Origin of the sequence: Psychrobacillus insolitus, assembly GCF_003254155.1 — a bacterium.
GTDB lineage: Bacteria > Bacillota > Bacilli > Bacillales_A > Planococcaceae > Psychrobacillus > Psychrobacillus insolitus.
Window position 1 is genome coordinate 1 of the sequence record NZ_QKZI01000005.1, and the last position, 57,671, is coordinate 57,671.

Annotated in this window: 64 protein-coding genes, 7 tRNA genes and 1 rRNA gene (1 of these 72 running past the window's edge); 11 read left to right on the forward strand and 61 right to left on the reverse strand. The window is 36.4% G+C overall.

Annotated elements, in window-relative coordinates; genetic code table 11:
• From C7437_RS11370 to acpS, 23 genes are all read right to left on the reverse strand, one after another.
• Positions 1-91, reverse strand: a 16S ribosomal RNA gene (locus C7437_RS11370); the annotation flags it as partial.
• A 176-nt stretch (positions 92-267) separates the two neighbouring features.
• A tRNA-Gly gene (locus tag C7437_RS11375) sits at positions 268-341 on the reverse strand.
• Positions 342-393: 52 nt separating this feature from the next.
• Positions 394-479: transfer RNA gene (locus tag C7437_RS11380), tRNA-Leu, on the reverse strand.
• 66 nt (positions 480-545) lie between these two features.
• Positions 546-618: transfer RNA gene (locus C7437_RS11385), tRNA-Lys, on the reverse strand.
• A gap of 7 nt (positions 619-625) precedes the next feature.
• Positions 626-700, reverse strand: a tRNA-Gln gene (locus C7437_RS11390).
• A gap of 4 nt (positions 701-704) precedes the next feature.
• Positions 705-780, reverse strand: a tRNA-Asp gene (locus C7437_RS11395).
• 24 nt (positions 781-804) lie between these two features.
• Positions 805-876: transfer RNA gene (locus C7437_RS11400), tRNA-Glu, on the reverse strand.
• Between the two features lie 4 nt (positions 877-880).
• Positions 881-955 (reverse strand) — tRNA-Asn (locus tag C7437_RS11405).
• A gap of 100 nt (positions 956-1,055) precedes the next feature.
• Positions 1,056-1,514: a SprT family protein gene (locus C7437_RS11410; RefSeq protein ID WP_111439838.1), complete on the reverse strand. Its 459-nt coding sequence runs from the start codon at positions 1,512-1,514 to the stop codon at positions 1,056-1,058.
• Between the two features lie 69 nt (positions 1,515-1,583).
• Positions 1,584-3,752, reverse strand: coding sequence for a Tex family protein (locus C7437_RS11415; RefSeq protein WP_111439839.1), 2,169 nt, complete (start codon positions 3,750-3,752; stop codon positions 1,584-1,586).
• Positions 3,753-3,852: 100 nt separating this feature from the next.
• Entirely contained in the window at positions 3,853-4,449 is a 597-nt protein-coding gene (locus C7437_RS11420; protein WP_111439840.1) for a SpoIIE family protein phosphatase, read from the reverse strand.
• Positions 4,446-5,231, reverse strand: coding sequence for an RNA polymerase sigma factor SigB (gene sigB, locus C7437_RS11425; RefSeq protein WP_111439841.1), 786 nt, complete (start codon positions 5,229-5,231; stop codon positions 4,446-4,448). The genes C7437_RS11420 and sigB overlap by 4 nt, the downstream gene beginning before the upstream one ends.
• Entirely contained in the window at positions 5,209-5,679 is a 471-nt protein-coding gene (rsbW, locus tag C7437_RS11430) for an anti-sigma B factor RsbW (protein ID WP_111439843.1), read from the reverse strand. Before rsbW ends, sigB begins: the two co-directional genes overlap by 23 nt.
• The gene (locus tag C7437_RS11435) at positions 5,666-5,905 is read right to left on the reverse strand and encodes an STAS domain-containing protein (protein WP_111439845.1); all 240 of its coding nucleotides are present in this window, start codon (positions 5,903-5,905) and stop codon (positions 5,666-5,668) included. The genes rsbW and C7437_RS11435 overlap by 14 nt, the downstream gene beginning before the upstream one ends.
• Positions 5,906-5,974: 69 nt before the next feature.
• Positions 5,975-6,970 carry a PP2C family protein-serine/threonine phosphatase gene (locus tag C7437_RS11440; protein ID WP_111439847.1) on the reverse strand — a complete coding sequence of 332 codons (996 nt, stop codon included), beginning with the start codon at positions 6,968-6,970 and terminating at the stop codon, positions 5,975-5,977.
• Positions 6,971-6,985: 15 nt separating this feature from the next.
• The gene (locus C7437_RS11445; protein ID WP_170122368.1) at positions 6,986-7,384 is read right to left on the reverse strand and encodes an anti-sigma regulatory factor; all 399 of its coding nucleotides are present in this window, start codon (positions 7,382-7,384) and stop codon (positions 6,986-6,988) included.
• Between the two features lie 6 nt (positions 7,385-7,390).
• Entirely contained in the window at positions 7,391-7,753 is a 363-nt protein-coding gene (locus C7437_RS11450) for an STAS domain-containing protein (protein WP_111439851.1), read from the reverse strand.
• Positions 7,750-8,580, reverse strand: coding sequence for an STAS domain-containing protein (locus tag C7437_RS11455; RefSeq protein WP_111439853.1), 831 nt, complete (start codon positions 8,578-8,580; stop codon positions 7,750-7,752). The genes C7437_RS11450 and C7437_RS11455 overlap by 4 nt, the downstream gene beginning before the upstream one ends.
• Positions 8,581-9,044: 464 nt before the next feature.
• Entirely contained in the window at positions 9,045-9,395 is a 351-nt protein-coding gene (locus C7437_RS11460) for a type II toxin-antitoxin system PemK/MazF family toxin (protein ID WP_111439855.1), read from the reverse strand.
• Between the two features lie 4 nt (positions 9,396-9,399).
• Entirely contained in the window at positions 9,400-9,699 is a 300-nt protein-coding gene (locus C7437_RS11465; RefSeq protein WP_111439857.1) for a transcriptional regulator, read from the reverse strand.
• Positions 9,700-9,813: 114 nt separating this feature from the next.
• Positions 9,814-10,920, reverse strand: a complete 1,107-nt coding sequence (alr, locus tag C7437_RS11470; protein WP_111439859.1) for an alanine racemase — start codon at positions 10,918-10,920, stop codon at positions 9,814-9,816.
• Positions 10,921-10,988: 68 nt separating this feature from the next.
• Complete coding sequence (locus tag C7437_RS11475) at positions 10,989-12,041, reverse strand: LolA family protein (protein ID WP_111439861.1); 1,053 nt, start codon at positions 12,039-12,041, stop codon at positions 10,989-10,991.
• Positions 12,042-12,100: 59 nt separating this feature from the next.
• Positions 12,101-12,454 carry a holo-ACP synthase gene (acpS, locus tag C7437_RS11480; protein ID WP_111439863.1) on the reverse strand — a complete coding sequence of 118 codons (354 nt, stop codon included), beginning with the start codon at positions 12,452-12,454 and terminating at the stop codon, positions 12,101-12,103.
• Between the two features lie 68 nt (positions 12,455-12,522).
• On the opposite strand from acpS, the gene C7437_RS11485 reads away from it, so the two are divergent.
• Complete coding sequence (locus C7437_RS11485; RefSeq protein WP_111439865.1) at positions 12,523-13,149, forward strand: rhomboid family intramembrane serine protease; 627 nt, start codon at positions 12,523-12,525, stop codon at positions 13,147-13,149.
• Between the two features lie 163 nt (positions 13,150-13,312).
• On the opposite strand, the gene C7437_RS11490 is transcribed toward C7437_RS11485, so the two are convergent.
• The 9 genes from C7437_RS11490 to C7437_RS11530 form a co-directional block, all read right to left on the reverse strand.
• Positions 13,313-14,842 (reverse strand): PH domain-containing protein, encoded by a 1,530-nt coding sequence (locus C7437_RS11490; protein ID WP_111439867.1) that lies wholly within the window; start codon positions 14,840-14,842, stop codon positions 13,313-13,315.
• Entirely contained in the window at positions 14,835-15,314 is a 480-nt protein-coding gene (locus tag C7437_RS11495; RefSeq protein ID WP_111439869.1) for a PH domain-containing protein, read from the reverse strand. Before C7437_RS11495 ends, C7437_RS11490 begins: the two co-directional genes overlap by 8 nt.
• A gap of 174 nt (positions 15,315-15,488) precedes the next feature.
• Entirely contained in the window at positions 15,489-17,063 is a 1,575-nt protein-coding gene (gene cshA / locus C7437_RS11500) for a degradosome RNA helicase CshA (RefSeq protein WP_111439871.1), read from the reverse strand.
• A gap of 334 nt (positions 17,064-17,397) precedes the next feature.
• Entirely contained in the window at positions 17,398-18,114 is a 717-nt protein-coding gene (locus C7437_RS11505; protein WP_111439873.1) for an alpha/beta hydrolase, read from the reverse strand.
• Positions 18,115-18,138: 24 nt separating this feature from the next.
• Positions 18,139-19,509: a UDP-N-acetylmuramoyl-tripeptide--D-alanyl-D-alanine ligase gene (locus tag C7437_RS11510; RefSeq protein WP_111439875.1), complete on the reverse strand. Its 1,371-nt coding sequence runs from the start codon at positions 19,507-19,509 to the stop codon at positions 18,139-18,141.
• Between the two features lie 5 nt (positions 19,510-19,514).
• Positions 19,515-20,597, reverse strand: coding sequence for a D-alanine--D-alanine ligase (locus C7437_RS11515; protein ID WP_111439877.1), 1,083 nt, complete (start codon positions 20,595-20,597; stop codon positions 19,515-19,517).
• Between the two features lie 64 nt (positions 20,598-20,661).
• Positions 20,662-20,976: a DMT family transporter gene (locus C7437_RS11520; protein ID WP_111439879.1), complete on the reverse strand. Its 315-nt coding sequence runs from the start codon at positions 20,974-20,976 to the stop codon at positions 20,662-20,664.
• A complete protein-coding gene (locus tag C7437_RS11525) occupies positions 20,976-21,308 on the reverse strand; it encodes a DMT family transporter (RefSeq protein ID WP_111439881.1) in 333 nt (110 codons plus the stop codon). The genes C7437_RS11520 and C7437_RS11525 overlap by 1 nt, the downstream gene beginning before the upstream one ends.
• A gap of 69 nt (positions 21,309-21,377) precedes the next feature.
• Positions 21,378-22,127 (reverse strand): hypothetical protein, encoded by a 750-nt coding sequence (locus C7437_RS11530; RefSeq protein ID WP_111439883.1) that lies wholly within the window; start codon positions 22,125-22,127, stop codon positions 21,378-21,380.
• Between the two features lie 188 nt (positions 22,128-22,315).
• On the opposite strand from C7437_RS11530, the gene C7437_RS11535 reads away from it, so the two are divergent.
• Positions 22,316-23,497 carry an FtsW/RodA/SpoVE family cell cycle protein gene (locus C7437_RS11535; RefSeq protein ID WP_111439885.1) on the forward strand — a complete coding sequence of 394 codons (1,182 nt, stop codon included), beginning with the start codon at positions 22,316-22,318 and terminating at the stop codon, positions 23,495-23,497.
• Between the two features lie 98 nt (positions 23,498-23,595).
• Here the strand turns inward: C7437_RS11535 and C7437_RS17345 are convergent, their stop codons facing one another.
• Complete coding sequence (locus tag C7437_RS17345; protein WP_281269953.1) at positions 23,596-23,727, reverse strand: Lmo0850 family protein; 132 nt, start codon at positions 23,725-23,727, stop codon at positions 23,596-23,598.
• A 173-nt stretch (positions 23,728-23,900) separates the two neighbouring features.
• Here C7437_RS17345 and C7437_RS11540 point away from each other — a divergent pair, with 173 nt between their 5' ends.
• The 4 genes from C7437_RS11540 to C7437_RS11555 all read left to right on the forward strand — a co-directional run bounded on the left by C7437_RS11540 (position 23,901) and on the right by C7437_RS11555 (position 27,378).
• A complete protein-coding gene (locus tag C7437_RS11540) occupies positions 23,901-24,314 on the forward strand; it encodes a CBS domain-containing protein (protein ID WP_111439887.1) in 414 nt (137 codons plus the stop codon).
• Between the two features lie 317 nt (positions 24,315-24,631).
• Positions 24,632-25,795 (forward strand): MFS transporter, encoded by a 1,164-nt coding sequence (locus C7437_RS11545; RefSeq protein ID WP_111439888.1) that lies wholly within the window; start codon positions 24,632-24,634, stop codon positions 25,793-25,795.
• A 132-nt stretch (positions 25,796-25,927) separates the two neighbouring features.
• Complete coding sequence (locus C7437_RS11550) at positions 25,928-26,827, forward strand: hypothetical protein (protein ID WP_111439889.1); 900 nt, start codon at positions 25,928-25,930, stop codon at positions 26,825-26,827.
• Positions 26,824-27,378 carry a hypothetical protein gene (locus tag C7437_RS11555; protein WP_111439890.1) on the forward strand — a complete coding sequence of 185 codons (555 nt, stop codon included), beginning with the start codon at positions 26,824-26,826 and terminating at the stop codon, positions 27,376-27,378. Before C7437_RS11550 ends, C7437_RS11555 begins: the two co-directional genes overlap by 4 nt.
• A 198-nt stretch (positions 27,379-27,576) precedes the next feature.
• On the opposite strand, the gene C7437_RS11560 is transcribed toward C7437_RS11555, so the two are convergent.
• The 5 genes from C7437_RS11560 to C7437_RS11580 form a co-directional block, all read right to left on the reverse strand.
• Positions 27,577-29,139 carry an aminotransferase class V-fold PLP-dependent enzyme gene (locus tag C7437_RS11560; protein ID WP_111439891.1) on the reverse strand — a complete coding sequence of 521 codons (1,563 nt, stop codon included), beginning with the start codon at positions 29,137-29,139 and terminating at the stop codon, positions 27,577-27,579.
• A 15-nt stretch (positions 29,140-29,154) separates the two neighbouring features.
• A complete protein-coding gene (locus C7437_RS11565; RefSeq protein WP_170122369.1) occupies positions 29,155-30,264 on the reverse strand; it encodes an ABC transporter permease in 1,110 nt (369 codons plus the stop codon).
• A complete protein-coding gene (locus tag C7437_RS11570; protein WP_111439893.1) occupies positions 30,261-31,535 on the reverse strand; it encodes an ABC transporter permease in 1,275 nt (424 codons plus the stop codon). The genes C7437_RS11565 and C7437_RS11570 overlap by 4 nt, the downstream gene beginning before the upstream one ends.
• A 12-nt stretch (positions 31,536-31,547) precedes the next feature.
• Complete coding sequence (locus C7437_RS11575) at positions 31,548-32,477, reverse strand: ABC transporter ATP-binding protein (RefSeq protein ID WP_111439894.1); 930 nt, start codon at positions 32,475-32,477, stop codon at positions 31,548-31,550.
• Positions 32,478-32,936: 459 nt separating this feature from the next.
• On the reverse strand, positions 32,937-33,146 hold the full coding sequence (locus tag C7437_RS11580) for a hypothetical protein (protein WP_111439895.1): 210 nt from the start codon (positions 33,144-33,146) through the stop codon (positions 32,937-32,939).
• 531 nt (positions 33,147-33,677) lie between these two features.
• On the opposite strand from C7437_RS11580, the gene cls reads away from it, so the two are divergent.
• Positions 33,678-35,132: a cardiolipin synthase gene (cls, locus tag C7437_RS11585; protein ID WP_111439896.1), complete on the forward strand. Its 1,455-nt coding sequence runs from the start codon at positions 33,678-33,680 to the stop codon at positions 35,130-35,132.
• A 389-nt stretch (positions 35,133-35,521) separates the two neighbouring features.
• On the opposite strand, the gene C7437_RS11590 is transcribed toward cls, so the two are convergent.
• The 7 genes from C7437_RS11590 to C7437_RS11620 form a co-directional block, all read right to left on the reverse strand.
• Entirely contained in the window at positions 35,522-36,427 is a 906-nt protein-coding gene (locus C7437_RS11590) for a M15 family metallopeptidase (RefSeq protein ID WP_111439897.1), read from the reverse strand.
• A 102-nt stretch (positions 36,428-36,529) separates the two neighbouring features.
• Positions 36,530-36,775 (reverse strand): hypothetical protein, encoded by a 246-nt coding sequence (locus C7437_RS11595; protein ID WP_111439898.1) that lies wholly within the window; start codon positions 36,773-36,775, stop codon positions 36,530-36,532.
• Between the two features lie 50 nt (positions 36,776-36,825).
• Positions 36,826-37,608, reverse strand: coding sequence for a membrane protein insertase YidC (yidC, locus tag C7437_RS11600; RefSeq protein ID WP_111439899.1), 783 nt, complete (start codon positions 37,606-37,608; stop codon positions 36,826-36,828).
• Between the two features lie 88 nt (positions 37,609-37,696).
• Entirely contained in the window at positions 37,697-38,494 is a 798-nt protein-coding gene (locus tag C7437_RS11605; protein WP_111439900.1) for a helix-turn-helix transcriptional regulator, read from the reverse strand.
• A gap of 83 nt (positions 38,495-38,577) precedes the next feature.
• Positions 38,578-38,859: a diacylglycerol/lipid kinase family protein gene (locus C7437_RS11610; protein ID WP_111439901.1), complete on the reverse strand. Its 282-nt coding sequence runs from the start codon at positions 38,857-38,859 to the stop codon at positions 38,578-38,580.
• 262 nt (positions 38,860-39,121) lie between these two features.
• Positions 39,122-39,433, reverse strand: a complete 312-nt coding sequence (locus tag C7437_RS11615; protein WP_111439902.1) for a hypothetical protein — start codon at positions 39,431-39,433, stop codon at positions 39,122-39,124.
• Positions 39,434-39,507: 74 nt separating this feature from the next.
• Entirely contained in the window at positions 39,508-39,960 is a 453-nt protein-coding gene (locus tag C7437_RS11620) for a GNAT family N-acetyltransferase (protein ID WP_111439903.1), read from the reverse strand.
• A gap of 93 nt (positions 39,961-40,053) precedes the next feature.
• Here C7437_RS11620 and C7437_RS11625 point away from each other — a divergent pair, with 93 nt between their 5' ends.
• Entirely contained in the window at positions 40,054-40,545 is a 492-nt protein-coding gene (locus C7437_RS11625) for a GNAT family N-acetyltransferase (protein WP_111439904.1), read from the forward strand.
• A gap of 22 nt (positions 40,546-40,567) precedes the next feature.
• Here the strand turns inward: C7437_RS11625 and C7437_RS11630 are convergent, their stop codons facing one another.
• The 7 genes from C7437_RS11630 to mntR all read right to left on the reverse strand — a co-directional run bounded on the left by C7437_RS11630 (position 40,568) and on the right by mntR (position 46,642).
• On the reverse strand, positions 40,568-41,041 hold the full coding sequence (locus C7437_RS11630; RefSeq protein ID WP_111439905.1) for a DUF4064 domain-containing protein: 474 nt from the start codon (positions 41,039-41,041) through the stop codon (positions 40,568-40,570).
• Positions 41,042-41,371: 330 nt separating this feature from the next.
• A complete protein-coding gene (locus C7437_RS11635) occupies positions 41,372-41,653 on the reverse strand; it encodes a GNAT family N-acetyltransferase (RefSeq protein WP_111439906.1) in 282 nt (93 codons plus the stop codon).
• A 33-nt stretch (positions 41,654-41,686) separates the two neighbouring features.
• A complete protein-coding gene (locus tag C7437_RS11640; protein WP_111439907.1) occupies positions 41,687-42,655 on the reverse strand; it encodes a ring-cleaving dioxygenase in 969 nt (322 codons plus the stop codon).
• A 153-nt stretch (positions 42,656-42,808) separates the two neighbouring features.
• Complete coding sequence (locus tag C7437_RS11645; protein ID WP_111439908.1) at positions 42,809-43,723, reverse strand: DUF1002 domain-containing protein; 915 nt, start codon at positions 43,721-43,723, stop codon at positions 42,809-42,811.
• A 106-nt stretch (positions 43,724-43,829) separates the two neighbouring features.
• Entirely contained in the window at positions 43,830-44,714 is an 885-nt protein-coding gene (locus C7437_RS11650) for a CvfB family protein (protein WP_111439909.1), read from the reverse strand.
• Positions 44,693-46,186 carry a GGDEF domain-containing protein gene (locus C7437_RS11655; protein WP_111439910.1) on the reverse strand — a complete coding sequence of 498 codons (1,494 nt, stop codon included), beginning with the start codon at positions 46,184-46,186 and terminating at the stop codon, positions 44,693-44,695. The genes C7437_RS11650 and C7437_RS11655 overlap by 22 nt, the downstream gene beginning before the upstream one ends.
• A 36-nt stretch (positions 46,187-46,222) precedes the next feature.
• Positions 46,223-46,642 (reverse strand): transcriptional regulator MntR, encoded by a 420-nt coding sequence (gene mntR, locus C7437_RS11660; RefSeq protein WP_111439911.1) that lies wholly within the window; start codon positions 46,640-46,642, stop codon positions 46,223-46,225.
• A gap of 240 nt (positions 46,643-46,882) precedes the next feature.
• Here mntR and C7437_RS11665 point away from each other — a divergent pair, with 240 nt between their 5' ends.
• Complete coding sequence (locus tag C7437_RS11665; RefSeq protein ID WP_111439912.1) at positions 46,883-47,038, forward strand: lmo0937 family membrane protein; 156 nt, start codon at positions 46,883-46,885, stop codon at positions 47,036-47,038.
• A 175-nt stretch (positions 47,039-47,213) separates the two neighbouring features.
• On the opposite strand, the gene C7437_RS11670 is transcribed toward C7437_RS11665, so the two are convergent.
• The 5 genes from C7437_RS11670 to C7437_RS11690 all read right to left on the reverse strand — a co-directional run bounded on the left by C7437_RS11670 (position 47,214) and on the right by C7437_RS11690 (position 52,363).
• Positions 47,214-48,323, reverse strand: a complete 1,110-nt coding sequence (locus C7437_RS11670) for a GNAT family N-acetyltransferase (protein WP_111439913.1) — start codon at positions 48,321-48,323, stop codon at positions 47,214-47,216.
• Between the two features lie 19 nt (positions 48,324-48,342).
• On the reverse strand, positions 48,343-50,439 hold the full coding sequence (locus C7437_RS11675) for a heavy metal translocating P-type ATPase (RefSeq protein ID WP_281269954.1): 2,097 nt from the start codon (positions 50,437-50,439) through the stop codon (positions 48,343-48,345).
• Entirely contained in the window at positions 50,423-50,797 is a 375-nt protein-coding gene (locus C7437_RS11680; protein ID WP_281269955.1) for an ArsR/SmtB family transcription factor, read from the reverse strand. Before C7437_RS11680 ends, C7437_RS11675 begins: the two co-directional genes overlap by 17 nt.
• Positions 50,798-51,067: 270 nt before the next feature.
• Positions 51,068-51,979 carry a UDP-N-acetylmuramate dehydrogenase gene (gene murB, locus C7437_RS11685; RefSeq protein ID WP_111439914.1) on the reverse strand — a complete coding sequence of 304 codons (912 nt, stop codon included), beginning with the start codon at positions 51,977-51,979 and terminating at the stop codon, positions 51,068-51,070.
• Positions 51,980-52,057: 78 nt separating this feature from the next.
• Positions 52,058-52,363 carry a winged helix-turn-helix transcriptional regulator gene (locus tag C7437_RS11690; protein WP_111439915.1) on the reverse strand — a complete coding sequence of 102 codons (306 nt, stop codon included), beginning with the start codon at positions 52,361-52,363 and terminating at the stop codon, positions 52,058-52,060.
• A gap of 257 nt (positions 52,364-52,620) precedes the next feature.
• On the opposite strand from C7437_RS11690, the gene C7437_RS11695 reads away from it, so the two are divergent.
• Positions 52,621-53,148 (forward strand): YceI family protein, encoded by a 528-nt coding sequence (locus tag C7437_RS11695; protein WP_111439916.1) that lies wholly within the window; start codon positions 52,621-52,623, stop codon positions 53,146-53,148.
• A 620-nt stretch (positions 53,149-53,768) separates the two neighbouring features.
• Here the strand turns inward: C7437_RS11695 and C7437_RS11700 are convergent.
• The gene (locus C7437_RS11700; RefSeq protein ID WP_111439917.1) at positions 53,769-54,827 is read right to left on the reverse strand and encodes an acyl-CoA dehydrogenase family protein; all 1,059 of its coding nucleotides are present in this window, start codon (positions 54,825-54,827) and stop codon (positions 53,769-53,771) included.
• 20 nt (positions 54,828-54,847) lie between these two features.
• Positions 54,848-55,378, reverse strand: coding sequence for a DUF4242 domain-containing protein (locus tag C7437_RS11705; RefSeq protein WP_111439918.1), 531 nt, complete (start codon positions 55,376-55,378; stop codon positions 54,848-54,850).
• Positions 55,379-55,513: 135 nt separating this feature from the next.
• Between C7437_RS11705 and C7437_RS11710 the strand changes: the two genes are divergently transcribed.
• Positions 55,514-55,963: a winged helix-turn-helix transcriptional regulator gene (locus C7437_RS11710; RefSeq protein WP_111439919.1), complete on the forward strand. Its 450-nt coding sequence runs from the start codon at positions 55,514-55,516 to the stop codon at positions 55,961-55,963.
• A gap of 5 nt (positions 55,964-55,968) precedes the next feature.
• On the opposite strand, the gene C7437_RS11715 is transcribed toward C7437_RS11710, so the two are convergent.
• Both C7437_RS11715 and C7437_RS11720 read right to left on the reverse strand, forming a co-directional pair.
• Positions 55,969-56,730, reverse strand: coding sequence for an ABC transporter permease (locus tag C7437_RS11715; RefSeq protein ID WP_111439920.1), 762 nt, complete (start codon positions 56,728-56,730; stop codon positions 55,969-55,971).
• 4 nt (positions 56,731-56,734) lie between these two features.
• Positions 56,735-57,671: the 3' portion of an ABC transporter substrate-binding protein gene (locus tag C7437_RS11720; RefSeq protein ID WP_111439921.1), read on the reverse strand. The gene runs 11 nt beyond the window's last position; the window shows 937 of its 948 coding nt (coding positions 12-948); the start codon falls outside the window, past its right edge; its stop codon occupies positions 56,735-56,737.

Genomic DNA, 57,671 nt, shown 5'->3' on the forward strand with positions numbered 1-57,671 from the left:
AAGAAGCAAGCTTCTTCATCATTCGCTCGACTTGCATGTATTAGGCATGCCGCCAGCGTTCGTCCTGAGCCAGGATCAAACTCTCCATAATAGTTGAGTATAAAACTCAACAAATTAGAACTAGTTTAAAAGCTCATTTTGTTTTGCTGGCATCATCATTAAATGATGTCAAAAATGTTTTGCTATCGAGCTAACCGAAGTTAGTCAATAAGCTGTATTTCTTAACGTTTTGCATGTTCAGTTTTCAATGTTCATGGTTTAAATTAATGGAGCGGGTGAAGAGAATCGAACTCTCATCATCAGCTTGGAAGGCTGAGGTTTTACCACTAAACTACACCCGCAAATTATATAAGGAAATCATTTTATTGTTTTCTCAGCGCATAAGATGTGCTTTGGTGCGGCCGAGAGGATTTGAACCTCCACGGGGTTACCCCCACTAGGCCCTCAACCTAGCGCGTCTGCCATTCCGCCACGACCGCATAGTTAACCTTTAAGGACAAGATTTACTATACACTCGTAAGTCGACAATGTCAACAATAAAATTATGAGCCATGTAGGATTCGAACCTACGACCCTCTGATTAAAAGTCAGATGCTCTACCAACTGAGCTAATGGCTCGTACTAATGGCTGGGGTACCTGGATTCGAACCAGGGCATGATAGAATCAAAATCTATTGCCTTACCGCTTGGCTATACCCCAAAAATGGCGGTCCCGACCGGGATCGAACCGGCGATCTTCTGCGTGACAGGCAGACATGTTAACCGCTACACCACGGGACCTTAAAACTTTATAAAATTGGTAAATGACCCCTACGGGATTCGAACCCGTGTTACCGCCGTGAAAGGGCGGTGTCTTAACCGCTTGACCAAGGGGCCTAGATGGCTCCGAAGGTAGGACTCGAACCTACGACCAATCGATTAACAGTCGATTGCTCTACCACTGAGCTACTTCGGAATAATTTATATCGTTTTGTCGTGTTGTTTTACTCGACTTATATTATTATATAGACCCTTTCATGAAACGTCAACTACTTTTTTAAAATCCCTTTAGAAACTTAAGGAGAAACTAAATTTAAGTCACCTAAACACTTGCCACATCTGTATTTCTTTGTGTTTAATCGAATTTTCCGTTTATATACCAGTAAGCATTTGGCGCATTGATATGTGTAAATTCTCTTCCTAACACGCTTATTAGGTTCACTAAGCATAGAACAAAATCTCGGAGAATCAGTACTTTTCAATAATTCTCGAAAATCAGTATCCCTATGTTTATAACCCTTTCCCTCCATATGCAAATGATAATGGCAAAGCTCATGTTTGATAACGCCGATCAATTCTTCCATCCCGTATTTTTCGTAAACAAGAGGATTTATTTCTATATGATGCGTTCGTAACATATATCTCCCGCCGGTAGTCCTAAGACGTCCATTAAAATAGGCTTGATGTTGAAAGTCTTTCCCAAATACATCTTTTGATACACCACTTACTAACTCATTTAGTTTGTCATCTGTCATTTGAATCTCTCCTATATAAAGTTAAAAAGAGTTTGTCCAATAAATATTCATTGGACAACTCTTCATTTCTTAGACTTGTTCTTGTGGAGGTAACATCGTTAAGGCAATTCTACCTTTATTCGTATCGTGCTCTTCAACCCAGACCGTTACAATGTCTCCTAAAGATACAACATCCAGTGGATGCTTTACAAACCCTTTTTTCAATTTTGAAATGTGCACTAAGCCGTCTTGTTTAACACCTATATCGACAAAAGCACCAAAGTCCACTACGTTACGAACAGTTCCTTGAAGCTCCATGCCTTTTTGAAGGTCTTCCATTTTGAGTACATCTTTTTTCAAAATTGGTTGTGGGAAAGCCTCACGTGGATCGCGAGCTGGTTTGATCAATGTATCGATAATATCTTTTAAAGTGATTTCACCAATTTCTAATTCGCTGCTTACTTCCGTAATATGAATGTTCTTCAAAGCTTCCTCTGCTTCTTTAGAACCGATTTGAGCTTTTTTCAAGCCTGCTATTTCTAAAACTTGCTCCGCTGCTTTATAACTCTCTGGATGAATTCCTGTTGCATCAAATGGATTTTTGGCATCTGGAACCCGCAAGAAACCTATTGCCTGTTCGTATGTTTTAGCTCCTAGGCGAGGAATCTTCTTCAGTTGTGCTCTAGAAGTGAATCTTCCTTGTTCATTTCGTAGATTCACTACATTTTCAGCAACTGTTTTTGATAGGCCTGAAACGTATTGCAATAGGGATGCTGATGCAGTATTTACATTTACCCCAACTTGGTTTACTGCAGTTTCTACTATAAAAGAAAGTGATTCAGATAATTTCTTTTGGGATACGTCATGTTGATATTGTCCTACTCCAACTGCCTTTGGATCTATTTTCACTAGTTCAGCAAGTGGATCCTGAAGTCTTCTAGCGATCGAAACGGCACTTCGCTGCTCCACTTGTAAGTCCGGAAACTCGTTTCGTGCTGTTTCAGATGCCGAATACACACTTGCCCCTGCTTCATTGACAATTACATATGCAACTTCACCTTCTACTTCTTTCAAACAATCTACGATAAATTGTTCTGTCTCGCGCGAAGCTGTACCATTCCCTATAGCAACTAGTGAAATAGGATAATTCTTTATATAAGAAAGAACTTTCTTTTTAGAACCCTCTACATCCATTTTAGGGGCATGCGGATAAATAGCTGAAACTTCGAGTAATTTACCTGTATCATCTACTACCGCTAACTTACATCCTGTTCGATATGCAGGGTCAACACCTAGAATGAACTTCCCTTTTAAAGGTTGTTGTAATAGTAAGTTACGTAGATTTTCTGAGAAGATATGAATTGCTTGAGCTTCGGCTTTTTCCGTTAACTCAGCGCGAAGTTCTCTTTCTACAGATGGTTGTATTAAACGTTTGTATGAATCTTCAATAGCCATTTCCACGTGTCCCACTGCATCACTCGATGTATAATTTGGGATCCACTGCACTTTCATGACATTCGTTACTCTATCTATTGGTACTTGGATACTCACTTTTAGGACATCTTCTTTTTCACCTCGGTTTAGCGCTAACGTTCTGTGAGGCACAATCTTTTTCACTGGCTCTTCATACTCGTAATACATTTCAAAAACGTTCTTTTCATCTAGTTCAACCTTTTTCAAAGAAGAAATAATTTTACCATCTGCTCGAGAAAGGTTTCGGATTTGCTCACGAATCTTCGCATCATCGGCAAATTGCTCTGCTAAAATATCTCTTGCTCCTTGAAGAGCTTCTTCTATAGAAAGAACTTCTAATTCTTCATTTATATAATCAGTCGCCAATTGCTCTACCGATTGTTCTGGGTAAGTCAAAATAAGGTTCGCAAGTGGTTCTAGTCCTTTTTCTTTTGCAATCGTAGCTTTTGTTCTACGCTTTTGTTTATATGGGCGATACAAATCTTCTAAACGCTGTAGTACAGTTGCATTGTTAATGGAAGCAGTCAATTCTTCCGTTAACTTTCCTTGTTCATCAATTAATCGAATAACTTCCTCTTTACGTTGCTCTAATTGTTGTATGTAATTATAACGATCTTCTACGGCTTTTATTTGCACCTCATCCAAAGAACCAGTTTGTTCTTTTCTATAGCGTGCGATGAAAGGAACTGTATTTCCTTCTTCTAGTAATTTAATCACTTGTTCAGCTTGCGTTGTTTTTACGCCTGCTTCCTTTGAAACGAGCTGCAGCATTTTCTTTATGTCCAAAACAAACACATCCTTTCCATATATAAGCTTCATTTTAACATATGAGTTTAACTTAAGCCTGTCTCATCTCAAGCCAAACAAAAAAGCTTACCCTTTTTTACTAGAGCAAGCTTCCTGCTATAAACGTTGCATCATCACCGTGTTTGATAACGCCAAGTACAGATTCATATAAACATTCTGTAGTACTTGCTTTTTTTAGTGTTTCTTTTGGACTCTTTAGATCTACTCCATCTGAATGAAGTAAGAAAATATCTTTTTCAGTGAATGAGTAAGTTTGTGTGCTGTATTTTTGCTTTCTTCCAGACAGGTAGCCCATAACAGGTAGTGGATAAATCATTTTATCCGTTTCGTGCTGATACATATAAAACTTTACATTGCCAACGCAACTATAAGAAATTGTTTTAAGCTTTAAATCTGCCCTTACAATTGCAACAGCTGCGCCTCTTTTTTGCAACATCTGCTCGTTACAACGTGCTAACAATGCATCTAGTGATTCATCCGGAAACTTCGCAAGAATATCTGGCATGATATCCGCTGATTCCTTCGCTACTGGACCGCTCCCTAAACCGTCAGCAATTGCAAAGAGTAGATAATCATCATTTTTATATATATAATACGTATCCCCGCACTCTACATTACCAGTTTTAGCTTCTTGATAAACAACAACATTTACTTTGTCATCCAATATTTTCTTCACTGATCTACTCCACCTGACACTAATATAGCTTTTTGTAATTTTGTAATCGCTTTACGCTGTATCCTGGAGACATGCATCTGGGAAATCCCAAGCTTATCTCCCGTTTCTTTTTGACTCAGTTGCTCAATGTATGTAAGTTGAATGACTTCTTTTTCACGCTCAGAAAGTACACTAAGAGCATTAGCAACTACTAAACGCTGATCTGTTTTTTCAAATTCCGCGTCATTATTTCCAATAACATCAAATAACGTAATCGTTCCTCCATCTGAGTCAGAATCAAGTGAGTGATCCATCGATAACGCTTGATAGCTTTTAGTCATTTCCATCGCTTCAAGTACATCTTCTACTTCAACATCCAAATAATGTGCAATCTCAGTAACTAGTGGAGAACGCTGCAATTCAGCTGTTAATGTTTCTACTGTCGCACGAATTCGTGGTCCTAGCTCTTTAATTCTTCTAGGAACATGGACCGCCCATGTTTTATCTCGTAAGAAACGTTTAATTTCTCCAATAATCGTTGGGATAGCATACGCTTCGAAGTTTCTTCCAAATGAAGGATCATATCTTCTAATAGCACCTAAAAGTCCAAGCATTCCTACTTGAGCGATGTCTTCATGATAGGATTTACCATTAGAATATTTTCTTGCGATTGACTCTACTAAACGAGTATAGTTAAGCACTAAATTGGTTTGTGCCTCTTCACTTTCTGTTTGTTGATATTCTTCAATCCATTTTAACACTTGTTCTTTGGACTCCTGTTTAGGAAGAGACGTGTGTGACATTTTTATCCACCTGCTCAATTCCGACATGCTTCGTCATAAATACAGTTACGCCCTCCTGGTGATGTACTTTCACCTCGTCCATTAGTGTTTCGATTAAATATAACCCTAAGCCACCTTCTCGTAAAAACGAGACTTCTTCTAACTCATGATAAGGTCCAACTTTTGCTTTTGTTTCTTCAAAATCAAAGCTTTTGCCATGATCAGCTACCATGATCTCCATTTTTCCCTCGTATAGTGCACATCCAATGACAACTTCACCGTCTTCATCTTCAGAGTAAGCATGCTGCACTGCATTTGTAATCGCTTCACTTGCTGCAATTTTCAAGTCTTCAATATCGTCATACGTAAAACCTAAACGATTTGCTAAACCTGAAATAGTTAAACGTGCTACACTCACATACTGAGGTTTCGCGGGTAATCTAATTTCAACGTAATCAAACGGTTTCATCTATTTTCACCTCTCCACTTGCTGATTGGATGTCCATAATTTCTCCTAATCCTGTACTATCCATGTATGATACATTTGTTAAATCTAATTCTATATGAAGACCTTCTGTTACCTGAAGATCCATTAGCTTTTCTCGTAAAATTGGTGCTGAAAAGGCATCTATTTCTCCACTTACTTTTCCTAAAACGTACTTGTCTTCTGCCGTTAACTCAACTAAAGTATTCATTAATCATAACCCCTGTCTTCGCTAATATATTACTCTATACCACTGGTTAGCTAATGATAAACATTTTAGTTACACCTTTTTTAAAATAACTATTGTAAAATCATCGCGCAGTTCAAAATTCTGAAGTTTTTCGAGTTCTTTAAAAACGTATTCAGCCATATCTTGTGCTGATTCTTCTCGAACATGCTCAATTATTTCCATTACTTTTTGTTGTTCGATAAAACCATCTTCAGACCTACATTCAGTTACTCCATCCGTCATTATTACAACGAAATCTCCCTGATTTAAAGTGATTACATGTTGTTCGTATTTTACATTAGGAATAACTCCAAGCAATAATCCTTTTGCCTGAAGTTCTGTGAACTCATTATTTTTTGCACAATAAAATAATGGGGGTTCATGTCCCGCAGATGCATATGTAAATTCACTTTTCGACACTTCATAGGATCCATAAAACATAGAAATAAACATTGAGTCCGTAACACTTTTTTCTACGATTCTGTTAATAACATCTAGTACTATTATTGGATCTGCCTTCGAACCATCTAAACCATCCATACCGTATTTAATCATGGACATGCATAGTGCAGCTGGAATCCCTTTACCTATCACATCCGCAACAGCTATTCCTAAACTGTTACTATCACATAAGAAGTGAACATAGTCACCATTCATCTCTTTTGCCGGAACAGATTTCATTCCAATATCTACTCCAGCCATGATTGGAACTTTTGTTTTTAAAAGCGTTTGCTGTACATTTGCAGCAAGATCCATTTCTATTTTAAAGTTCTCTTGTTTTTTAATTAACGCTTGATGCTCTTTTAAAGCTAAACCATAATGAATCATTACTTCTATTAATAAATCAAAAGAATGCCCTACATCTTCTGGCAAATCAGGATATATTTCTTCTAAAGATGCCTTATGTACACTAATTACTTCTTCAGGTGCAATATTCTTTTTAATCAGTTGTTTACTAACATTCTGACCTTCATATAAGTTATGCTCGCTCTGCTTTAATATATGATCTCTCAATATCTCTGTATAATGTCGTCTAAATTCTTCCATACCTCAGAATACCCCTTATCTTAGCCACTTAGTAGCACTTATTTTAGTGCCTTCTCCTACAACAGTTTCAATCTTAAAATCGTCCATCAAACGTTTTACCCCAGGTAACCCAGCACCAAGACCTCCGGAAGTTGTAAACCCATCTTCCAACGCTCTCCGAACATCTGCAATACCTGGGCCTTCATCAGATGCAATGACTAATAACCCCTTAAGGTTGCCTTCTGTAACTTCTTTAATCGCTATATTTCCTTTTCCTGTATATAAGTAAATATTACGAGCGAGCTCACTAATCGCTGTTGTGATTCGTGCTTGGTCAACGGTTCCGAAGCCCACTTTTTTCGCCTCATTCCTACCAAGCTGCCTAGCAGCAACAATGTCCCATTCCGTTACAATATCAACAGAATCTATATTCATAATGGATTAGCCCTCCAATTCTCGTTCTAATTTTTCCAATCCATTTTCTAGATCTAGAGCTGTTGAAACATTCTCTAATCTGATACCTAGTTCTATTAATGTGATTGCTACCGCAGGCTGGATTCCTGTAATAACAACTTTTGCTCCCATTAACCCAGACATGTTAATAACGTCACCTAATACTTTCGCGATAAATGAATCGATAAAGTCAATTGGTGTTAAATCTATTACGACTCCTCTAGCAGAAGTTGTATGCAGTTTTTCTAATAGATCTTCTTGAAATGAAATGGCTGTTTGATCGTCTAATTCCCATTGAATTGAAACGATTAAACAATCTTTTAATTTTAAAATTGGGATTCTCATTTTCATTTATCCTTCACCTCTACAATTGCACGATTTGTTAGAGCTAACGCTTTTTCTACCCCTCTTTGCATTGTGCTTGTTGTCGTAAAATCATTTAAGTTAATACCAAGCGCCACAATTGTTTGGGCAATCTCTGGGCGAATTCCTACTAGCATGCATTTTGCTCCAACTAACCGAACAGCATCTGCAGCTTGGATGATGTGATGAGCAACCATTGTATCTACTACTGGAACTCCTGTAATATCAAGCAATACTACTTCTGCTCTATGTTTTACTACCCCGTGCAATAAGTTCTCCATAATAAGTTTGGCGCGTTCAGTATCAATTGTTCCTACCAAAGGCATCACGGATATTTTGTCGAACATTGGAATAAGCGATGCAGAAAGTTCTTGTAAAGCCATTTTTTGTAGGTGCACCGTTCTATCCCACACATTTGAATATGCTTCTACAATGCTATGAGTTAGAGGCGTGATCCAGTTTGTCATTATTTCCGTATATGAAATTATATTTTGTTCGTTTAAATAACCGTCTTCATTCATTTTATCATAAAGAACATGTGTGAAATTTGTTAGGGCTTTTAAAACAAATGTAACGGACCAACCATAGCGAACGATTTTCACAGAAAAATCATTCAGTTTCACCCTATAAACTTCTTCACTTTCCGTTAAACTGAAGACAACTAGTTCACCAAATTCGCGGACTGTATTATCAATAACTTTTTCTGACATTATTTGAAAAAATCGATCGTCTTTTTCATCTTCCATTTTAATCGTCCATCTTTCTAATATTTCATCTAAATGCTCATTTATATATCCTGCTATTTGTTTATTCATTAATATATACATCTCCTTGATTGCTAGTAGTACTATTATTGTATCGGATATTAAAACAATTAACACTGTTTTCATAGAACCGGAATTGGTTAACACGTGTATCTAGACGATAAGTGAATACATTGATTAAGACCTTTTACTTATTATTCTCCAATATTCCCCTAAATCCTCTTAATAAAATGAAAAAAAACTGATAAATCGTCATTTTTCTACATAGACATTCCCGGCTCGTTTTGGACCAAACTTATGGTTAAAGGATAAACGAGTAAGACAAAAAAGGCCGAGAAAGTGATCATGTCACTTTCTCAGCCTTTTTTTCATTTAAGAAAATATAGAAGCAGTAGTAGTATCTAAAGCGAACCTGAAAGAATCGTGTGCACAGGTTAGGAATTTTATATACTTTCTTGTCTTTTAATAAAACACGATGTGTCTGGTAAATTACACATCGTGTTTTTATCTATGTATTAAAATTTAACAATTCCCAAACTAATCGCTAGAGCTCGATCTACTTCTATCATGAGATCTTCATCTAAATGGGTTATTTTATCTGTTAGTCTAGATTTGTCTATTGTTCTAAGTTGTTCTAACAATATTACAGAATCCCGTTCAAAATCATACTTATGTGCGTTTATCTCCACATGAGTAGGCAATTTCGCTTTTTGAATTTGAGCTGTAATAGCTGCTATTATGACTGTCGGACTAAAACGATTACCAATATCATTTTGAATCACCAAAACGGGTCTGGTTCCACCCTGTTCAGACCCGATTACTGGTGATAAATCTGCAAAAAAAACGTCACCACGTTTTACAATCAAATTGTCATCCTCCGCTTACGAGTCGCTCTGTTGTATGTTGTGCTTCATACTCGGCATGTAAACATTCCGTACAAATAGATAAGTTTATATGCGACATTTCAACATACCCTTTCATCATTGCTTCTCTTATAAGATTTGTTTGGCCTTTCTTTATATATTCACTTGTCTGGATACTAACGAAACTTTCACTACTAGTTAATGATTGTTTAACAGTTTTTACTCCTTCATTAACCATTTGCTTTGGAAGCTCTACGATCGCTTCCTTTTTCTTTTTATCAGTTACCACAGCAAACACCTCCGACAAAACATTTCCCTATATGACAATATACTTCATCTTACCATTAGTAGAGGTGAAATAAAAGACAAAATAAGAAATGATCTGACAAATAATGCATAAGGAGCTATTCTTGACGAATAATTATTCGCTGTATAATCTTGGTATTCTATTTGAGAACATGCAGCATATTTCATAAGGAATTGTCTCTAACGTTTTCGCCCACTCTTCTACGGTGATTTCTTCCGCTTCTTGCTTCCCTATCAGAACTACCTTTTCGCCAATAGGAACAGGTTCTTCTAATCGAATCATGCATTGATCCATACAAATTTTCCCGACAATTGGTACTCTTTTTCCTTTTACCAAAACAGTCTGTTTATGCAACTTCCGCAAAAGTCCATCTGCATATCCAATTGGTAGTGTGGCAATCCATTCATCTTCTTCTGCTGTATATACCGCTCCGTACCCAATCGAAGTACCTTTTTTCACTTTTTTCACATGGACCACTTCTGTATGCAAAGAAAGTGCCTTTTCTAAGGGAAATGGAAGATAGTCACTTAGCCAAGGAGATGGTGCAACTCCGTACATCGAAATACCGAATCTTATTGCATCTAAGTTTTGCTCCGGATATTGAAGAGCTGCCGCACTATTCGAAGTGTGCACAATTCGTGGTTTTTCATGGAATAAAGAAAGCATGCACTGAAAGTTTTCGACTTGTTCTTCATAATGCTTATTAAGCGCTTCATCTGCAGTTGCAAAATGAGTGAATACACCAGTCACTTCTAGCCACTCTTTTGTCTTAATAAATGCAAGGGCATGTTTTAATTCATCTTCATCCACAAAACCTATTCTTCCCATGCCACTATCAATCTTAATGTGAATTTTTAAGGGCTGATCGAACTGATTAATCGATTGAAGCCACTCTAAAGAATATGCCGTTAACGTAATTTTTTGTTCTGATGCTACAGGTACAAAGGAAGCTGGTGATGCACCGATGACAAGAATATCGGCAGAAACACCCGCTTCTCTAAGACGTATAGCTTCTTCTGGGGTTGCAACGGCAAGTATTGTAACACCTACTTGAAGTGCAGCTTTCGCTACTTCTATATCACCATGTCCATAAGCATTTGCTTTAACTACAGCTATAAGTTCCGTGTTCACGGGTAGCATTTGTTGCATTTGTTGAATATTAGATTGAATTGCTTGTAAGTTAACTTGCATGAATGTTGGTCTATATAGCATTTGCGGCATACGGCTTCCCTCTTTTATAACTGACTGTATTTATTATCCCCCTATTTAGAAGGACTAGTCAATACAAATCATTTCATTCCTTCAACAGCCATAGATGCAGCAACTTCAATCATTTCTTCTTTACTTAAAGATGATGTAGCAAGGAAGAAAGACATTCCATCTTGTTCCCATGAAATAGACTGCTCCGTTATAGCACCAATTGCAAAGCCTAGATCAATCGGATCACCTGGAGCAAATACTGGGATAGTCGGAGTAATACTTGGCTCACTTAGTTGCTGAATGATCGTGAATTCTTTGTCCCCACTATATGTTAGGATTACACGTTTGTCTTCTCCATCTTTCAACACTTTTTCATCAATATTATGGACGTTTTCCCACTTAATTAACGGGTAATGTGTTTTGAACTCTGCATTGTCAATTTCAGCAGAGGTTTCTATAGAAGCTGCTTTTCCATCTTCTGGTGCTGCTGTTTCTTTTCCATCATCAGGCGTAGTTGCTTCTTGTTCAATTTTATATTCGCCTGCTGTATGTGTTTTTCCTAATGATACTTGGTTAAACTTAATATGGATCTGTTCTTCTTTATTTTCGTTTAAAATAGATACTTCTGTTGGCAATAACGTCTTTTTGTCAATGTGGACTACTTGAGAAGGAAGCATGTTCTTGTGATTGTTGCTTGTTTTCGTTTCAAATACATATTTGTCTTCCTCTTCTTTAAATGTAGAGGATTTGTCTTTTTTAATATCTTCTGCTAAAGACCCTATTAAATAGGCTTGGCTATTTTCGGTTGGCCATTTACTTTGAAATTTATATGTTTTGTTTAGTTCTGGTGTAACAACAAAAACCCCATCTGCATTACGTACAATCATTTGCGTGTTGCCTGCATCGGCATCCGAAACTTTCACTCGGTAAAAATCAGGCTTTGTATGCCATACCTCTACGTCGTAAATTCTTGGTTCTTGGCCAGTGAGAATGGTCATCTCCGCAGTCAATTCGTACCCCTTCGCATCAACCCATTTATTGCTGAGTTTTTTTAATACATCTTCTTTAGATTGTGCTCCACATGCAGAAAGTACCAGGATCGTCATTAATAAAAACAAATATTTAGCCACTCGAATTTTCAATCAGTCCATCCTTTCTATTTATCACTGCGTTCATTCATTGTATGTAGTTGGACGAACGGTTATGATTGCAGAATTACTTGAGCGGCTGCATATTCTTTTGTATGGGTAATGGATATGAAGCCATTTACTTGGTTTCCTTTGAAATAAAGGCTTGGTTTGCCACTTGGTTCACGTAAAATTTCAATATCTTGAAAACTACAATCCTTTCCTATGCCAGTTCCTCTTGCTTTAGAAAATGCTTCCTTTGCAGCAAATCTTCCCGCCAAAAACTCTATTTGTCTATGTTCAGAGAAATTTTTCATCTGCTCTCTTTCTTTGCTTGTTAATATTCGTTCTTCAAATTTTATTGTTTTGTTTTTAATAGAAGAAATCCGATGAAGTTCTGTTATATCTAACCCTATTCCAGTGATCATAAATGTTTCTCCTTTTCAAACGCCTCTATCAAAGGCTATACTATTAGTAGGAAATTAGAGGTGACCCTATGTTTACACGAAGAGAAAATTTTAAACAATATATCAATTTTTACCCGATTGTTTCAACGTTATTGGCATTGAATATTATCATCTATCTCGTTACAAGTATTCCGGAAATTGGTGATCAGCTATTTAATGTAGGTATTGGGTTCAACTTATTGATAAGCGAGGGGGAATACTGGCGCTTAGTTACACCAATGTTTCTACACGCAAGTCTTTTACATTTGTTATTTAATATGTTTTCCTTGTTTTTATTCGGACCTGAGCTTGAACAAATTGCAGGAAAAGCTCGTTTCCTAACTATTTATTTATTAGCTGGACTTGTTGGTAATATCGCTACTTATCTAATGTATGATTGGAACTATATGAGTGTTGGAGCAAGTGGTGCTATATATGGTATTCTAGGTGCTTTTGGTGCTCTAGTTTATTATACGCGAAATGCCTTGCCTCAGTTGAAACAAATCATTGTCCCAATTATCGTTATTGGTGTCATTATGACCTTTATCCAATCTAATATAAATGTGACTGCTCATATCGCAGGACTGATTACTGGATTTATCCTTGGATTGATTTATTTCCATCCAAAACGAATTGCCGTTTGGAAGAAAAAGAAGAAGAAATTTAAAACAGTATAAGAAAACCGCAAGCGCCCTTTTTCTAAATGGACGTTTGCGGTTCGCTTTGGACGAAACTTATGGTCATAGAATAAACGAGAAAGAAATCGAGGAAATTCTTATACTTTCTTATCTTTCAAAAAAGACATCCAAATAGACCACTAAATGGATGTCTTTTAACTTATTAATTTAGGTTTATTGTTTCAAAATTGGGTAGCTGTTCTTTTTCTATTTGAGTATTTTTCGTTCTTGCTGGTTCATACCAACTTAGAAGTATTTCTGCATCTTCTTTGTCTAGATGCGACACCGTTGTAACCGCTCCACCAATACCTGATTTAATCGTTGTGATAATGGAAGAAACTCCCACTCTTTTTTGGAAGTAGGTTGTTCTTTCTGTCATCGATTGAATACGTCTCTTTTCTAGCCAAACAGTCGTCTTACTAATAATGCGATATTGAACGATTAAATGTTGTTGATCAATATAATATCCCATTGTTTTATGCTGCCATACGCCAATTCCAAAACTTATCGGAAATAATAGCAAGGATAGCAGCCCATATGGATAGAAAAAGTAGATAACCACGCAAGCTACAGGAATCATCCACACGAAATCTAAACGGTAAAAGAACTTTCTCGATCTCTTCGGAACATTTATATAATTTGGATCTAACTGAAATTCCGGAAAAATCTGTAGAAGTATTTTATTGATCTCTTTCTTTTTGATCAGCGGCAGCAGGCGGATTTTTTCATCTTTCTCAGAAAGAGAACCTCCAGCACTATCTACAATAACAGTCGCGTAACCCGTTAACTGACGCAGAGGATTTTCTGCGATACGAATTCCTTGAATACGTGATAGAGGAATTGTGATTTTCTTCTTTTCAAGAAGTCCCCTAGTAATAATGATTTCATTGTCTTCCACTCGAATTGTAAAATCGTAATAATTTATGAACGTTATGACAACAGATACAATCCACGCTACTAATAGTACCAAGAAAACAGCTAGCGCGATTAGAAGTACACCGAATTTTATGAAGACTTGAAACTCATCATAAATCGTTTCATACGGTATTATTTCTGAAAACTGCGAAATGAAAACGGCAAGACCTGAGAAGAAGACACCAATACCACCTGATGTACTCGCTAAGATAAATAGTTCTTTCTGCGAGATATGAAAAACTGGTTTTGTTTGTCGCTCCACTATTTCTTCTACTTGAATCGTTTCATCTGAATCTACCGGGAGCTTATTCTTTGCTTGAAGCATTTCTTTTTTTATCTGTTCTGCAGCGTCCTTCGTAATAGCGGTTAACTCTGCATCTGCTTCTTTCGTCTGTCCACCGCCTGCAGTCTCTACTTTCACTTTTACAAGCCCAAAAGGTCTGTGTAATATACCCTCTGTATAGTTTAAGCTTTGAATACGTTCAAATGGGATGTATCGTTTTTTCTTCACAAAGAGCCCGTATTCGATGCGTAACTCTTCCTCTTCAAACCAATATCTGAATCGTTTCCATTTAATAATGCCGCTAACTAACAGAAATAGTAAAATGACGCCGTAAATAATATAGGTTATATAGGAAGACCAACCTTCTGAATCGCCGCCACTACCGAATCCATTGACTGCAACAACAAAAACAAGCGGAACAATCATATCTTTTAATACTTTTATGAAATTTATAAGTGCAGAAATAGGATGTAATTTGTACTTTTCTTTAGACATCGTCTTCCGCCACCCTTGCAAGCACAGAAATTCTTCCTCTCAGTTCATCTGCTTCTTCAGTAATTAATGCGGGTATCGTATGACTTGTGGCAGCAGTAGAAATCGTAATCGAGGACAGATTATATTTCCTCAATATTGGTCCTTGCTCCGTGTCTACATGTTGTACACGAACCATTGGCACCAAGGTTCTTTTCACGATAAACAACCCATGCTGTAACTCAATTTCTTGCTCCCTGACTTCATACCTCCAGCGCATCCATCTAACTTTTGGAAATAAATAAGTGAGTAAATATCCTGCTATTAAAACTACTGCTCCCGTTACTATGTATAGCCATACGTACTCACCAGTGAAGTAATTGATTGTCCCTACACCAATACCCACTAGTAATACGATTAGCGATTGTAGGATTCCGTATATATACCAAACTCGGAGTCCTTTTTCTGATATCCGATTAGTTGGTTCTGCTCTCATATTTAACACCTCTCCCCTTGTCATTGTATACGATTTATAAGGTAAAATGTTTCAAAATAAATAATTCAATTCTAGCCGACTAAAACTCTTCACCAACGTCATTTGACGAAGAACTAAAAAAAGGATGAATATCACATCGAAATGTGATATTCATCCTTTTGAATTGTTGTAATATTAGCCTTCGCTACGAGGTGTACGAGTTCTAGTGCTACGTTGTGTAGAACCATCACGAGGACCACTGCTAGTACGACGTGCTCCGCCACTGCTAGGTGGACGTGAACCGCCGCCTGAGCGTGATGCTCCGCGATCGCTTCCTCCACGACTTGCTGATGATGAACTACGTCCGCCACCACTGCCGCCAGTGCTACGTTTACCTTTGTAACCACCGCCGCCGCCTGAGCGTCCGCCACCACTACCGCCACCACGTGATGGTAATGGGCGTTCTTCAGAAAGAGCGATTGGAGTATCGTTCGGTTCTTTTGTTAACGATTTTAAAGCTGCAGCAATAATGTCTACTGCTTCAAATTTCCCAAGCATTTCTGCTGCTAATGGGCGGTAATCGTTTAAATCATTTTTACCCACTAATTCAGATAAAGTTTCAATAGCTACACGTTGTAATCCAACTAATGCTTCATCAGAACTTGGTGGAAGAAGTGGAGTCATACGTTTTTTCGTAGTATCTTCTACGATGCGTAAGTAACCCATTTCTCTTGGTGTTACGAATGTTGTTGCAATACCACTTTTCCCTGCGCGTCCTGTACGACCGATACGGTGAACATAGCTTTCAGGATCTTGTGGAATATCGAAGTTATAAACATGCGTTACGCCAGAAATATCTAATCCACGTGCCGCTACATCTGTTGCAACAAGGATATCAATTTTGTTTGATTTAAATTGTTTTAAAACAGACATACGTTTCGCTTGGCTTAAATCTCCGTGAATTCCTTCTGCTAAGTAACCACGAACACTTAGTGCTTGTGCTAATTCGTCTACGCGACGTTTTGTACGACCAAAAATAATTGCTAGTTCTGGTTGTTGTACATTTAAAATTCTTGAAAGAACATCAAATTTTTCGCGTTCAGTAGCTTTTACGTAGAATTGTTCAATGTTTTCTACAGTCATTTCTTTAGACTTGATTTTAACTTCAACTGGAGATTTCATGAATCTTTCTGCAATTTTACGGATAGGTCCAGGCATTGTAGCTGAGAACAGTAATGTTTGACGTTCAGCTGGAACGCTTTCCAAAATTGTGTTGATGTCTTCAATGAATCCCATGTTAAGCATTTCATCAGCTTCGTCTAAGATAAGTGTTTGAACTTGATCAAGTTTTAACGTACGACGATTGATGTGGTCAAGAATACGACCTGGTGTACCAACGATTACTTGAGGTTTATTTTTAAGTGCACGGATTTGACGACTAATTTCTTGTCCTCCGTAAACAGATAAAATACGAACCTTTTTGTCATATCCTAATCTATAAAGCTCTTCTGAAACTTGAATTGCAAGTTCACGTGTTGGAGCGATAATCAATGCTTGGATATTCGGGTTTTTAATATCAACTTTTTCAATCATTGGAATACCAAAAGCAGCAGTTTTACCTGTTCCTGTTTGTGCTTGTCCGATAATGTCTTTACCTTCCATAGCATGTCTAATAGTACCTTCTTGAATTGGTGTTGCTTCTTCAAATCCCATACGTTGAACGGATGCTAATGTTGAAGCGCTGATATTTAATTCTGAAAAATTTGTCAAAATTTTAATCTCCTTTTTCTTCTGTTTTGACAAATGGTTACATTTTCAGATGAAATTGCGGCAAATTCGAGTATATACGAGGAACGTTTCCGTTACTTAAAATTCTCTGTAGTTTTTGATCAGAGGGGTCTTATATAAAGGGAAAGCCCGGTCTTTTGCCGAGCGGTTTGTCATTTTAAAACTATATAAACTTACTTTAACAAACCGTTATGTTCAAAAAAAAGTACTCTTCCATAAACGCTGAAGAGTCTTTACACAAAATGTATCCATTGCTCTAAACGTAGTATAGCATGTCTTATAATTAGTTGCAACGAATTAGAAACTGTTATAATTATTAGTTATTAGTTATTATTTCCACCTCATCTTCCTTTAAAAATAGAAGTACTTTAAAAAACCAATCGTTACAGTCCTCGCTATAGCAAATATGGTGTTTACCCATCTCTGAATAAATCAGTTCTTTTTTCTCCGACCCAATCTGGTTAAATAAGAACTGAGCAGTAGCGTAAGGAACGATACCATCTTTTTTTCCTTGGACTAAACAGACTGGTATTATAATTTGGCCGTAATAAGGTTCAATCATACGCACCAATCGTATAAATTCGAACGTTGCATTAATGGGAGTCTTTTCCCATTTATATTTATATCGCTTGAACAACTCATTAGCTTCAAGCTTTCCAACCATAGCTTCTTTTGCTATTTCGCGAATATCTTGCAGTATTTGGGTAGGATAAATGTATTTGGCTGCTGCGCTTAATAAAACCAATTTTTCGATTTTATAACGCTTAGCTAAATAAATAGCAATAAGGCCGCCCATTGAAAATCCAATAACAATTACTTTATCCACTTCTTTTTGAAGTTTTCGAAGAGCAAGTTCTGCTTCCATCATCCAATTTTCTGCTCTAAATTTTTTTAACTCCAATGTCTCCCCGTGACCAGGAAGTGTAGGGACAACTATTTTCCAATCGGTGTTGTTCTCTAAATAATCTGCAATTGGCTGAACCTCGTATGGTCCACCAGTAAACCCATGAATACAAAGTACACCTGTCTTCAAATTGCCCCTACTCCTTTTACAACATTATTGTTCGAATGGTTCAATGACTCTTTCTAACTTCATACCCCTTGAGCCTTTTACTAAAACAATGGACCTGTTGTCAATTTTTTTCGATAAAAATGCGATGATCTGCTCAATCTCATTTTCTACCCAAATTATTTCTTCCACGTTAGAGTGCTCCGATAGTTTAGCATATAGCCATTCCATTTTTGGTCCAAACAAGCAGATGCCTTTGAAAACCCCAGTAGAAATAGATGCACTCATTTCTTCATGGTACTGCTTTTCATGTTCACCAAGTTCAAGCATATCTCCAAGAACTAGCCATTTATCAGGCTTGATCGAAGATTTTTCTAAAAAGTCAATTGCTGCACGCATGGAAGTAGGAGCAGCATTATATGCATCATTTATAAAAATAGAGCCATTTTTCGCTTCTATTACTTGCATACGCATGTCAGTTAAAGTAATTTCTTTTAGTGCTTCTCTCATTTGTTCTGCTGTTAACCCCACTTCTTTACCAATCAATAAAGCCGCTAATGTGTTTTTAACTTGATGCTCCCCTAAAACCGGGATTGACATCTCTTCGTTTAATGTACCCTCTACACGGAATACACTACCTTGTTCCGTAAATTCCACTTCTGCAATTCGTAAATCATTATTTTCCTGGACACCAAAAGATGTTGAGTTAATAGAAGGAGATCCTTCTACGAATGGGCGTAGTAATGGCTCATCTCCATCGTAGAATAGTTTTCCTGCGCCCTTTAAGCCTGAAATAATTTCAAATTTCGCTTTTGTAATTCCTTCTCGTGAACCTAGATCCTGCATATGTGCCTCACCGATATTCGTAATGACGGCATATGTTGGTTTTGCTAGATTCGAAAGAAATTCAATTTCTCCAAATGAACTCATGCCCATTTCAAGCACTGCAAACTCGGTATCCTCTTCTAACGAAAGAATCGTCAAAGGCAATCCTAACTCATTATTAAAATTCCCTTCCGTTTTCTTAACACGAAAGTATGGAGAAAGCATTCCTGCAACTAAATCTTTCGTCGATGTTTTACCGTTCGATCCAGTAATTCCGATGAAAACAGCAGATAATTCTGCACGGTATGCTTCCGCCATTTGCTGAAGCGCTTTTTCTGCACTATCTACGAATAAAAGTGGAACGTCCTTTGGTGGATTCGGCTCATCTTTTAACCAAAGAGAAGCTGCTGCTCCTTTTTCAAACGCGTTTTGTACAAAGCGGTGTCCATTTACATTTTCACCACGGAAAGGGATAAATAAGTCACCCGGTTGTAATGTTTTCGTATTAATAGAAACACCCGTAATCAGCGGATCTTGTTCAAATGTATCTTGTATTTGTAACCAGTTTGCAATTGCAGATAATGTTTTTTTCAACTTGTTCACTCCCCATCCTTTGAATGCTCAAGTTGTTGCTTTTCTTCAAAACGTTCCATTGCAAGTGCAATTAGTTCTTCTATCAAATCAGAATAAGCTAATCCTGATTCCATCCAAAGTTTAGGATACATACTAATTGGAGTAAATCCTGGCAACGTATTAACCTCATTGATAATTACTTCTTCATCATCTGTTACAAAGAAATCTGCACGAACAAGTCCTGAGCAATCCAATACTTTAAATGCACGGATTGCTGCATCTTTCATCTTCTCTAATAACTCAGGTGAAACCTCTGCTGGAATGGCATAGTTTGTTGTTCCATCTTCGTATTTTGCTTCATAGTCGTAAAAATCTTTCGTTGGTAATACCTCTCCTGCAATCGAGCATCTTGGTTCGTCGTTTCCAAGTACACTCATTTCCAACTCACGCGCAACAATTCCTTGCTCGACGATAATTTTACGATCATATTTAAATGCTACTTCAACTGCTGTTAAAAGCTCTTCTCGATTAGCAACTTTCGTAATTCCTACACTTGAACCTAAGTTTGCAGGTTTTACAAATAAAGGCCATTTTAAATTGCCTTCCATTTTTTGAAGAAGTGCTGTTTGGCTATTTTTCCACTCATTGCGAATAAAATGCACGTAAGGAACTTGTGCTAATCCAGCTTCATTAAATAATTGCTTCATCACGACTTTATCCATTCCTGCAGCAGATGCTAGTACTCCATTCCCTACGTATGGCAAGTTCATCACTTCTAATAATCCTTGAACAGTACCATCTTCTCCGTTTGGTCCATGAAGAAGTGGAAAAATAACATCTAAATGTGATGCATCATCCCCATCTATAGGTAAGAAGCTTGTAATTGAATTTGGTCTAATTGTTTCCTTGCTAATTTTTAGTGATTCCACTGTATCTACCGGGCCCATTAATGGGTTACCTTTAATCCATTCCCCTACTTTTGTGATGAAAATTGGGTATACCTCATATTTATCAAAGTTAATAGCCTGTGAAACGGCTCTTGCTGTTAGTAATGACACTTCATGCTCAGCGGATTTCCCACCATATAATAAGCCTAATTTAATTTTCATTATTAAAAACCCCCACGTTTTGGATAGTACTAGTTTATCATGGTCCATGTAATTTGATGAATAATTAACTGAATAACTTCAACCCAACCACACCAAAAATGATGCAACTTAAAAACAATAACTTCTTCGTACTTTTCTTCTCATTAAAAAAGTACATCCCAATCAATACACTTCCCGCTGCTCCAATACCAGTCCAGACAGCATATCCTGTACCAATAGGAATATTTCTTAGAGCAAGTGATAACAGAAAAAAGCTAAGCGCTGCAGAAATAATGGTGAGTACCGTAAATTTCACTTCTTTAAATCCATTCGATAACTTCATACCGACAACAAAGGCAACTTCAAATAACCCTGCAATAATAAGTATGAGCCATGCCATTATGCAACCTCCTCTTCATCATCCGAAAGTTTTAGACCAATGATTCCAAAGAGTAGTACACATAAAAAGAATATTTTCCCTAGACTTGCTTCTTCATTAAGCCAGAGAATCCCTACTATTACTGTTCCCGCTGCTCCGATTCCTGTAAAAATAGCATATGCAGTTCCAATAGGAATCGTCTTCATTGCTTTGGCAAATAAGAAAAAGCTAATGACTAAAAAGAGAATCGTTACAATGGAAGGTACCAATTTGGTAAATCCATTCGCTTCCTTCAACCCAATAGCCCATACGATTTCAGTTAATCCTGCAAATACCAATAATAACCAAGCCACACAAAACACCTCTTTACAAATAATAAACGCTTTTGCTAGGAAAAGAAGCAAAAGCGTTCTATATGAAATTTAACTTACTACTATTAACAAGTCAGCAGGCTTCTCTAAGTGCTGTTTTAAATCACCCAGTACTTCATCTGGGAAAATATCTTCAGGCAAACTTCGGATTTCTAATCCATAATTTGTTTTGTCCATTTTATATAATGACATCAACACACCATCTTCATAAAAATCTTCATGTTCTTCTATTTTCTCAACAGATAATTGAGATAAAACTACATTGTTTTTCTTGCGCCAAAAAGCCGTCGATTTGCTTTTATCACTAATATACTGGTTAAATACACCAGCGATCAAGATATGTAAATCTGCCATATCTCGGAAATATATTTTCGTTATTTCATTGTCTTCATCTGTTAAATACACAAAACGATTTAGCAAGTGATGATAAAAAGGAGAACGAAATGCTTCTTTTTTATGTGCAATATATAAAAGCTCCGCTTGTTCTTGAGGCGATAGCATGTTTAGCTTTTTTTCATCCGTAAAATCCATAAGGCAGAGAGCAATAGGCCTTTCTGCATAATCCTTTACGAAGCGGAGATATTGATCTTGTACAATAAATTCTAATTGTGTATGTATATTAAATGATGCGTCCTCATACTGATGATTTAGTAATAAAAGAGCTGGCAAGTCAGAGAAACTTCTTATAAATTGTTGTACGGTTAATCCACTAAATAATGCAAAATGCTCAACCTCGTTTACATGTATATATAAATGATCCAAATACTCATCTAGTTCTCTCTCTTTTTCTTTTTTTGCCACAACATTCACTCCTTCATCGTCTATATAATAGTAGCATAATTTTTCCTATGCAACATCTATATTTGATTGGACGTCCCTAATAACTGACAAGCAAGAAACTAGTATTTACGCTATAATAGGAAAAGTGAAAATTGTCGTTTAACTATGACAAGCACAAGCGAAATTTGAAAGAAATATGGGTGAGTTATATGGAAAATAAAAAGGGATTTCCCGATCGTTTTGATTGGACGCTTGCTTTTATACTATTATTATTTCTGATTATTAGTTTACTAGCTATCTCTTCCGCACAAACATCAGGACAATATACGACAAATTTTATAACAAAACAACTTTTTTGGTATTTTGTTGGTGCTTGTATTATTGGACTAGTTATGCTTTTTGAACCTGAACAATATAAAAAAATGGCGTGGTATATATATGGTATTGGTGTATTACTTCTCGCTATCCTGTTTATCTTGCCAGATAGTCTGGCATTAGTAGAGCCTAGAAATGGTGCAAAGAGCTGGTTCCACTTACCAATTGGAGACATTCAGCCAGCAGAGTTTATGAAGACATTTTATATTTTAGCGCTTGCTCGGCTAATTACAAAGCATCATGAAACATATTTGTTAAAAACGATAAAAACTGATTTTATTTTACTCGGGAAATTTGTTGCCGCATTCGTCGTTCCATTAGCATTTATCATGAAACAGCCCGACCTCGGAACTTCACTTGTATTTATCGCCATTACTGCTGCGCTAGTAATTGTCGCAGGGATTTCATGGAAAATTATTCTCCCTGCATTTTTTGGTGTCGCCGGAATTGGCGCTGGACTTTTATGGATGGCGTTATATATGCAGGACTTTTTAGAAGATCAGTTTGGTCTGAAATCCTATCAGTTCGCTCGAATATACTCCTGGTTAGATCCCTATTCTTACTCTTCCAATGAAGGTTACCATTTAATTTCTTCTCTAAACGCAATTGGTTCTGGAGAAATTTTTGGTAAAGGGTATGGTGAACGCGTAGTATATGTTGCAGAAAATCATACCGATTTTATCTTCGCTGTAATAGGGGAAGAATATGGATTCGTCGGTGCTAGTATTGTTCTCAGTATTTTCTTTTTGCTTATTTACCATCTAACCAAAATTACCCTTCAGTTAAAAGATGCTTACAGTACCTATGTATGTGCGGGAATCATTGCAATGATCACGTTCCATGTGTTCGAAAACATTGGAATGACGATTCAATTATTGCCAATAACGGGGATTCCATTACCATTTATCAGTTATGGTGGTAGTTCGCTCATGGGGAATATGTTCGCTATTGGATTAGTATTTAGTATGAAGTTCCACCATAGAACTTATATGTTTGCTAAAAATGAAGAAGAATAAGAAAAGCGGAAGTGCCTATTAATGCGTAAGGCAGATATTGAATAAAAAAAGGGTGAATCGAAAGTTCGTGTTTTACGAATTTACGATTCACCCTCTTTTTAGTTTTGAGGACTTTGTGTTGGCGGTACTAAAGCTTTTAGTATGTCGAGTCTTGATTTTGTCATGGTAACCGTCACGCCAAGCTTTGAAAGATTACTTACAATTTTCTTTAAATCAACTTCCTTAGCCATTCTATCCACCTCGCCCTTTCCTATTATTATTACGATTTATTTGTATAAAAGTTTCTTTTTTTATTTAATTTTTTCTTTTTACATTATACCATCTTTTGACTCATTTAAATCTTTCATTTATGTTACATATTTTGATCTTTTGTAAACCATCCTGTACAAAAGGAGTGAGTAATTTGAATGTAGAAAATGTGATGAGTAGAGAAGTTGCAACATGTAATCCCCTAGATTATATAAATGAAGTAGCTAATCAAATGCGAACACTTGATATTGGATGTCTTCCAGTTGTTAACAACAACAAATTAGTTGGCATTGTTACTGATCGTGATATTGTCACAAGAGCTGTAGCAAAAGACTCTCAGAGTAAAGTGGAAGATGTTATGACAAAATCGGTTATTACTGTTTCCCCGAGTGATACCACTGTAGAAGCTTCGGATATTATGGCTGAAAATCAAGTACGGCGACTACCAGTAGTTGAAAATGATAAGCTTGTTGGTTTTGTTTCTTTGGCTGATTTGGCATTTCCCTTCCCACATGTTCAAGAAATTTCTAATGCTTTAGAAAGCATTTCCGAACCTCGTCATTATTAAACATAAAAGCTGTCCCAAATATTTTTTGGGACAGCTTTTTTTAGTTTGTCGTGTTCGGGTATTGTTTTGTCTCGTTTGTCACCAGTATTGTCACGTTCACGGACCATATTGTCTCACTTAGCCAATATATGGATACTTATAACACAATCTAGCTTCTTAACATACTGCCTATAAATATGGACCTTTTGCTTGCAGAAGTTGCAACGGCTTTCAGCTCTGTTTCTGTTGTCTAAAATACTCTCAGATTACATCGTGTCAAACTAATTAGAAACGTGTAATATAGAGGGTAGAAGATTTAGAGAAAGCAGGTTTTACGCATGAAAAAGACCATCTTTATATTAATGTCCATTCAATTTTTAGTTTATCTTGGTTTCGGAATTATCATCCCCGTACTACCAGAAGTAATTTTAGATCAAAATTACTCTGAAATTCATGTTGGTGGTTTATTAACCGTTTACTCATTAGCGTCGTTTTTTACCGCTCCACTTTGGGGTAAGTTATCCGATCGAGTAGGAAGAAAATCGCTCATTTTAGTAGGCTTAGTTGGATTTAGTTTAAGCTTTTGGCTATTCTCCCTATTTTTTGATTCCTTATTCATGCTTTATTTATCCCGCGTAGTTGGGGGATTATTCTCCGGCGCTCTTTACACCGCTGTAACTGGGTTTGCAGCTGATTTATCGGATGAAGAGAACCGCAATAAGTATATGGGATTCCTTGGCATGTCGATTGGTCTAGGATTCATCTTCGGACCAGCAATTGGTGGAGTACTAGGAAATATTAGCTTGGCACTTCCTTTCACCGCATCTGCAATTCTTTTACTCGTAATTTTTGTATACGCAGCGATTATTTTAAAAGAACCAGAACGTACTGGTGAAGCAAATAAGCGTGCATTACTTCCAAAAGGTGCAACAAGTATGTGGTCATATCGTATTAAATATTTATTCCTATTTTCATTCATGGTGACGTTTTTATTAGCTGGATTAGAAGCAACATTCCAGTTGTTCCAAATCGAACGGATTGAGATCACCCCTCTTCAAATCGGTTATCTGTTTATGTTTAGCGGATTTGTAGATGCTGGTATTCAAGGTGGTGTTGTGCGTCGAATCAAAAATGGAACGGAAACAAAATGGCTTTTATATGCACAAATCATTACTGCTATCGGATTATTTATGACGGTATTTACTACGAGTATTTTCTGGGCAGGGTTATCTTTATGTGTGTTCACAGCAGGTAACGCACTTGCTAGAACGACGATTGTCTCGCTAACTACGAAAGAGTCAGGTGGAAGATACGGGGCAGCTGCGGGAATGGCTTATTCCATGGATAACTTAGGTCGTATTATCGGTCCATTATTATTTGCTTGGTTATTTACTATTCAACCGGATAATATTTATGTGTTATCTGGTGTGCTTGCTGTATTATCGATTGGATTAATCTTCACTTACCGCAAATCGACGAAATCATTGAATGACGCAGCTTAAAATTCAAAAAAATGCCAAGGGTTTGCTCCTTGGCATTTTTTTCTATCATTTTTCCATTGTTTAACTGATTTATCGATATTCTATGAGTATGACGCGTATATTGCATTATGATACTTCGAGGAGGAATGTAGATTGAAGAATTGGTTTTGGAGAATCATTAGTGTCATTCTTTTATGTTGGACTGTTAATATTTTTTATTATCAATCAAAACAGTTAGAAGAACCTATTGTTTTGGATACCTATATTGATATGCCATCTTCGGAACAGACGAGTTTCAAACTCTTTTATTTGACGAATAAAAACGATGTAATAGAATTAGATAGTTTACAGATAAATGGATATACATACTCCAATGAAAATAGTTGGTTTCCATGGTTTGGCGAACTTTCTGCTCAGGCATATAGACAGGAATTTTCCCATCACTTTTTAAAGGAAGCATCGTTCACACTAACTGAAGAAGACTTAGGGAATGTGAATGAAGGCGTTCAAACGAATAATATTTTTGCACACTTTACAAATGGTCAAATAATTCCAGTAAAAGTCGACAAGCTTGCACTCACTCCTATCGCGGAAGAAGTGTCGATATTTTCAAGCCCTTCTTCTTTTTCTACAAACAATCATGGAGAGGCTGTTTTATTAAAAGTGGAAGAACCTGTATCAATGAATCCTATCGAATTACCTGATTTGGTTCAACAGCACAAGGATTTAAAAGTGATGGTTTGGAAAGACTCGAAAGGAGTCAGTACAGCATTTAGTGAACTAGCTAATACTTCCTGGGATCAGCTGGATGCTCCACTATATACAGAAGTAACTTGGCCGCTTCAAATCGAGCCAGTTGACTCCGTTGCCCTATTCTTTCATACAAAAGAGAGTTTAAATGAAATAAAGTTCATATCTGCCCTCCAACCATGGACAGGGAAAACACTAGATGGAAAAGTGGTTAGTCATGACATCTATATAAAAAATGAGCCATGGCTTACTCAGAAACAAGTAAATGCACTCCTAGAGAAAGCTAGAGGTGAGGCTAAATGAGGAGTGGTTTTAAAAAGCTATTTATCGGATTTCTTTTCGTATTTTTGAAATTTCATATAATTGTGGATTTATTACCAGACTTTATTGGCTACATTTTAATTTACAATGGCATCAAACAACTTGCGACTTTATCGTCGCAGTCTTACGATAAGTTAAAAGTTCTAACGATTGTTTTGGCCGTTGTTTCTGTACCTAACTTTTTTTTGAATGATCAAATAATCCAACAAAGCGAATGGTTAAGTTACTATCCTGTATTACTAAGTTTGTTAAAAGTAATTCTCGTATATTACTTATTTGATTTGCTTCGAGTGATTGCGAAGCTGCTCCCTTTTGAAGAAACGCTCCATGCTACGAATCGAATATTCTATTGGTACATGGCGGTTAATCTCGGTTCCTTGTTGTGCCAATCTTTTATCATTAATGCACCGATGGATATTATGCTTTCAGTATCAGTTCTTATTGTTGTGCTCGGGTTGATTATAGAGATCGCTTTTCTGGTTTATTTGCGCAATATGCAAAAGAGATTTTCGAAAGATGAAATCATTGAATGACGTAGCTTAAACCAAAAGCCGAGGATGCTCTCCTCGGATTTTGGTTTATTTTACTTGCGTGAAAATAGACTTTTTTTGTTATGTGGTCAGAAATTTATTTATCTGGTCACATTATTTTTTATACGGTCACAATTTTTCTTATCCGGTCACATTATTTTCTATCCGGTCTCATTCTCCCTTATACGGTCAGAAATCTAGTTATTCAGCGTGATAGGCCAGATAATTATTTCGCCATTCCATAAATTTTGTCCATGCGACTTCGAAGTCTGGTTGGATACAGGAAATTTGTAGCAATCCTTTTTCCACTAAATAATCACTTCTATAGTGTAGGTTAAAGCCTGACATACGCGCATCTTCTGCTAAATATGGGAAGTCATTTTCTTGCCATGTGAATATCATCGGATAATTATGATCTGTAAATAAATCGATTTGATGTTTAACAAGCTCTTCTTCGATAAAATGCATCCGCTTCTTTAAGAGCTCGAATCTAGTACCATCCTCATATGACATCAATGCTAGCTCTAAGCTGTGTATAAATTGTGAGGGCATTGTATGTGGAATGTTGGTATTTGTAGTTAAACCAATATCTAAATAAGTTGGAATCTGATTACTTGGTTGAATTTCTTCATTTGCAAATACAAATGCTAATCCACTCATTGTTCCAATTGCTTTACCACTCACACTAGTCGCTAAAAACACTCCGTCTAACCGAAACGGTAGCGCACCAAAAGAGCTTATGCAGTCCACGCATAGTAATACGTTGTATCGCTTACAGATTTCTACTATTTCTTCTAACTGATTAAGCATTCCTGTAGAGGTTTCCCCGTGAGTCATGAGTAGCCAACGATAATTTCCAGTAGCAAGCGTTTGTTCAACCCTGCCCAAGTCAAACCGTGTCCCCCATTCACATTCATGGATGTCATAGCTTAATCTCCAACGTCGTGCTTGTCTCTCTAAACGCTCGCCAAATGCTCCATTTGTTAGGACGATTCCCTGTTCTCCAATATTATGTAACTGAGCAATCATTGAATCGTTTGCTAGCGTGCCACTTCCGACTAGTAGATGGACATATTTGGCTCCACTAATAGTAGTTAATTGTTTCTGTACTCGTTCAAGCATTACTTTAAATTCGTACGTTCGGTGGGATATTGGTTTCTCTAAAAATGCTCTTTGGATTCGTTCTGACTGCTGAACTGGCCCCGGATAAAAGGAATATTGCTTTGGCTTAAACTTTCCTGCCACCGATTTATCAAAACGCTCTCTTGTTAATACCATTGGAACGAATTTCGCTTCTTCCGTTCCTACAGGCTCTGCAAATGGTTCAAATCCTAACTGATTATATAATTTTTGCTCCAGAACAGTACCAGAAATAATAGCTGCCCAGTAACCACTTTCATACACATAGTCTGACAAAGATCTCGCTAAATGATAAAATACCCGTCCATTCCGATGAGCTTTATCTACCGCTAATAGACGAATCTCACAAATCTTTCCTTGCATTGCGTCTTTTGGAAGTAACGCTTCGACCGGGCCAAGTTTTTTGTCCAAGGAAAAGGGCCTTTCTGCACGAAAGGCAACCATTCCCGCTAACTCTTGATCCTTTAATACAATTACATATACGTTTTCAAGATGAAACTCATCGACTCGCATCCCACTCGGATCGGGCTCGTGTTGTGGTATTTCCTCCACAAATGTTTCATAGTTTAATCTCGCAATTGCTTCAAACTCTTTTTCTGTACGAGCAATTTTACACCAATACATCCCCGTATCCCCCATCTATTCACTAGAATGATAGCGTTCTGTTCGCTTTTCTAATAAAGTAATCCCCACTGCTAACATTATAACCGCTAATCCTACCATCATACTTAGATATGTCCAAACACTGCTTAGAGTTTCCTCGTATATAGTCACTCTTTTCAAAGCTTCCATTGCATAAAAAACAGGCGATATCCATTTCAAAACTAACATAACTTCTGATTCAACAATTTCAAGTGGCCAGTACGCTCCTCCAATCATCGCGAAAGCAACTGCAAGCAATGAAATAATAACACTGCTCTGACTCACCGTTTTCACAAGCGAGATGACGAATATAGAAATTGCCATCACCAGTAACACATAGAAAGCGGAAATAACTACTACCTTCCAGAAACCTCCATACATATTGACACCTAAAATATATCGAAACATCGAAATAACTAATAAAATTTGCACGAATCCAATAACATAACTGAAGGATAAATGCCCAAAATACAATTGAAATCTGCTCACGGAAGCTAGTTTTAAGCGGTTCCATATGCCAGATTGTTTATCTTCTAATATAAATTGTACATTAATCGAAATCGTATAAAAAACGAAAAATAGCATAAATCCAAATAATCCTTGTAGGGCATTATCATATCTGAAAATTTGTGATGCATCCATGGCATCCACCTTAACTTGAAATGCTTCATTTTCTTCTAGACTTTTTTCAATCTCCACCCAAGTACTTTCTCCACTTGCCTGAATTACCTGATCTTTGAAAGCAAGCTCATTAAACTTAGACTCTATCGCAAGTGATAGACTTCTGACCGTATCTGATTCTGTCCCGGCAAATACAGAATAAGTATCCTCATTAATTAATACGCCTATCGTATCCATATCTTCATTTACTTTGAGTAATAGCTCATTTTTGGTCATTTTATGAAAAGTATAGCCTTCTACTTCATTTAACTCTTTCCAAACTTCTTGACTCTTTCCTGATTCATCCAAGGCAACATAGATATTCGTCGTTCCGTTACTGGAGCTACCTAAAACATAGGCCATTACTACGGTCATCAATGTCATGAAAATTAGCAATAAAGGCTTTCGCTTCAAGCTTTGCAGTCTAGCAATCCAAATTCCTGTCATACCGTTACACCTCTTCTCGGAAACAATACTATGGCTAGCAGAACACATAAGCTAACATAGCCATATAAAACAGCCATAAACGGCCATATAACCGCTAGCTCCTCCCCCTTTTGAATCGACAAAATCGCTGTCATCGCGGCTCCATTTGGTGTAAAGTCCCCTATATTTGCTAGTGTTTCAGAAATATCTCCAATATTGATAAAAGATCCTCCAAGGAAAGCAAATATCGATACAACAAATCCATTAAAGGCATTCAAAATTCCATCTGACTTTGATCGGAACTGTAAAGTGGTTAATAGAGCAGCAAGTCCTCCGACAAATATGCTATAACTGAGGACAATAACAATCATTCCTTCTAGTCCAATCCATTCAATTTTTAAAGCAAATTTACCATATGAAAGCATTATAATTTGTTGCACAAGAGCTACTAACGTCCCCGTGATGAAAATAGATAGTGTATATAGAGTAGAAGAGACTCCAGCTAAGATAAGGCGGTCATATACTTTCCATTGAACTTCCTGTAGAGCGAATCCCGCTAAAAATGCCGGAACATATAACGCAAACATCACAAGCATTCCAACTGTGTAATAAATAGAAGAAGGAATTTCTCGTTCATGATCCTCTAAAACTTGTTCCACTTTCTCTACTTTTTTCGTATTCCCCATCACTTCTTCTATAGGTAAACCCGCTTTTGATAGAGCAAGCGATTGTGTAAATCCATATTGCCACTCAGAAATAACGGATTGAATAATAGATGCCCGAATTTCATTCTCTTGGCTTAAATACAAGTCTAAATCGGGTTCTATCTGTTTATCAAAGTAAGCAGATTTAACATAATTTAAGCGAAAACTTGGCGGTACTGATAAAATTCCATCCACTTCTTTGTCTTGACGAATCGTATCCAAATCTTCAGGTTTCTTATGTACAACTGAAATGTATTTTTCTATTTCACTGGATGCCAAAATATTGTTTTCAAGAAGTTGAATTGGATTATTATTTTCTATTTGAGTAAGTAAAGCTTCTAACGGGGGACCTATTATGCCTTCCTTTTCAAGAAATTCTTGAATAGAAGCTTTTTCTTTTTCCCATGTAGATTCATCTACTAAAACTAGTCTCGCTTGAATCGCTTCTTCCGCTCCATTATCCATGACTCCAGCAAGTGCCAGGGAAAGAATTGTGATTAATACAATAGGCATAACTAATAAAATGATTAGTGGTTGTTTATTGCGGATAAGCATTTTCATTTGTTTTCCAATCAAACTAAACAACATTTCGTTTCCTCCCTAGTCTCTCAGTGCTCTTCCTGTTAAATTTAAAAATACATCCTCGAGCGTTGGTATTTTTACGATTGCAGAGGTGATCATTACATCATTATTTGCAGCTAGTGCAAATATTGTTGCTAGGGGCTCCTCGCTTTTAGCCAGAGTGACAGTGAGCAAATCTTCTTCCTTTCTAACTGTAGCTTTAGGAAATTGATTGATTAATGCTGATTCAAATTTTGTCGATAGTATGTGTGCTTTCAATTCTATTGTTTGATTGTCTGAAACGAGTGATTTCAGCTCATCTTTTGTTCCATGAGCGATGATTGCCCCCTGATCCATAATGTAGATTTTGTCACAGAGCAACTCTACTTCTTCCATATAGTGGCTCGTGTACAAAAGAGTCATTCCTTCTTCTACTAGCTGTTTTACAGTATCAAGAATGTAAGCTCTCGATTGAGGGTCAATCCCTACAGTTGGCTCATCCATTATTAAGATGGACGGCTTATGTAAAAGTGCAGCTCCAATGTTTAGACGTCGCTTCATACCACCAGAAAAGGTTTTTACGATATCTTTTTGGCGATCTGTTAATCCTATTTTCTGTAGGACCTCTTCAATCCTTTCATTCAACGTTGGCCCTTTTAATCCATAAATACGGCCGAAAAAGGCTAGGTTTTCTCTTGCTGAAAGTTCAGGATATAATGCAATTTCCTGTGGTACAATTCCAAGCACTTTGCGAAGAGATTCTGGATTTTTCGTAATAGATACTCCTTGCCATTCCACATCACCGCTTGTTGGCATTATTAAAGATGAAAGCATCGAAATGGTAGTTGATTTTCCGGCACCATTTGGACCAATTAATCCCACAGATTCTCCTGCTTCGAGTTGCATATTCACTTGCCTTACGACTTCTTTTGTTTTGAATTTCTTATGAAGATTGATTGCTTGAAGCATTCTCCCATCTCCTTAGAACATAGTTAAGTAAAGTATAGCAAACTATTAATGTAATTTATGTAAGCATTTGTTTAAATATTTTGTAAATTATATATGAAAAGCGCTAAAGCGTTCTTTTTCTATATGGATTTTCACGGTTCGCTTTGGACGAAACTTATTGTCATAGAATAAACGAGAAAAAGATCGAGGAGCTACGTGACTGCGTCACGTAGCTCCTCGATCTTTTCGGTCATCCTATTACGTTTGTTTATCCGTCGCTCTCCTAAAACATCAAAGGAAAAAGGGCAAATGCTTTGGGTAATAAAAGAAGAAATCCTTTTCTACATAGTAAAGTGCGCCTGAAGATGCAATTTCAGGCGCCATCCGATTTTCTATAAAATAATACTTCCTTATTTTTATAGAAGAGTTCCTTGTCTACATAAGTTACTAGAAGAAAATAAGATTCTGTTTAGAAGTGGTTCAAAAAAGTGGAGAAGCATTCATCCAAGTAAGACGTGACATGAAAGCCGAAATATCATCTTCGGCGTCCACTTTAGGTAAGCATGCGGCTCCTCTCTTCTTAACCAAAGCTTTCACACAATGATTACGATTATTTTTGGAGAGCGGCGGACGATCGTAAGCTACATGATTACTAAAAAGAGGAGGAGCTGAAGAAAGTGACGCAGTCATTTTCTTCAGCTCCTATTTTTCTTTTAAGTTAAAATGTAAGTCTTTCGTACTGTCCAGAGCGATCTAACAAAAATCGCAAAAACTGTTTTCGAAGTCGAGGAAATTCTTATACTTTCTTATCTTTTAAGAAAACCACTTGAGCTCACTTTTCTAAACGGACGTTTTTAATTCGCCTTGTACAAAATTTATGGTAGCAAGATAATTGATAAAAACAGTAAATGAGCAAAAATGGCATACGACATAATTTAAAATAAGTGCGAATATAGTAGAAAAGTCGCTTTTTGCACTTATTTACAGATATGTCGTATATTCATTTTGTTCTTTTTATTAAACTAAGAAAATCCGTATAGCATCTTTTTTCTATATGAATTTTTACGGTTCGCTTTGGAAAATAAATAAAGAGTTCCTATTAAAAGTACTGCTACGTTAAGAAGAATAAAGAATGTATCCCTAGCTTATCTCTTCTTTCCACTTCTAATATCAGCTATACTAGAAATTATACTTATTAGTTTTTCCTTAGGAGATGTTTGAGTGACAATTAATATAATCAATTTAGTCATTACCGCTGTTCTTTTTCTTAATATTTTTCTTGCACTAACTTTAATATTTTTAGAACGAAGAGATGCATCTGCTACTTGGGCTTGGATTATGATTTTATTTTTTATACCAATTGTGGGATTTGGGATCTATTTATTATTCGGTAGAAAGTTAAGAAGAAAGCACTTATTCCGATGGGAAGGGAAAAAGAAAGTTGGGATCGATACACTCATTGAGTTCCAAATGGAAGCTATTGAGGATGATTCATTTGATTTCCGATTAGATGATGCAAGTCATTATAAAGAATTAATCATTATGCATTTGCAAAATAATCAGGCTGTACTGACACAAGACAATCAAGTTGACATTTTTATCGATGGGCGAGAAAAGTTTGATGCACTTATGGAAGATTTAAAAAACGCAAAAAATCATATTCATATTCAATATTATATTTTCCGTCTAGATAATCTCGGAAATAGTATTTACAATATTTTATTAGAAAAAGTGAAACAAGGAGTCGAAGTTCGCGTTCTATATGACGCTATGGGCTCACGGTCGCTAAGAAAACGGCATTTTAAAGAATTCATTGATCTTGGTGGTCAAGTCGAAGTGTTCTTCCCTTCCATCTTCCCTTTGATCAATCCACGGATGAACTATCGAAATCACCGTAAAATTGTCGTAATTGATGGTCGTATTGGTTATATAGGTGGATTTAATGTTGGGGATGAATATTTAGGTTTAGATAAGAAGTTTGGATATTGGAGAGATACACATTTGCGTATTGAAGGGAGTTCCGTACATCCACTTCAAACACGTTTTATACTCGATTGGAACCAAGCTTCTGCAGATCAAGATATTGAGTACTCAGATAGATTCTTTCCTGCAATTCCGATGAAAGGTTCCGTTGGATTACAAATTGTGTCAAGTGGACCTGACTCTGAATGGGAGCAGATTAAAAATGGATATCTGAAGTTATTAATGATGGCTAAGAAATATATTTATATTCAATCTCCATACTTCATACCTGATGCAAGCTTTATGGATACACTCCGTATCGCATGTTTATCCGGCATTGATGTACGCATAATGATACCAAATAAACCTGACCATATTTTTGTTTATTGGGCTACATATTCTTACGTTGGAGAGCTTATTAGAGCTGGAGCAAAGGTATACATTTATCAAAATGGATTCTTACATACAAAAATGATTGTTATTGATGACGAGGCTTCTACCGTAGGAACAGCGAATATTGATGTACGTAGTTTCAAGTTAAACTTTGAGGTTAATGCTTTTATATATGATCGTACAACTTCTCATCAATTAGCAGAGATTTTCGAAGAAGATATGCAATTATCCACGGAGCTTACTTGGGAACTCTACCAAGAAAGATCCAAAAAAATTATGTTCAAAGAATCTATCGCAAGGTTAATTTCGCCAATATTATAAAGAGGCTTCCGCTATTCGCGGAAACCTCTTTTTTTAGGTTCTTTATCAAATGTCCTTGGTGAGGAATTTTAGTCGGCTATAATTAATTTATTTATCACGGGACTGTCCAGAAAGTCAGTAAAACTGTTTTTTTTAAGCAGTCTTTTTTTCTATATCCATTTAAACTTAAGTTCCCTATATTTTCTTTGCTGACTTTCGTTACGAGCGGCGACTCCGGTGGGATTAGCGTGACAGGTGAGACCCCACAGGAGCGCGGTTTTCGCGGGCGAGGAAGCTCACCGCACGCCCCACGGAAAGCGTCCGCTCGGAACGAAATCAGCGCGGATCAGGATTTCACCAACGTCATATATTGTACATACTTTTTTATTACACAGTAAACTATAAAACCTTTACTCGTGGTCAGTAATAGGCGCTTCCGCTTTTCTAAATTGCAAATTCAAGTATTCTTCCAATGTTAACTTGGATTCATATACTTTTCCTGCTTGTTCTACTCCAATGTAACGGAAATGCCATGGTTCATACATATATCCTGTTATTTTTTCTTTTCCTTTAGGATAACGCATGATGAAACCATATTTAGCTGCATTTGCTGCAACCCATTTTCCTGCTTCTGTTTCACCAAAGCTTTCACTTGCAAAGTGCTCTTCAAAGAGCTCTTCTCCTATATCAAATGCTAAACCTGTTTGATGCTCGGAATAGCCTGGGCGTGCACTGTAACGATCCGCAGCTTCTTGCCCGTCATTGCTTACATACCTTTCGTAAAGCTGCGATTGATAATCAAATGAGCGATACGTACTAAAAGCAACAAGTTCATAGCCAGAAAGCTTAGCTTCTGCTGCCATCTCTGAAAAACTCGCTCGTGCTTCCTTACTCTCTCCAGGTGCATATGTGGATGGTAATGGATACTGTTTACTTGCTACTAGGATGCCTTGAACCATTGTCGGTTCTGCCGGTAATGTCTCGTGACCCACATACCCTTTTGCTCCAGACATGTCCACTTCTGGCACTTCCTTCACAGGTACTTCTTTCACTGGAGCTTCCTGAACAGGTTCCTCTACAGCCGCCGTATCTTTCTCTTGTACATTATCAGACGTTTCTATTTGGTTTGGTTCTAAATCTGCTTGTTTTGGATTTATAATTCCTCGTACTTCATCGATGCTTTTATCTATATCCCAATCATTCATACCAACCCAAAGGACAATTCCCGCTATTAACAAACTAGCTAAAGAGCCTGAAATAACATATTGCCATTTCTTTTGGTTTTTCTTTTTTGATAAATCATATCTCGATTGCATAACTTAGGTCTTCCTTCTTTCCATTTGCGATAATTCTAGTTTAACATTTTTAGACGTTTGTTACGAATAAAAACCGCATGAACTTTTGGTTGTTATACGTTTCTAAAATAGAATAATGCCCAATACGATAAAGAACAATACTACAAAAGTAATAGACATTCCCCTCATCCACTTCGCTTCACGGATATATCCTTTTTCTTTAAAACTAACCGCTCGATAGCCATTACTTAAAGCAAAAACAACTGTCATAAAAAGAACAGCCATATTAAAATTCCCTTTTATAATAAAAATTAGGGAAGCAAGTGCCGCAATTACAATTATGGTACCTATAATCCAATTTTTCTTCATTACTAACACCTCTCAAGAAAAAAACGAAGCTTTAAAAAAGCCTCGTTTTTTTATACTATTGTTTTTTCTACAGATTCCTCTGCTTTTTCAGGATGATTTGAATAGAATTTACGTCCTAAATATGTTTGGAATATTAAAATGATCCCACCAACAGCCCAATATAACGGCAATGCAGCCATTGAACTAAAGGATATAAACATAATCATAATAGGAGAAATATAAATCATCATCTTCATTTGTTGCTTTTGTTGTTCAGGAACCGTCCATAATGATACTTTTGCTTGAATGAAATACACAACCCCAGCAATAATTGTCATTGCAATATCAGGAGAACCTAAGTTAAACCATAAAAATTGGTGCTCTTTTATAACATCTGAATATAAAATAGCAAAGTATAATCCCATAACAATTGGCATTTGAATAACCATTGGTAAACAACCCATATTTAGTGGATTTACACCATGCTTTTTATACAGCCCCATCATTTCTTGCTGTAAAGCCATTTGCTCTTCTTTAACTTTTGTTTCTTTTAATTTTTTTTGAATTGAATCCATTTCTGGCTTCAGTTTATCCATTTTTACCTTCATGCCTTGTTGATTCTTATAGTTTTTTAACATAAGCGGCATAAGTGCAAAACGAATAATTAGAGTAATTGCAATGATCGCTAATCCATAGCTACCATTGAATATTTCACCAAAAAAGTTAATCATCCATTCAAAAGGTTTTACCAAAATATTATAAAACGTACCTTCTTTGTTTTCTACTCCCGCGCATCCAGTTAGTAATAGCACGGTAAACACAAGTATAGACAGTAAACTAATTTTCTTTTTCAATACATTCACCTTCATTTTTCAAACTACAAGAAGTATACCTTACTAATAAGCAATTTATCAAATAGGAGATGGTATTCTAGTACTCTATTTATAAATTATTATTTGGAAAGCTATATTTAAACGTAGGATAATCCTGATTATCTCTAAATTGTTTCGGGGTGATTCCTGAATATTTTTTGAATATACGTGTGAAATAACTTTGATTACAAAAATGGTATGCATCTGAAATGTCTGAAATCCCTTTATTCGTATGCCTTAAAAAATACTGACACTCTTCTACTTTACGCACGTTCAAGTACTCAACTAACGTCACTCCAGTATGCTCTCTGAAAATGCGTGATAAATGACTTGTACTAATATTAAAGCGTTTAGCTATTTGTTCCACAGTTAATTCAGTTTCCATTTGATCATTGATGTGCATTATAACTTTGTTTACTGTTTGATGTCCAAAATTCGGGGTTTTTCTTTCAGTTACGATTTTCACAAAAAATTCTACTAATTCATATCCGCATTGCATAAATTGCGCATCATTCATCTTTGTTTCTATCACTTCTACACATGAATTGTTAAACGCAAGTACTTTATCGCTAGGTACTTGATTCTCATATAATTTGCTTGCCATAAACGCTACTAATTGAATATAAAAATTTTTCACATGGACAATCATATTTTCTCTATGGTTTTCCCCCGTTTTTTCAATAATAATATCTATTATTTGTCTTAAGCAAACTTTAGCCCCATCTACCTGAAAAGAAGACATGTCATGGAATAATTGATTTTTGAGGATAAAGAATTGTTCATTTCTTTCTGCATTTGTTGGATTATTTATTTCCTTCATGTACATTTTTGTGAAGGAATCTAAAAATAGTTTGTCAGAGCGTTGCATAGGAACCTCATCTTTCTTTGCATAAAAATTTCAAGAGTCAGGCTTATACTACATTAGTTTTTAGTAATATGGAATTTTTATAATTAATGATCCCTAACTTTTTTCGGTATCAATAATTCTATGTGTCTAGGAATCACCTTCAATCGGACTGGAGTACTAGTTCCTTCATCACCATCTACATTACAAGTTAGTATTTTAGCAGATTCGATTACTACTTGGGTAGTCTGAATTACCTCTACTCCTTTGTCTTCTTCCAATGTTCCTAGTAGAATTTTAGCTCCCATTTTTATAACTGAAGGTATTCCTGCTTCTTTTATAATAAAGACATGTAAAAGCCCATCATTTACCTCTGCATTCGGCGCCATTTTTTCAAGTTAAACTCCTCCATAATAATGCATTTTTATGATTTATATTCCCTGTTTCACTTATTTTAAAACCGTTCAAATTAATAAATAAGTGCTCAGCTTTCATAAAAAATTATGAAGAAGAATTTCCATAAAAAAATGACTCATCATATGATGAGTCATTCTTTTCAGAGATAAGAAAGTATATAAAATTTCTGCATAGTATGTCTAGCTACAGCGCCTTGCCTGTCGGGGCAGAGATAGGCGCTTACTCTTTTCTTAATTATAATTTTTGCTCTACATCTTCACTAGCTGTCTTTTTAGTCTTGTCTTGCGCTTCTTCGTTATAATATTGCACGCTAGTCATTGCGCCTTCATCTACCATATTGTTGTCTTGCGTATCATATGGATCCGGATTACCTTGTTCCGTTGAGTCAGAACGATTATACTTTTGAGATTCCATATATGAATTTACTTTCGTTTTTGTATTATTAAAAGCTACTAATGCTTTATCTCGGTTTTCTTTTTTACTGAAATATGCATAAGCTCCTGCTGCTAAACCTGCCAATAAAAGTGATTTATTACTTTTCGCCATTATTAAACCCTCCAGAGTGTTCGAAATTTTAATGCTATATTTTAATACATACCCTTAATTTTCGAAAATAACACCTAATTTGAATGTTTTTTTCTAATCATATAAATATGTGGAATGCCGTCCTCTAAAAATTCATCTGACGTACATTCAAATCCAAGTGAACTATAAAGATTTTCTAAATGACTTTGTGCACAAATCTTTATCCTATCTACACCCCATAATCGCTCAGCTTCATCAATAGATTTTTGCATTAATTGCTTTGCTAATCCTTTACCCCGAGCTTTTTCTTTCACGATAACTCTCCCAATAGTACATTCCTCGTACATTTCACCAGGTGGGAAAATTCTACTATAGGCAATTACTTCATCCTGTTCTATAAACAATAGATGCATTGCATATTGATCGAATGCATCTAACTCTGGGTAAGCACAATTTTGCTCTATTACGAAAACATCTACACGGAGTTTTAGCACTTCATATAATCGTTCAATTGAAAATTCTTGAAATTTCAGTAGTTCTGTTACCATTTTTATCCCTCCTCTTTTTATTATCCTACACATTAGTAGAAGAATGACTATATTTTTGTTATGATTACAAAAAGAGTTTAGAGGTGATTTCAAATGATTCGAGCGACAACTCTTCAGGATATTTCAATTGTTCAACAAATCGCTAAGATCAGTTGGAACGATACGTACAAAAATATTATTCCTGATGATATTCAAGAACTTTTTTTAAATAAAGCATATTCCAATATAATGTTAGCTAAACGAATTGAAAAAACAATTTTCTTACTTGCTGAAACGGAAGGAAAGGCTATTGGGTTTGCAAACTTCACTTACGTTGATGAAGATGGTGATTCCGAACTGACCGCTATTTATTTATTGCCTGAATACCAAAAAAATGGGTATGGCAACAAACTACTTCATGCTGGGTTACGAGAAATGAAAAATGTACAACAACTATATGTTTATGTAGAAAGTAAAAATGATAGTGCTCGCGGTTTTTATGAGAATTTTGGTTTTGAATGCTTAGAAGAATTTGATGAATATTTTGAAGGTCACTCTATTTCAACAGCTAAATATGTTCTTCCAGTAAAAACACCGACTTCCTAAATTAGAAGTCGGTGTTTTAAAGTTATAATGTTTCTTTCGCTGTATAGTATTCTTCTTGTTCTGCAAATTGAATGGGTGGTTTACGTACGAAACACATAATTGCTGCTACATATAACAAAATAGATGTTAACGAAAGAACCCCTGCAAACAGACCTGCCACTATGAACAAAATACCTGCACTTTTCGGTTTCTTGTTCTTATTAACTGAAACGATACCGATTATATTTAGGACTAAACTAATTACTAATAAGATGATGAAACCCCATCCAAATAAACCAAATAAATCAATAAACACTTCCATGAATTGTGTAATTACTTCTGTATCTTGACTCGTAAAAGTTGGATCACTTAATATTTCTTGTTCAAACTCTGAAATAAATGCTGCATCTTGAAACGCAGTATTTCCACCAATTACAATCATTGCTAATAAAATAATTCCGATGACAGTAAAGACGGCACTTATAGAAGCTAACACTATTTCTCCAGTACGTGACATATAGATTTACCTCCCATTATTAATAAATAAATTTCCCTTATTTAATCTACGCATATACTACCATAAAGTTTCATCTATATTTTTAAATTCCCTATAGAAGATAAAATAAACCCGTTTAAATATTAAATGGCGGGGTAATTAAATAGTATCAAACATTTCGAAAGGATGAAATACATGGAAAGAAAGATAATATTTAGTCAGTCGGATTTCTTTTATACATTGGCAGGTGCGTCTATATTAACAGGAATTATAATGCTTTTGACTTCTATTTAAGGCAAGGAATATAAAAGGCAATCCACTATATGCATAAGCGGATTGCCTTTTATATTGTTATGCTTTTATGTCGTCGTATTCATCAGATTTATTAAATGCTGATACTACATAAGAACACACTGGTTCCATTTTTAACGAATTTTCACGGGCATATGTTGCAGCTGTATCAAGTAATTTCTTCGCTACACCTTGACCTCGTAATTTATCAGAAACAAAAGTGTGATCCATTACCATTACATCACCAAGAATTGTCCACGTAATTTCTCCTAGTTTTTCACCATTCTGATTATATTCATAGGCAAATTCTTCGCTACCTACCTCTTTGTATTCGAATTCCATTGATCACATCTCCTTTTCTGAATTTTAACATATTTATCTATTTATTGACAACGGGCGTAATTTAGCTTCAATTTGTTCTCTTTGGGGTTCTAAAAAAGGTGGTAATGCTAATTTTTCACCAAGCGCGTCCATCGGTTCATCAGAATCAAAACCAGGTTCATCTGTTGAAAGTTCAAATAGAATTCCATTAGGTTCTCTAAAATAAATTGCTTTAAAGTAATAGCGATCTACTAACCCTGATGTTACGAAACCATTCGCACGAAGTAATTCCTCCCATTTCGGGTAATCCTCCATCGTTGGTACACGAAAAGCTACATGATGAACACTCCCACGACCTGCCCTTTCTTTTGGCAAATCTGTACGTGTTTCGATATGTACTTCTCCCGCTGGTCCACCTTCGCCAGTTGAATATACTAAAATATCTGGCATATCTACGATTTCAGATGGATAGGTCCCAACAAATGTAAACTTCATAATATCTGTTAGCACTCTTTGCGTTGCCTCTGGTTGACGAAGCGTTAGTTTCACAGCTCCAAGTCCTACAATAGCATGTTCTGCAGAGATACCTTCTTTAACCCATGCTTTTCCGTAAGGTATTCCTGTCCCATCATCAACAACAAGCGTTAGTCTTGATCCTTCGAAGTCTTCAAAGTATAGCGTCTTTCTACCAAATCTATCGATGATTTGATCGTGCGATACTTCATATTCATCAAATCTTTCAATCCAAAATTTCAGCGCTTCTTCACTTTTTACTCGCAATCCAGTGTTGCTGATACTTGATACTCCAGGATATGTTCTACCTGCACTTGGAATGTCAAAATACGTCATATCTGTTCCTGGTGTTCCTACAGCATCTGCATAAAATAAATGGTAGGAAGATGGATTATCTTGGTTAACGCTTTTTTTCACTAAGCGCATGCCTAAAATTCGTGTGAAAAAATCGTGGTTTTTATCTACATCTGCCGTAATTGCAGAAACATGATGTATTCCTGCTAAGTTCATTGTTAACTCCTCCAATTTACTCTATCTTGAATTCGAGACATTCTAATTATTCTAATTTTACCAAAAAAGAGCAGTTTCTGCAAACTATTAGCATATCCAATAAATCATAAAAAAAACACCCTAGTTGCCTTTACAGACAATTAGGGTGCACTTTTAGCTAAAAATTGAACGAATTGAATCAATTAGATTGTTGAAAAAGCTTTTGACACTTTCCCAAAAACCTTCATTTTCTACAATGCCACTAAGTTTATCTTCAATCGTTTTACTAAAATCATTAAGTTGATCCGACCATTTACTGAAATCGATATCCAATTGACGGATTCGATCCATTAAATCGACTAGTAATTGACGATCTTCTTCAGAAAGCTCAATTTTAAAATTAGCAAGTTGCTCTGAAACAATTTTTTCTACTTCTTCTCTTGATACAGGATTTTGCTCGGCAATTTGCGTTTTAATTTCTGTAAGCAATTCACTTACTTTTGCATCGTCAATTCCTGCTTTTTCTGAAAGAGTCGTTGCCACAGATAGTTCATCATTCGCAACATCTGTACGTTCTGGATCAAGTTCGCCTCCAGCTACTTCATAGGCTTTGTATATACCTACTAATGCCGAGTGACCCGTTACTGGTTTTGGAGCAGCAATATCTACCACTGCATCTTCTATACCAGCAGTAAGCATCGCATTCGCATACATATCCGAAGATACTTCCGTAATATTATCCGGAGTGACAATATTGATGACTAAACCTTCTCCAGCATCTTTTCTAGTAATTTTAGCAGATGAGAACAATCTAGCAGATGCATCACCATCTGTTAAATATTTTACTAAATCATCTCCAGTAACAACTATTTCTTGAATATCAGATGCATCCGTTACTTGTAAGCTTTTCTTTACACTACTTTTTTGATCATCCGTTAAATTTCCCCCATAGACTATAATAGGTGCTCCAAATTTTTCATTAACTACCTCTACTTTTGTATCCGTAACTGCTGCATACGTGATAGATGGCGTAATCATAACTCCAAACACTAGTATAGCTGCGATAAATGGCATTAATAATTTTTTCATTCTCAAGTAACCCCTTTCCTTCCCATTCCTTCATTAATAACGTAAAAAAGAGTAAAAAGTTCCGACTAATCGATTCTTCTTACTCCAATTTATCTGTATTGATCTATTAACTATTCAGCTCTGTCCAGCCATCTTTTTGAACTATTTTCTTTTCTTTCATTAATTTACCCAGAGCACGTTTAAATGCTGCCTTACTCATTGTAAACATTTCTTGAATTTCTCCAGGATCAGATTTATCTGTAAAAGGCATTCTTCCACCCACATCATTTAAATAGCGGAAAATCGATTCTGCATCATCTCCTAAACGTTCATGTCTACGAGGAAGTAATGAACCATTTAGTGAACCGTCTTCTTTTGTATCAATGATTCGAACTGTGACATCTTGACCTAGTCTAGGTTCTTCTGTACGCTCTGACTCATGTACAAATATACGGTAATTCTCTGGGAAACTTAATAAGAACGTTCCTACTGGAAGAAGTCTATAAGGTCTAGCTACTACATTTTGATTGAGCATTGTTGTCGGTGCATCTATATATAACTCTTCAACGCGATCTTCTGTTGCAACTCTACCGAACAATTCTCCATCTTTGTCTGTACGAAGAGTGATATATAAATGATCCCCATTCGCAGGCCATAATTCTCTAAGCTTTGGTAGATCTTCTGATTTCACTAAAACTTCTTTCGTTGTTCCAATATCAACAAAAGCTCCTTCATTGTCAGTTACCTTAATCACTTTCGCCCATCCGTATGTTCCTTTTTGAATCGTCGGAAGTTGAGTTGTAGCTGATAAATTACCACGTCTATCTACATAAAGGAATACTTCAATTGTATCCCCTATTTGTAATTCTTCTGGTGCTTCTGAAACATTCAACGGGATCTCTAATTCATGATGCTCTAGGACCCACCTAGAACCTTCCTGTGCCTTAACTTGTAATTTTAATATTTCTCCTGATGCTGATCCTATCAATATTATCGCTCTCCTTCTGACCATACATAAAACTGGTCTTTGCCTTCTTGTTTTGAATGATATAACGCTTTGTCTGCTCGAATAAATAGGCTAGATTCACTTTCATCCAATTCCTCTAAAATTGCCGCCCCAATACTCACAGATAATACATTCCACATTTCTTGTTCTGATTGCATATCTTTTACAGTTCTGACTTCGTTAGTAATTTGCTGCGCTAATTCATTAATAGCCGTTTCGTCTGCATCATAAACAATAACAGCAAACTCATCTCCACCAAAACGTGAAACAAATCCTTTTTTTCCAATTACATTTTTTAGTATTTGTGACACTTTCACTAATACTAAGTCACCTTTATTATGACCATATTGATCATTCACTTGTTTAAAATTATCTAAATCAATAAGCATTAACCATGTTTTAAAATTTTTACGTTTCATGAGAAGTTCATCCATTTTACTCATATATGTTGCTCTATTATACACGCCAGTCAATGAATCATAAGTTGCCAGATTAATTGTATTTGTCAGTATTCGAATAACAACAAGTAATACAATAAAAGAAATAGCTAATGCTAGTAATAGTAATACCCAAAACTGTTGCATATTCTTCTCAAGCATACTTAAATCTGTACTATTATCATACTTCACAAAAAGAACTCGTTCCGTAGAGATTCCTCTATCTTCAAGCGCTTTATATGGAATAAAACGATATGTTTCTACAACCCCTTCGTTCTTTGTTATGTTGTACTCTACAGGCTTTAATTCAGTCCAAGCTTGTTCAAATGCCTTTTGAAATTGTTCGGACATATCTTCAATTGATCTATCTTCCATAATACCTAATGCAAATCCATCCGTACTATAAATACGTACATCTAACAGTTCTTCATATAGAACAATTTGAGCTTTTGCTGTTTTTACAAAATCAAATGCTTGAAGAATAGGTTCCTCTGTTAAATCAATACCCAACTCAATTAAATATTTTTTATCCGGGGTTGCCTGATAGCTAAATTTTTTTGGGACACCTGTTTGAGTAGATACGTCGATTCCATCACTAAAAAAAGTACCCGCTTCACGTCTCTCATTTAATAAATTCGAGAAGTTTTCACAGCACTTAGAGAAGTCTAATCCCATATCTTGTTCAAATGATGTATTTACGATTGTATTCGAATAATCCAAGATATAAATTTCCATACCCATTTCTTTCGCTATAACCGATAAGTCCCAGTCCAGTATGTTTGGATCTCGTTCGTATCTCGCCAATAAATTCAGCGTTTGATTTTCCATCGACTGCGTAATAGAAGAATCAAAATAGTAATACGCATTATCGACAGATTCCATTGCATCGATTATATTACTCTCTATATTGTTACGACTATTTTCTGCTTGATCCATCATGTCATTTTTTAACATTTGTCTATTTACATACGAAACCGTGGTTACTAATATGAGAGCAAATATAATAATCGATAGGAACAGCTTTGTACGAAGTTTATCCATTTTCTACACCCTTACCAACCAAACATCATGAAGTCATTACTCATGTGTACCTTCTTGTAGTTCCAAAAGTTTTACTTGCAAGGAGGGGTTTTCTTCTAAGAAAAGAACTAAATCTGATATACGATCAATGGAATTCCAACTTAAATGATGTTCTATTCCTTCTACATCATTATAGATATTCTCTTCCTTCACACCTATTAATCGTAAAAAATCTTCCAATAACTCATGTCTCTTCACTAATTTTTTGCCAAGTTTCAATCCTTTTGAAGTTAATGTAAGTCCACGGTATTTCTCATATATTAAGAAGTCATCTTTGTCTAATTTTTGCACCATTTTTGTTACGGAAGATGGTAAGACTGATAATGCTTCTGCAATGTCAGACACACGAGCATACCCTTTCTGCTCTATCAACAAATATATTTGTTCAATGTGATCTTCCATGCTAGGTGTTGGCATACATATCTTCCTTTCGTTACTGCTATGTATATTTTACTACATATGTTCCACTACCACAAATACAGTTACAAGCTCATGAAACAAATAAAACCCTATCAGAAAGATAAGGTTTCTTTCCTATATGTGGGATTTTCTCATCTTTCATTTTAACAAACTACAGTATGTTTAACAATGTTAGACACGGGGTAAATTTCTAGTAGTGACATATACACTGACTTATTAAAAGAAGGGATGATTTAAATGGGGAACATATTATGGACAATCATAGTTGTATTAGTTGTACTTTGGGTATTAGGTTTAGTTTTAAATATTGGTGGAGGAATTATTCATACTTTACTAATCATTGCAGGTATTATTTTCGTCTTCCAACTTATTACTGGAAAACGATCACTTTAAATAAGAAAAGCGGAAGCGCCTATCTCTGCCCCGACAGGCAAATGGGGAATCGCGAGGAGGCAGCTCCTCAGCCACCACAGTGATTACCCATTTGACCCCGAGGGGCAAGGCGCTGTAGCTAGACAGATACCAAGTGAACGAGCGCGTTGTCTATTTTTATAGACAATGCGCTCTTTTACTTACTTACCAATGCATATATACAAGTATCTCTAAGTGTTTTTCCATCTGCAGATAAAGCGTCGTTTCTTAATATCCCTTCTACCGAGAAACCTGCTCTTTCTGCCACAGAACGACTTCTTACATTTTCACTATCACATCGAACTTCGACTCGATTGGCTTTTAGATCTTTGAATGCAAAGTCAGTAATAGCCAAGTAAGCTTCCGTCATTAAGCCTTTTCCTTCAAACTTACTATCAATCCAATAGCCAATTTCAAACTTCCGCACATCCCAATCGATACGATGCAGCCCTGAAGAACCTACAAACTCTCCCGTTTCTTTTAAAAACATATGAAGCCGTAAATCTTTTCGGGTCACAAAATCAGCAATTGCTTGGCGCAGATTAATTGTCGTTTGTTCTAGTGTTTGCTTATCTCGAGCCCACGGCATCCATTCTTTTAATGCATCATGAGAGTTCATAACCGATTGCCATAGTACTTCCGCATCCTCTAACCTTGGAGCACGAATGATTAATCGCTCTGTTTGGAACTCCTCTGCAAATACCAATTCTCCGGCCACTACTTGTTTTTGGTGACCATCGTCATCCCACTTAACTGGTGTTGCCGTCCCTTTTAAAAAATCTTCTCTCGTCATGCCATAAGTTACTGCGTCATAATAAGAGTTTTCTTTTGGAGAAAACCACGCTTGCCTTAGCTGTGCCTCTTTCACAAAGCCAGCTCTTTCAAATGTTTTGCGCATCGCAAAATTATCTTGTCTCGTATGACCTTCTAAACGAATCTTCTCAACAGGTAATTGGAAGACATATTCCGTCACTCTTTTCAGTGCACGTGGACCATATCCCTTTCCACGAGCTTGATCTGCAATTCGTAAATCGAAAAGTGGAATATCGTCTTGTAGATCATATATTTTAACAATCCCAACTTTATCACTTTCTTCATTCTCTACCCAAAAAGTTTTCACTTCATCTGATTGATATCCACCTTCGACAATCGTCTTTTCAATCAACTCTCTTACAGGGTGAGCGCTACCATGAAAAGGCCATGTATTCGTCGTCATAAAATGGATGAGCTGTTCTTGCTCTTCCATCGTCCACTCAGTTAGCTTCATCGTTATCCCTCCGAACGCGTTACTTATGAACTCGTAATAATCGTAATGAATTTAATACTACGAGAAGTGTTGCTCCCATGTCTGCAAAGATAGCAATCCATAATGTTAACATTCCTGGGATGATAAGTAATAGTGCGATAATTTTTAATCCTAATGCAAACATAATATTTTCTTTAATAATATGCAATGCTTTTCGGCTTAATCGAATCGTATATGGTAGTTTTTCCAAATCATCTGCCATTAGTGCAACATCTGCAGTTTCAAGTGCCGCATCTGTTCCAGCACCACCCATTGCAATCCCAACTGTTGAAGCTGCAAGTGCTGGAGCATCATTTACACCGTCTCCAACCATAGCAACTGCTCCGTACTTCTCTTTAAGCGCTTTAATCGCTGTCAATTTTTGTTCTGGCATAAGCCCAGCTTCTACATCTGTCATACCTAACCTTGAAGCGATCGCTTTTGCCGTCCGTTCATCGTCACCTGTCAGCATCACTGTATGCTTGATACCTGCTGCTTTTAATTCTTTCAATACATGACTGCTCGTTTCACGAATTGGGTCAGCTACGGCTATATATCCTTTGTATACACCATCCACAGCAGCAAGCATCACTGTATTTCCTTCTGTTTGAAGCTGTTCAATTGTATGAATCACTTGATCCGACACTGTACTAATGGAAGAAATCCAAGAAACACTACCAACGGACCAGTTTTCCCCATCAACACTACCTTCTGCTCCTTTTCCAGTTACAGACTGAAAATCATCTACTTCTACAGGATGCATATGTGATTTTGCTCCATATTTCACAATCGCTTTTGCTAAAGGATGTTGAGAGTAAGTTTCAATCGACATGACTTTTTGTATGAAGTCATCTTTAAATTCGGCTTCTACATAAGTTACTTCTGGATATCCTTTTGTTAATGTACCAGTTTTATCAAAAGCAATTGCTTGTAAACGTCCAATTTCCTCTAAGTGGATCCCACCTTTAATGAGTACCCCTTGTTTAGCTGCGTTCCCAATCGCAGTCACAATTGCAACTGGAGTAGATACAACTAATGCACATGGGCATCCTACTACTAATACCGCTAAGCCTTGGTAAATCCACGTTTGCCAATCTGCTCCGAATAATGGAGGCAAGAGTGCAACTAGAAAAGCGATCACAATGATTGCCGGTGTATAATACTTAGCAAATTTATCTACAAATTTTTGTGAAGGTGCTTTTTCTGCTTGCGCTTCTTCTACTAAATGTATAATTTTCGCAATTGTTGTATCTTCTACGCGTTTCGTCACTTTTACTTCTAATGATCCTTCTTCATTTAACGTACCAGCAAACACTTCGTCGCCAACTGTTTTAACTGCCGGTACAGACTCACCTGTAATTGATGCTTGGTTAACAGCGGAATTCCCTTTTAAAACAATTCCATCCATCGCAATCTTCTGGCCAGGCTTCACAATGAGCACATCGTTGATCTGGATAAACTCTGTATCAACTTCTACCAATTGACCCGCGCGACGAATCGTTGCACTTGGTGGTGCTATATCTATTAGCTGACTAATAGATTGACGCGCTTTATTCATCGAGTAAGCTTCTAAAGCTTCACTTACGGCGAATAAAAAGACGACAACTGCCCCTTCTCGCCATTCCCCAATAATTGCAGCTCCAATAATTGCGATAGTCATGAGCGTCTTCATATCAAAGTAAAAACGTGATAAATTGATCAGTCCACCTTTGAACATGTCATAGCCACCTACAACAATGGATACCACGAACAATCCAATCGCTAACGGATGTGTCTCTTCATATATAAAAGATGCAATAATCCCAATTACTAAAAATACGAACGAGATTGCAGTTAACACATTTTCTTTTCTTTTAAAAAACGGAATTTTTTCTTCTTTCCGGCGATTAATAGGGGCCACTTTAATACCATCGAAAGCTCCCGCTTTTTCTATATCTTCTACTGTTACGTCACCAACAACAGACACTTTGGAAGCACCGAAATTAACGATGGCTTCTTCTACAGCAGGGAGATTTTTAATATTATTTTCAAACTTCATTGCACAGCTGGCACATGTAAGATTTTCTAATCGGTATTCATTCTTAGCCGCTTTCTCCACTTTTCTCACCCTCTTCTATCACGTGTTCATACGCGATTTTCACTAATTCGTTGACGTGATGGTCTGCTAATGAATAATAAACTAGCTTTCCTTTTCTACGAGATTTCGCTAAAGATAAATCTCTCAAAAACCGTAAGTGATGCGATGCTGTGGCTGTTGAGGAACCTATGATTTCACTCACATCACATACACAAAGCTCGTCTTCTATTGTTAATGCATACGCTATTTTTAGTCTCGTTTCGTCTGCAAGTGCTTTAAAAATTTGAGCAACCTTTGTAACATCCGGCAACTGCTTCTTAACCGCGACTACTACATCTTCATGTATTATTGTTACTTCACACATATCTTGTTTTGGCACTTTCTCACCTCATTCAAACGGTCATTTGATTGTTACTTTTATTATATGTTCAAACTATTCAAAAAGCAATGACATTCAAACGAGCATTTGAATGTTCTTTGTAGATTGGATTTTTTGACCGAATAGATTTTTGTGTGACCGGATAGGCGTGAGTTGTGACCGGATAGATTTTTTTATGACCGTATAACCGCATTTATTGTCCATATCGTTTTTTTCTACATAAAAAAGCGACCACTTCTCATACGAAGTGATCGCTTTTTTATGTGATTACTAATTTTCACCAACAATTTTTACTTCTAACTCTAATTCCACACCGAAATTTTCTTTGACTACTTTTTTCACCATTTCAATTGTGTTAATGTAGTCGGTAGCAGTAGCATTGTTTTTATTGACGATAAAACCTGCGTGCTTCATCGAAACTTCTGCTCCTCCAAAGCCTTTTCCTTGTAATCCACTATCTTGGATTAACTTGCCTGCGAAATTACCTGGAGGACGTTTGAACACACTTCCCGCTGAAGGATATTCAAGTGGTTGCTTTGATTCTCGTTGAAATGTTAAATCTGCAATTTTCGCATCAATTTCTTCTTGAATCCCTTTTTGCAGTTCAAATTCAGATGACAATACATAGTACCCTTTTTTGGTAACAATACTTTTACGATAACCAAGTTCTAAGTCTTCTTTTGAAAGAATCAGTGTTTCCCCACTTGGTGTAAGTACAGTAGATTGATAGATGACGTCTTGAATTTCTCCACCGTATGCACCAGCATTCATCGCCATTGCACCACCGATAGAACCCGGAATTCCACATGCAAACTCTAGACCTGTCAGCGATTCTTTCGCAACTGCCTTCGATACATCGATAATATCAGCGCCACATTCTGCAATTACTCTATTCCCATTAATCGTGATCTTGTTTAATTTTTCCAAACGAAGGACAATCCCACGAACTCCGCCATCTCGAACGACCATATTAGAGCCGTTACCAATGAGCAATATTGGTATTTTGTTTTTATATGCATATTGTACAACAAATGCAGCCTGATCTTCTGTTTCAGGAGTTACAAATAAATCTGCAACGCCGCCCATTCTAGTCATCGTATGCAAACTGAGTAACTCATCTATTTTTACGTTCTGAGGGTCTAACTTTTTTATCAAATCTTCGCTCCATTGTTGTTTAGTCAAAAAAGACAAATCCTTTCTTTATTAACTTTTACCCTTACATAGTATGCAACCTCGCATCTATTTTATCAAGTAAAAACCTTACAACCATTCTTTAGACCAAGATTCGATTCCACCAACTACATCTTTTAGCGCATATCCCTTATCTGTTAAATTATATTCCACGCGTACTGGTACTTCAGAGAAAACAGTTCTTACTACAATACCCTCTTTTTCAAGCTCTTTTAATCGTTCTGACAATAGACGACCACTTATAGGAAGAGACGACTCAATTTCGTTAAATCGCTTAGCTCCATCTATTAATTGATACACAATCAATGCTGTCCATCTTTTTCCTAGCAAATCCATCGCCTTCGATAAACGTGGACATAATAACGTTTCTTTCATCTGTTTCACCTCATTCTTTTAGTATTGTACTCCTATATTAAGAAATTGTAAATTTAAAGTAACTTAATTACTTGACGTAACCTTTATATTAAATTATATTAAGTTACATAAAGTAAGCAAACATTTATCTCTTCCTAAATAAGGGAAAAGATAAATGTTTAGTAATTTACTTGTTTTGAAATAAAATATCTTGATTTCGAAGTAATTGTGTTTTATACTAATAATAATAAAAAACATTTCTTAGGAGGAAATTACAAATGACAAAATTTAATCTTGACGCTGCACACTCTAGTATCGATTTTTCCGTGAAACACATGATGGTTTCTAAAGTAAAAGGAACTTTCACAAACTTCACAGCTGAAATTGAAGCAAATCTTGAAGATTTAACTGGGGCTACTATTAGTTTTGATATTGATGTAAAATCGATCAATACAAATAACGAAGATCGTGACAACCACTTACGTTCTGGCGATTTCTTTGATGTAGAAGGATTCCCAAGCATTAAGTTTGTTGCTACTGACATCAAAAAAACAGATGATGGTGAATATGATGTAACTGGTGATATCACGATCAAAGATGTTACAAAACCAATCACTTTTGAAGCTGAATATGGCGGTAAAGGTACTAACCCATGGGGCCAAGAAGTTGTTGCTTTCTCTGCTAACACTAAAATCAGCCGTAAAGAATTCAATTTAACTTGGAACCAAGCATTAGAAACTGGTGGCGTTTTAGTTGGAGACGATATCAAAATTACAATCGAAATTCAGTTAAATCCTGCTGGGTAATCTAAAATCATCTGAATCAAGGCTATCCTAGAACTCTAGGATAGCTTTTTTTTATATATGGACTTTTACGGTTCGGTTTTGACAAAATAAACGGGTTGTACAATATAAGGCGTTGGTGAGAAAATCCTGATCCACGCTGATTTCGTTACGAGCGGACGCTTTCCGTGGGGCGTGCGGTGAGCCTCCTCGTCGCGAAAACCGCGCTCCTGTGGGGTCTCACCTGTCACGCTAATCCCACTGGAGTCGCCGCTCATAACGAAATCAGCAAAGAAAATATAGGGAACTTAAGTTCAAATTGATATAGAAAACAAGACTTGAAAAACTACAAAAAAAGACTGCCGAAAAATCAGTTTTACTGACTTCCTGGACAGTCCCGCTATAAATAAATTATAGCAGACTAAAATTCTTCTTCAACGTCATTTGACAAAGAACCAATAAACGAGAAAGACAGTAAAGGAGCTACGCGACTGTGTCACGTAGCTTCTTTACTGTCTTCTATCATCCTATTACTATTGATTGTCCTTCGCTTCCTTAAAAATAGAAAGAAAAAGCCGAATCCTTTTGGAAATAAGAAGGGAGATCCTTTTCTAAGTAGAAAAGGATCTCCTAACAAAAAACTTTTAACAATCCAACATTTTCTCTAGATGCTTGATAGTTGGAGTTAAATTTGCAAAAAAGTAAGCTTCTTTAAGTCTTCTTGCTGAGGGACTTACTTTTAAATAGGCAGCACTTCCATTGTGAAGCATAGCTGCTTGCACAGTTTCAAGTGTTAAGTAAACCATTGATAATCTAACTTTTGCAATTTCTTTCCAATCTAAATCATCTGATTGAATGAGTACATCTAAATCTTGTTCAAATTTAACTTTCGCTTCTTCTAAATCATTCGGTTGGATTCTTAAAAATTGATTGCATCCATTTTGTCTATTACACGCTTTTTCAATTGATTGAATAGAAGCTTCCACCACACCAAATCCCAGTGGAATTTGATAAGCAATAAATGTAGGTTTGATCTTTTCCACAAATGCATCTGCATCTTCCGAAATTACTAGCTCAGTTGGGACAAAGACATCTTTAAACACACAAGCATATGTTGCACTTCCATTTAACCCCAGATATTCGGATTTTTCTTTCAAAGACAATCCTTCTGAATTACAAAAAATAAAACACATTACCCGTTCAGAGTCGTTTAGAGCAGCAATAGCTCCGAATCCATGAGTTTCTCCTAAATTAGAAACAGATGGGAGGACTCCTGAAATGCGGTATCCTCCATCTACTTTCTCCGCTTTTAAGTGAAGATTTTCTAGTCCTGCATAAAACTTCATGGGATTAGAGAGCCCTGTTCCAGCAAGTAACTTTCCATTTTCTAACGAGGCCAATAAAGCCTCCTGCAGTAAAACATTTTCCGATTTCCGGACATATGTTAGTGCAGCTAGGTGACACCATAAACAAAAAGCAGTCGTCATACACGTTTTCGCCGTTTCAGACACTATTAACAATTCCTCTGAAAGAGTTTCTTTCTGCGTACGACCGTTAGATGAAAGAAGTCCTGATTCACCAAGTTTACGTAAGAATGACTCCGCATAAAAAGCGTCCAAATCAATTTTTTTTACGTATGGTTTCAGTTCTTGCTCAATTAAATCCTTGAGGACTTCATTTTTATCTACTATGCTTTTTGTCATGATGATCACTCCCAAATCTATTATTTTCCTAGAATTTCTGTAATTGCATCGATTGGTGTGTCTACTGCTACGCGAGCACGTTTTACAGCTGATTCATCCGGCGCATCGTAGAAACATAAACATTTACTCATATCTTCACATACGTAAGTTCTTGCAAATTGTACTTCCGGAACTTCTTCATAGTGAACAGAGTTTTTCTTTTTACGTGCAAGGTATTGGTCCATTGTAATATTTTCTGGAATATTCCATTCTACTAAGTAATTCACTACTTCTTTATTTTGTTTTACTTTTTCTAACTCGTCGCCAACAAGACGAACATCTTTCACTAGTTCAATAGAAATTCCTGCTTCTTTTATTACGCTAGTTGCTATTTCTTCATTTTCTGATTCTACAATAAAGAAAGAACGTGAGAAATCTTTTGACACCTGTACTTCGATTAATGAAGCTTCTTTTTCTCCAAGAAGACTTTGAATGTCAGTTGCTTTTTGATTTACCTCTTCTTTTGTACTTACAATTCCTGTTAGTGATGATTCAATTAGATATAAACTCATTTTAAAACCAACCTTTCCTATTTGTTTTATACACCTTGTGGTTATCTTATAATAGTTAGTTAGAAAAAGCAACCTATTAATTATATTATTTTGTTGTATAATTGGGAAAGGTCTTTATTTGAAAGGAATTTTAAAATGAAACAAAAATATAACCTTCCATGCAACATCGCACAATCACTTAATATTATCGGTGATCGCTGGACACTGCTAACTATCCATGAAATTATGATAGGAAATACTACGTTTAACGAAATCAAAAGAGCGCTAAACGGCATTTCACCTAATGTATTATCCGAACGACTCAAACTAGTTGAATCACAAGGTCTCGTCCAATCAGAATTGTATTCAGAGCACCCTCCACGTTATAAATACACACTTACTAAAAGTGGAGAGGATTTAGAATTTGTTCTACACGCACTAGTCATTTGGGGTAGTGAGCATTTGGATCCTTGCTATAAAAAGCTGATCGATAGTAAAACCGGTGATGAAGTAAAACTAGCTTATTACTCAACAAATTCAGGTGAAATTGTTCAAGATATTAAAGCAGTAAGTATAGAAGAGCAACCTAGTAAACTTTTTACGTGAATAGATTACGATGAAATACCCCAGTGACTGCCAACCCAGCGCTCAAATAAAGATATAAGACGATCAAGGATAAAACCTAGTAGTCCAATAAAAATAATACCCGCAAGTACACCCGAAAGATTCAACGTATTACGTGCATCAACAATTAAGAAGCCGAGGCCGGATTGCGCACCAACCATTTCACCAGCAACTAAAAAGATCCATGCAGACCCTAACGCTAAGTGAAGTCCACTAACAATAGAGGGAAACGCTGCTGGGAAAATAATTTTTACCATTAGCTCCAGTCGGTTCATCTCCATATTTTCAGCAATTTTCAAATAGTTTTTATCTACTTTTTTAACACCAGCAACTGTCGTCAAAAGTACAGGGAAAAAAGCCGCAATAAAAATAATAACAATTGCTGGCATATTCCCAATACCAAACCAGAGTACAATAAATGGTGACCAAGCAATCGGTGACACTGGTCTCAATACTTGTATAATCGGATCCACTATCTGCCATATCCTTGGCATTCTCCCAAGAAGCATACCAAGAATAACTGCAGGGATAATTGCAAGTAAGTATCCTGCAGCAAACCTTCCAAGGCTAACCTGCAAATGCACCAATAGTGTTCCATCTACAATCATCTCAATAATTGTATGAGCTACATTAACTGGTGATGGTAGCAATGCTTCTGGATAATCTCCAATAATTTTAATTATTTGCCATACCAAGAGAAGAATTAACATCCCTATGCTAAAGTTTAGTATCTTCTTTCCTAAGTTCATAAGTTCACGACGCCCCATCAATAAATGTATTATCTACAAAGTTTTTATAAGTAGGTGGATTATCTGAAATACCCATCTCCACCATGAAATCACTTAACTTGTTGTACTCTTCCTCGTCCACGCGCAACTCATCATACGAAATCCATTGCATAGAAAGTTCCAACACTGCTCTATCTACTTTCATAAATTTACTAAAGGCATCATACACTTCATCGCCCTTTAGATCTGCTTGTTTACCTAATGCAACATATTCATTCACAAATGACTGCACCACTTCTTTGTTATTACGAATAAAATCGGTGTGTAATACGATAATACAGCAATAAGAATTTGGCCATATTTCATCGGAATGAGCATGCACTTTTCCTTTTTCCATAGCAACTGCAATTGCTCCGAACGGTTCTGCAACAACGTACCCAGCAATTCGATTTTCAGATAGTGCAGCAGGCATTTCTGCAGGTGTCATTTCTACAACATTTACATCATCATAGGACATTCCATTTTTCTTCAGCATCTCATTCAACAAAATATTATGAGAAGAAAATTTATGTGGAATAGCGTATGTTTTATCTTTTAAATCTGCAGTTGTTTGTATATCATTTGAAGAAATAAGTACATTTCCATCTTTATGAGCTAAAGCGACTGTTTGTAAATCAATTCCTAATTCATTTGCTTTCATCGCCAATTCAGCTAGTACAGAAGCTCCGTCGATTCTGCCTGTATTCAATGCATCCATCAAATCTGGCCATGACCCGAACTTTACTAACTCCACTTGATACCCATCGTACTGTCCGTTATGTAAATGATCACCTAAAAAAAGTGGCCCCGCATGGGTAATGGGTAAATAACCGATTTTAATGGTTGGGTTATCTTCACTAGATTGTTTAGATGGTGAGCATGCAGTTAAAAACATCATCACAATTACTAGAATGCAAAGAAAC

Excerpts from the sequence above, each read along its gene's own strand:
- C7437_RS11440 (WP_111439847.1), bottom strand. The coding sequence starts at position 6,970 with ATGGAAGAATTTAGACGACATTATACAGAGATATTGAGAGATCATATA.
- C7437_RS11700 (WP_111439917.1), bottom strand. The coding sequence starts at position 54,827 with ATGACAAAAAGCATAGTAGATAAAAATGAAGTCCTCAAGGATTTAATT.
- C7437_RS11615 (WP_111439902.1), bottom strand. The coding sequence starts at position 39,433 with ATGGCGAAAAGTAATAAATCACTTTTATTGGCAGGTTTAGCAGCAGGA.
- C7437_RS11410 (WP_111439838.1), bottom strand. The coding sequence starts at position 1,514 with ATGACAGATGACAAACTAAATGAGTTAGTAAGTGGTGTATCAAAAGAT.
- acpS (WP_111439863.1), bottom strand. The coding sequence starts at position 12,454 with ATGATCACTGGAATAGGGTTAGATATAACAGAACTTCATCGGATTTCT.
- sigB (WP_111439841.1), bottom strand. The coding sequence starts at position 5,231 with ATGTCACACACGTCTCTTCCTAAACAGGAGTCCAAAGAACAAGTGTTA.
- C7437_RS11445 (WP_170122368.1), bottom strand. The coding sequence starts at position 7,384 with ATGAATATAGATTCTGTTGATATTGTAACGGAATGGGACATTGTTGCT.
- C7437_RS11435 (WP_111439845.1), bottom strand. The coding sequence starts at position 5,905 with ATGAATACTTTAGTTGAGTTAACGGCAGAAGACAAGTACGTTTTAGGA.
- C7437_RS17345 (WP_281269953.1), bottom strand. The coding sequence starts at position 23,727 with ATGGCTAAGGAAGTTGATTTAAAGAAAATTGTAAGTAATCTTTCAAAG.
- C7437_RS11495 (WP_111439869.1), bottom strand. The coding sequence starts at position 15,314 with ATGAGAGCAGAACCAACTAATCGGATATCAGAAAAAGGACTCCGAGTT.
- C7437_RS11645 (WP_111439908.1), bottom strand. The coding sequence starts at position 43,723 with ATGAAAAAATTATTAATGCCATTTATCGCAGCTATACTAGTGTTTGGA.
- C7437_RS11610 (WP_111439901.1), bottom strand. The coding sequence starts at position 38,859 with ATGGCGCCGAATGCAGAGGTAAATGATGGGCTTTTACATGTCTTTATT.
- alr (WP_111439859.1), bottom strand. The coding sequence starts at position 10,920 with ATGCCGCAAATGCTATATAGACCAACATTCATGCAAGTTAACTTACAA.
- C7437_RS11570 (WP_111439893.1), bottom strand. The coding sequence starts at position 31,535 with ATGTTGTTTAGTTTGATTGGAAAACAAATGAAAATGCTTATCCGCAAT.
- C7437_RS11665 (WP_111439912.1), top strand. The coding sequence starts at position 46,883 with ATGGGGAACATATTATGGACAATCATAGTTGTATTAGTTGTACTTTGG.
- C7437_RS11595 (WP_111439898.1), bottom strand. The coding sequence starts at position 36,775 with ATGAAGAAAAATTGGATTATAGGTACCATAATTGTAATTGCGGCACTT.
- C7437_RS11455 (WP_111439853.1), bottom strand. The coding sequence starts at position 8,580 with ATGAATAAACAAATAGCAGGATATATAAATGAGCATTTAGATGAAATA.
- C7437_RS11555 (WP_111439890.1), top strand. The coding sequence starts at position 26,824 with ATGAGGAGTGGTTTTAAAAAGCTATTTATCGGATTTCTTTTCGTATTT.
- C7437_RS11515 (WP_111439877.1), bottom strand. The coding sequence starts at position 20,597 with ATGAAAATTAAATTAGGCTTATTATATGGTGGGAAATCCGCTGAGCAT.
- C7437_RS11620 (WP_111439903.1), bottom strand. The coding sequence starts at position 39,960 with ATGGTAACAGAACTACTGAAATTTCAAGAATTTTCAATTGAACGATTA.
- C7437_RS11690 (WP_111439915.1), bottom strand. The coding sequence starts at position 52,363 with ATGAAAGAAACGTTATTATGTCCACGTTTATCGAAGGCGATGGATTTG.
- rsbW (WP_111439843.1), bottom strand. The coding sequence starts at position 5,679 with ATGAAACCGTTTGATTACGTTGAAATTAGATTACCCGCGAAACCTCAG.
- C7437_RS11535 (WP_111439885.1), top strand. The coding sequence starts at position 22,316 with ATGGAAAATAAAAAGGGATTTCCCGATCGTTTTGATTGGACGCTTGCT.
- C7437_RS11485 (WP_111439865.1), top strand. The coding sequence starts at position 12,523 with ATGTTTACACGAAGAGAAAATTTTAAACAATATATCAATTTTTACCCG.
- C7437_RS11575 (WP_111439894.1), bottom strand. The coding sequence starts at position 32,477 with ATGCTTCAAGCAATCAATCTTCATAAGAAATTCAAAACAAAAGAAGTC.
- C7437_RS11625 (WP_111439904.1), top strand. The coding sequence starts at position 40,054 with ATGATTCGAGCGACAACTCTTCAGGATATTTCAATTGTTCAACAAATC.
- C7437_RS11545 (WP_111439888.1), top strand. The coding sequence starts at position 24,632 with ATGAAAAAGACCATCTTTATATTAATGTCCATTCAATTTTTAGTTTAT.
- C7437_RS11490 (WP_111439867.1), bottom strand. The coding sequence starts at position 14,842 with ATGTCTAAAGAAAAGTACAAATTACATCCTATTTCTGCACTTATAAAT.
- C7437_RS11715 (WP_111439920.1), bottom strand. The coding sequence starts at position 56,730 with ATGAACTTAGGAAAGAAGATACTAAACTTTAGCATAGGGATGTTAATT.
- C7437_RS11695 (WP_111439916.1), top strand. The coding sequence starts at position 52,621 with ATGACAAAATTTAATCTTGACGCTGCACACTCTAGTATCGATTTTTCC.
- C7437_RS11565 (WP_170122369.1), bottom strand. The coding sequence starts at position 30,264 with ATGACAGGAATTTGGATTGCTAGACTGCAAAGCTTGAAGCGAAAGCCT.
- C7437_RS11650 (WP_111439909.1), bottom strand. The coding sequence starts at position 44,714 with ATGGTCAGAAGGAGAGCGATAATATTGATAGGATCAGCATCAGGAGAA.
- C7437_RS11630 (WP_111439905.1), bottom strand. The coding sequence starts at position 41,041 with ATGTCACGTACTGGAGAAATAGTGTTAGCTTCTATAAGTGCCGTCTTT.
- C7437_RS11640 (WP_111439907.1), bottom strand. The coding sequence starts at position 42,655 with ATGAACTTAGCAGGAATACATCATGTTTCTGCAATTACGGCAGATGTA.
- C7437_RS11710 (WP_111439919.1), top strand. The coding sequence starts at position 55,514 with ATGAAACAAAAATATAACCTTCCATGCAACATCGCACAATCACTTAAT.
- mntR (WP_111439911.1), bottom strand. The coding sequence starts at position 46,642 with ATGCCAACACCTAGCATGGAAGATCACATTGAACAAATATATTTGTTG.
- C7437_RS11590 (WP_111439897.1), bottom strand. The coding sequence starts at position 36,427 with ATGCAATCGAGATATGATTTATCAAAAAAGAAAAACCAAAAGAAATGG.
- C7437_RS11635 (WP_111439906.1), bottom strand. The coding sequence starts at position 41,653 with ATGGAATTCGAATACAAAGAGGTAGGTAGCGAAGAATTTGCCTATGAA.
- C7437_RS11705 (WP_111439918.1), bottom strand. The coding sequence starts at position 55,378 with ATGAGTTTATATCTAATTGAATCATCACTAACAGGAATTGTAAGTACA.
- C7437_RS11670 (WP_111439913.1), bottom strand. The coding sequence starts at position 48,323 with ATGAAGCTAACTGAGTGGACGATGGAAGAGCAAGAACAGCTCATCCAT.
- C7437_RS11520 (WP_111439879.1), bottom strand. The coding sequence starts at position 20,976 with ATGGCATGGCTCATACTTATTATTGCAGGGTTATTTGAAGTTGCCTTT.
- C7437_RS11605 (WP_111439900.1), bottom strand. The coding sequence starts at position 38,494 with ATGCAACGCTCTGACAAACTATTTTTAGATTCCTTCACAAAAATGTAC.
- C7437_RS11655 (WP_111439910.1), bottom strand. The coding sequence starts at position 46,186 with ATGGATAAACTTCGTACAAAGCTGTTCCTATCGATTATTATATTTGCT.
- C7437_RS11560 (WP_111439891.1), bottom strand. The coding sequence starts at position 29,139 with ATGTATTGGTGTAAAATTGCTCGTACAGAAAAAGAGTTTGAAGCAATT.
- C7437_RS11580 (WP_111439895.1), bottom strand. The coding sequence starts at position 33,146 with ATGACTGCGTCACTTTCTTCAGCTCCTCCTCTTTTTAGTAATCATGTA.
- C7437_RS11450 (WP_111439851.1), bottom strand. The coding sequence starts at position 7,753 with ATGAAAATGAGAATCCCAATTTTAAAATTAAAAGATTGTTTAATCGTT.